Here is a 57,127-nt window from a genome sequence, read left to right on the forward strand (position 1 = left end):
TACTGGATTGCTGTTTCGGGCCGCCGCCGGGCATTTGCGCGAGCGTATCTTCCATTGCCGGAACGGCGGACTGGGAAGTTTGCTTCGGTTCCGGTTGACCGCAAGCCGCCATGGCAGCGCAAGCGAAAATGGCTATCGGTAAGTTTTTCATGCGGATATGGGTTTGATGCTTCCCTTACCGCCGCAAATTCGGTGCCTCATGCGGCCGGCCTGCCTTCACGACGAGCTTCCAGCGGAGGGTTTTCACTTCATTTTCGCCCCAAACAGCCACGAGCGGAGCCGTAATGTCTTCCGCGGGATGCCGGCCATGGTCGGCGATGTAGCGTTGCGTGGCCGACCAGGTGTCGAACAGCCCGAACAGATCGCTGCGGGAGAAAGATTTTTCCACATAGAAATCGGGAGCGGCGATCAGCGGGAAGGGAAACGGGATATCCGCGTACCCTTTTTCGATCATGCGGTTTTCCGGCAGCCAGTAACTGCCGAGCGGGCCTTCGTGCAGCTGAAGTACCAGCGCGTCGATCTCCGGTGAAATCTCCGGCAGGCCGTACGTCCATGCGGCGAAGAGCCCCCGGGCCGCAAAACCCTCGCCACTTCCCGGAAATAATCTTCGAACCGGAACCAATGCAATGCCTGTCCGACGGTCACCAAATCGGCCGAAGCATCCGGCAGCCCGCAATTTTCCGCGGGCTCCACCGCGTAGCGGACGCGGTCGTGTGGCGCGGCATGGGCGATCTGTTGCGCGCTGGGGTCGGTAGCATACACATTTTCGTAAAATCCGGCGAGGTGAACGGCGCATTGGCCGTTGCCGGTACCGCAGTCCCAGGCCTGCGCATGCCCCGGTGTTTGCGAAGCGAGCCAGGCATAAAGCGCCGGCGGGTAATCCGGACGGAATTTCGCGTAGCTGGCGGATTGGACGGAGAATAAGTCTTTGAAAGTCATGGTTTCTTTTTGGGATATATGAGCAAATCGATGGTTTCCAGAATCCGTTTGGTTTGCAGGCCCGTGCTTTCGGCCGCGTTCACGAAGGTAACGATCGTTTTCTGCCGTTCTTCCGGCAGCGCCCGGAAAGCTTCCAGTGCCGCGGGCTCGTCGTCCAGGCAGGCTTGCAGGGCTTCGGGGACCATCACGGGCAATGTGTCCCTGTAAAGTGTGATACGTACTTCGTCGCCCGCCTTTTTTCCGATCTTTTTTTGGATGGCGGTTTTTACGGGGAGGAAAAGGCGACCCTGGCCCATGGGCATCAGCCGGGTGAGGCCGAGGTCGTGCCCGTCGATGGTGCCCCGCACGCGGACCCAGCCGAAGGCGACGCCGGGGTCGGGGTGGGCTTCGGGGATGAAAGCGTACGTCCATCCTCCTTTTCCGGCGAATTTTTCCAGTCTGTAAATATTGTCGACGAGCGGGATAGGGGGCATTCCGGGGAAATTTTCAGAAAGTTCGGAAAAAAAACGGCTTTGGGTGTAGGGGGAGGCTCCGATTCCAGTACATATAAGTACAAACCTATGGACAAAAACACTTTCATTCTGTTGACCGACCGCTACCTGGACGGTACCGCTACCGAGGCTGAGAAACGCCTTGTAGACGCGTATTGCGACCGCCTGGAGCAAATTCCCGTCGCGGAGCTGACGCGGGAAGAGGAAGACGCGCTGGAAGTGCTGATGTACGCCCGGATCATGGGAAAGGTACACCAGCGCCCCGTTCGCCGCTCCTTATACAAATACGCCGCAGCAGCCGCCATGGTGCTGGCTGCCGGAGCGGCCTTTTTCCTCCTGCGGCCTGCGAACAAGCCCGTGGCGCCCCTGGCCAGGGAAGTCCGTTTCAAGAACGACATTTCCCCCGCCGGAAACAAGCCCACGCTCACGCTGGCAGATGGCTCCGTTGTTGCCCTGGACGATTCCAGTAACAACGGCATCGCCGCCCAGGGAGGCACCCACATCCTGCAATCTTCCGAAGGCGCGCTCGAGTACCAGCCGGGCGCCGCGGCAGAAACTCCGGTATTCAATACCCTGACCACGCCGGCAGGCTGCCAGTTCCGCCTGATCCTGGCAGACGGCAGCAAGGTATGGTTGAACGCCGCCTCTTCGATCCGCTTCCCGACGGCATTCCGGGGAGAAGACCGTATCGTGGAGCTGGAGGGAGAAGCCTATCTCGAAGTCAGCAAGGATGCCGCCCATCCTTTCCGCGTGATCACCCGGGGGATGACGGTCCACGTACTGGGTACGCATTTTAATATCAATGCCTATAAAGACGAGCCCGTGGTCCGCACATCGCTGCTGGAAGGCGCCGTGCGCGTGGCCGGGAACGGACAGAGCGAGGTGCTCAGCCCGGGCCAGCAGGCGCAGGTCGGCCAGAACGGGAAAATGTACGTAGCCGATGGGGTAGACATGCGCGCCGTTACCGCCTGGAAAGACGGGCGGTTCAATTTCAGCGGGGAGCCCATTACCGAAGTGATGCGCGAAGTACAGCGCTGGTATGGTGCCGAAATAATATATGAGGGAGAAGTGAAACACCATTTCGTAGGCTCGATCCCGCGGAACCTGCCCGTATCAAGGGTTTTGGAGATGCTGGAAATGACCGGGCGAGTGCGTTTCGAAATAGACGGGAAAAAGATCACCGTAAGACCGTAGCGACATTAGACAGTTTAATAGCCAAAAAAAGATCCCGGCTTGCAGGCCGGGACCCGGCAACAGGAGGTACCAGCTCCGGTTGCCAAGGGCGAAACAAATGTTCAGTTGAGAGAAAATTTATTTATCACCCAAAATCAAAAGTATGATTTTAAAAGCCAGGTGCCAACACCGGCAGGGTATCCCTTGCCCGCCTGATTGTAGAACCTCCCGGAAGATGCTACCCGGGGGCAAAATGTGGAAGATTATGAAGCTCACCACTGTATTTATGCTGACGGCATGTATTACCGTTAGCGCCGGAACATTCGGCCAGACTGTCAATTTTTCTATCAGAAAATCTTCGCTCGAGCATTTTTTCAAACTGGTAGAGCGGCAGACGGGGTTTTCTTTCCTCTATTCGAAGGAAGATATCCAGTCGCTGGAAGTATCTGACCTGGAAGTGTTCAAGACCGACCTGAACACGGCGCTGCGCAAGGCGTTCAGCGGCCAGCCCCTTACTTATACGGTGCTGGACAATGTTGTGATCGTAAAGAGAAAAGCCAATTTCGCTCCTTCCGCCACGATGGAGATCCTCACGCCTGCCGCGATCGATATTTCGGGAACGGTAACGGATATGGACGGCACCCCGCTGCCGGGGGCTTCCATTTTGGTCAAAGGCACCAAAAAAAGTGCGGTTTCCGACGTGGAAGGCCGGTTTACTGTATCCGCCTCGGTTGGAGACGTACTGGTGGTCCGCTACGTAGGCTACAGCGAGAAAGAAGTGAAAGTCGGCCCGGAAACTACCCTCAACGTGAAGCTGGAGCTGCTCCCTTCGCGCCTGCAGGGTGTTTCCATCGTAAGTACCGGTTATACCACGCTTTCAAAAGAACGCGCAGCCGGTTCATTCTCGGCTATTTCGTCGAAAGACTTGTCTAACAAAATGCAGACGAATCTGATGGAGCGGCTGGAAGGTCTTGCGCCCGGGTTCACCTTTTATAAAAACCAGCCCCAGATCCGGGGCGTATCTACATTGTATGCCGGTACCGCACCGCTGTATGTTGTAGACGGCATCCCTTACGAAGGAAGCATTGCCGCCATCAACCCGAACGATGTTGCCACAGTTACCATGCTGAAAGATGCATCGGCAGCTTCCATCTACGGCGCGCGCGCAGCCAATGGCGTCATCGTTATCGTCACCAAAGCCGGCAAGCCAGGTCCCATGCGGGTCAACCTCAATAGCAGCTTCCGTGTAACGCCCCTTCCCGACAGATCTTATTTAAATCGGATGTCGAGTGCAGAGCTGGTAGACTTCCAGCGCGATATGTTCAAATATTGGTCTAATGACTACGCCGGTATCGACGAACGCCGTTTCATGCATGATGTTTATGCATTGATGTATGAAAATAAAGCTGGACATATCACGGATGCAGAGCTGGAAAGCAAGCTCGACGTTTATCGCAACCGCGACCGGTACAGCCAGGTAAAAGATGAGTTCCTTCGCAAGGCTGCGCTGGTGCAACAACATAACCTGTCGCTGTCAGGCGGCACGGACAAACACCAGTACAACCTGTCTGTTAACTACCTGCGCGACAATCCCTACGAAAAAGAGCAGTCGAACGACCGTTTCGGCTATAACCTCCGGAATCTATTCAATCTCAATAAATGGGCCCGTCTCGACGTGAACGTATTGGGAAGCCATACCCGTGCGGAATACAATAACGGTTTCAACGGGTATAACATCCTCAACGGCGGTAAGGCAAGCTACTATATGCTCCGGAATCCGGACGGTACGCCTGCCCAGTGGTATGCTTCCAAATCGCAATTCGAAATCGAACGGCTGAACGGATTGGGACTGCTGGATGAAACCATGTTTGCGCAAACCGAACTGAGCCAGCAATACTATCGCAACAAATCTAATTACCTGAACATGAACGTAGGCTTGAACCTGCGTCTTATGCAGGGGCTGTCGCTCGACGTCCGTTACCAGAATGAGCGCACTGAAGCTTTCAGCAGTCAACTGTATCGCCCGAACTCCAACTATGTGCGCACCATGTTGAACGATGCAACGGTGATGACGAACGGTGTACCGAAAGTGTACTTGCCGAATGGCGGACAGTTTGATGAAACCCGTTCCGACAACAAGTCTTATACCCTCCGGGCCCAATTGAACTACAACCGCTTGTTCTCCGACAAACATAAGCTGCAATTGCTTGCAGGTGCGGAGCGCAGGAACGTTCACAACACCGGCACGAACGTCTATAAATACGGTTACGACGAGTTTTCCCTTTCGTACAAATCGATCGACGAGTTAACGATGCTGGGGACCACGATCATGGGGACGGAAGCGCTGTTTAACCAGTACCGGCTGTCGCGCAGGGAGCGGGGATTCACGGATAACGAAAAGCGTTTTGTATCATTCTTCGGAAATGGCTCTTTCACTTTCAATGAGAAGCTGACTGCAACAGGGTCTATCCGTATCGACCAGAGCAATCTTTTTGGTACGGACCCTAAATACCAATATCGTCCGCTCTGGTCTGCCGGCCTGCATTACGTTATCAGTGAAAACGACCTGCCCTGGCTGGACCGGTTGGCAGCACGTGCGACCTATGGCGTCAACGGTAACGTTTATCAGAATTCCGGTCCTTATCTGATCAGCCAGGATGGTGGTACGAACTATTATACGAACGAGCCGCAGGCAGATATTACGGCGGCGCCGAACAATCAGCTGCGTTGGGAAAAGACGAATGTGGTGAACCTGGGGATCGATTTCAGTATATTCCGCGGCAGGCTGACGGGATCGCTGGACTTCTATAACAAGGCAACGAGCGATCTGTTGGGGCAGCTCCAGGAAGACCCTACGAAAGGCTGGTCTTCCCGCATGGTGAACTACGGAGCGATGTTCAACCGCGGGGTGGATTTGTCGGTTACGAGCGAGAACCTCCGCATGAGGGATTTCCGCTGGTCAACCACGTTCAACTTCAACTATAACAAAAACGAGCTGACCGACCTGTACGTTTCCGCCAACCAGGTGATCGACTTTTTGTACAATCCGCAAAACAGGGTCGGGCTGCCGATGAATACGCTTTACAGCGTCCGTTACGCAGGTCTCAATTCCAGCGGCCGCCCGCAGGCGAAAACCAAAGACGGCACCATTGTTACGGATGCGGCTAAGCTGACTACCGACGACCTGGTGAATTCCGGAACTACCGTTCCCCCGTTCTCCGCTTCGCTGATCAACAACGTGAAGTATAAGAACTTTGAGCTCTACTTCATGTTCATGTATTATGGCGGCCATGTAATGCGCGATGTTATCGCCCCCTACCTGACAAAGCTGCCGGAGCTGAACTATACTTCCAATATGGACCGCCTGGCGATGAATTACTGGCGCAATCCGGGAGACGAAAACATCCCCGGCATGGCTCCTGCATATTACCAGCAGGCTCCCACCGGCACTACAATGTTGTGGGACGCTGCGGATGTGAATATCGCGAAAGCCAGCTATCTCAAGCTGCGCGACGTAACGCTCGCGTATAATCTCCCGTCTTCCCTGCTCGATAAATACAAAATCAAGGGCCTTCGCGTAAGCATGCAGGTGCAGAATCCCTGGAGATGGACGGCTAACAGTCAGCGTCTGGACCCTGAAGTTTGGTCCGGCCTCACGCTTACGAATTATGCTACCCGTGGCGTACTGGCGCCGGCTAGCTACACTTTTGGCCTTAATCTTTCCTTCTAAACATGCGCAAGATGAAAAAAACGATATATGGCTTCTTTGCCGCCGCCGCTATCCTCATAGCCACTGGCTGTAACAAGTACCTCGACATCAAACCCAAAGGATTTACCATTCCCGAGTTTGTAGACGATTACCAAAAATTGCTGAATAGCCTGACGCTGTACCGCGCTGTTTCATCCTATCCCGTATTCCTGACAGACGATGTTCAGGCCGGGCTTGAAAACGATGTGAACAAATCCGCGGGCTTCAGCCGTTACGCGCTTTTCAAACGGAACCTGTATACGTTTGCAGGTGGCCAGGTGATGGAGCAGGGACAGCAGGACGTTCAATGGGAACCGTCTTATTCTCACATCTTCACCTATAATGCGATCATTAACAACGTGATGAAAGCCAAAGACGGCAGTGATGCGGAAAAACGCCGCATTCGTGCGGAGGCGCTTGTTGGCCGTGCCTACGAATACATGACACTGGTGAACCTGTATGCAAAGCACTATGATGCGGCCTCTGCCTCCAAAGACCTCGGCGTACCGATGCTCCTTTCCGAAGACATCAACGAGAAATACAACAGGGTATCGGTAGCAGAAGTATATGCACAGATTCAGAAGGATCTGGACGAAGCAACGCCGAATCTTTCCGTACGCGTTCCCAACGCTTACCATCCGCCCAAAAGCGTAGGTTATGCGTTCTTAAGCCGTATGTACCTCTACATGGGCGATTATCAGAAAGCACTCGCCAATGCGAACGAAGCCCTGAAGCTCAACAACGAGCTGATGGACTACAAAATCTACACTACGAAGAAAGGTACCTTCGGCCGCGTGTGCAAATTGACTGACAGCACGGCATTCCCTGAAGTGCAGAAGAACGTGGAAACCGTTTGGGCAAGACTGACTTCTTCCAGCAACGGTACCGTGTATGCCGAAGTATACGCTACGGAAGATCTTATTGAAACCTATAAAAGGAACCTGCCCGCCGGTGCAGAAGACTATCGTTATAAGCTGTTCTATTGCGATGGAACGGCACAGTTCGGCACCGCGGTATTGAAGTTCCCGGGCCGCGTCCTGTGGGCTTCTTACGTGGATGCCAACGTAGGCCTCTCCACACCGGAAGTTATTCTGACCGCTGCCGAATGCGAGGCCCGCATCGGAGATAAAAATAAAGCGATGGCGCACATCAACCGTCTTCGCGACATGCGGATCACCAACAATCAGGCCCTAACCGCCGCAAACGGAGAAGCAGCCCTTCGCATTGTGCTAGACGAACGCCGTCGTGAAATGGCTTTCGTTGGCCCTAACCGCCTCTTCGATCTGAAGCGCCTCAACAAGGACCCGCGCTTCGCGAAAGCGGTGACACACAAACATGAAAGCCAGACATGGACGCTCCCGGCGAACGACAACAGGTACATCCTGCCCGTTCCCCCGCGCGTACTGTCCATGAACCCCGGCATACCGCAATACGAAAGATAAAACCAATCATTTCTTTCTTAACCACGAGTGACAAACCCATACAATCAAGCGGCGCCGGATTTCCCGGCGCCCTTTTTAAAAACTGCATCATGAAACCATTCTTACTGATCTTCGCCCTTTTCACCTCCCTCACGCTCCGCGCACAAGAAGAAGGCATCCGCTTCGGCACCGCGTCCTGGAGCGAAACGCTCGCCCAGGCCGGGAAGGAAAATAAACTCGTGTTCCTCGATTGCTACACCTCCTGGTGCGCGCCCTGCAAATGGATGGACAAAAACGTGTTCGTCCTCAAAAACATCGCCGACTTCTATAACGGCCAGTTCGTGAACACGAAATTCGATATGGAAAAAGGAGAAGGGATCGAACTGCGGAAAAAATACAACGTCCAATCTTTTCCGACCTATCTGTTCATCAATTCCAAAGGCGAAATCGTACACCGCACCGGATCGCGGATGACGGCCGAAGAATTCCTGGAAGAAGGGCGCATGGCGGCAGATCCCGACCGCAGCCTGTCGTCTGTGGCAAAACGATACGCTGAAGGCCAGCGCGATATTCCTTTCCTCCTCAATTACTACCTCGCCCTCAACCGCTCCGACCGGCAGGCGTCTGAAAAAATCGCAGCTGAAATCGCCGCAAAGATGACCGACAGCACGCTGGGCACGCCCCTCGGCTGGAAGGCAATCAAAAACCTGGCACGCTCCAGCAATGATAAATTCGGCAAATACTTCCTCGCACACACCGACGATTTCAAGCATTACACCACCGGCGCGGACCTGGATGCGCTGACAGACAGGCTGCTGTCGAGCACCCTCTACGGATATGTGTATGCAGGTAACGAAGCCGCGTTCTACGAAGGGCTGAAGCATTTCTCGAAATCCAAATCCATCGAGCGGCAGCAACAGGCGGTAATGCTGGAAGCAGAATTCCTGCAGCGCGAGGGCCGCGCGAAACAATACATCGCGCTGACAGACAAGGCAATGAAAGGCGTACTGAAGGATCAGGCGGAAAAGTTGAGCTTCCTGGCGAGGCGCGTGAGCGGTAAAAAGGAAGCTGATGAAAAGATGAAGCCTTTCCTCCCGCAAGCTTACAAACTGGCGAAAAAGGCCGTGGAACTGGATCCGGAAGAATACAGTGTGCAAAGCACCTTCGGCTGGATCTGCCTGTCGCTCAGGAAAAAGGACGAAGGCTTGAAAGCCGCCCGCAAAGCGCGCGCGCTGGCCGATGCCGAAACGTCCAAAATCCAGAAGCTCGCGCAGGAACTGGTAGACGAATTCGATCGCTTATAAGCATAACGGTTGATAATATATGCGATAACAGGGCCCCGGATTTCTCCGGGGCCCTTTGTTTATGCCCGGATGATCGCCGGATCGGCAAGCGCCATGGCGGCGATCTCGTCTTTTCGCATGAACGCCACACCGGAATGTTTTTGCATGTACCGGAACATTTCGCGCGCGGCCCTTACCATTTGCGGCGTTCCGCCGATGCGGTCGTGAAAGCTCACGGAAAGCATTCTGCGTTTGCGGGCGCTTTCCTCGTACAACTCGTCGAATTCCATTTTGACCTGTTCGAGGAATTGCCCCGTCGAAAAATGCCTGCCCTCGATGAGGAGGATATCGTTGCAGCGCAATGTGTAAGGCACCACCGCGAAATCTTTACCGTTCAGTTCGATGAGGAACGGCTCGTCGCGGCCGAGATCGTCGATGTGATAGGTGAACCCCAGTTCCTGGAGGATGCGCAGCGTGTTGGGGCCGCGGCGCAGCCAGTTGGCGTTGTAGCCTTTCGGTGTAACGCCCGTGGCCGCGCGAACCGCCGCCACGCCGTCTGCTATGAATTTTTTCTCTTCGGCGTAATCCATCGCATATTGGCTGCTCCAGTTCATGCCATGGGCGGCGGCTTCGTGCCCCCGCGCCACGATCTCTTTCGCCAGCGCAGGGTTTTTCAGCACGGCGGAGCCCACCATGTGCGAAGTGACCTTGATACCCAGTTTGTCCCAGTTGTCGAGCATGCGCGGGATGCCCTCCTGGTAACCGTATGCGTACCAGGTAGCGGCGGGGAGGTCGGCGTGGCCGGGGGCCATGTTCGGAGGAAAGGGACTTTCGGCTTCGGGAGGCTGGCCGCCCGATTCGAATTGCATGGAAACGGAAACGAGGAGCCGCGCACCGTTCGGCCAGCGTAATGGAACGGCGGCGTTACCCAGTGCCGGGGCGGCCAGGGCGGAGTGGGAGCCCACGATGCCGGAGAGGCCCAGCAGGCCTGTGTTTTGGAGGAATTTTCTTCTGTTTTGCATGTCAATGTTTTTGAATGAGCTGATCCAGCGCCCAGCCGTTGTATTGCACGAACTGGAGGAGCAATGCGAAAAGCGCCGCATGAATGAGCTGGGAAGGGATGGCCTCCCAGTTCTCGATGAGGGAAGTGCCGAGGATGAGCAATGCCATGGTGACGCCGCCCGCCACAAGCGCCGGCCGCGTGAACAGTCCCAGGAGCAGGAGCAGCCCGATCGCGAACTCCGCCACCGGAAGCGCGTAACTGAAGGGCTCCACCAGGCTTTTCGGCAACATCGATCGCTCGAAACTACCGGTCATCCAGGTGCTGAAAGCACGGAGCTTCGGCAGGCGGACCAACCCATGGCCGAACATGCTAGCGCCCAGCGCCAGGCGCAGCAACAGAAATACGGTTGTATGCATGTGATTTAATTTATTGTACAAAGTTGGGTAGCATTTACCTGTATTGTTTGTACGATGATGGGAAAATCAGGTATCTTTGCGGGATGGACATTCGGCACATGTACCAGTCTTTCGCGCTGGAATACCTTGAAGCGGACCACTACGAAGCCCGCAGGCACAGGAACACCTATTTCGAACTGGTGTTCGTGCTGGAAGGGGAGGGCGTGCAGATCATCAACGATCACCGGCTGCATTACACCCGAAACAAGTTGTTCGTCATTTTCCCGGAAGACACGCACGATTTCGAGATCCATTCCACCACCCGGTTATGCTTCATCCGTTTCAACCGCGAACACCTCCGCACGATGGGACAGGAATGGCTCCGGCAGCTGGAATTCATTTTTAACCACCACCATCACCTGCCCGGTTGCGTGCTGGTCAACACGGCAGATAAACCGCTCGTCCGCGCGATTGCCGAAGCCATGCTGCGCGAACGGGAGAGCGAAGCGCCCCATCGCGATGAAGTACTGACGCAGCTCCTCAATACCCTCATCGTTGTCGCCGCCCGCAACATCCGGCTCATGGCGCCTTTGCCGGGCAGGAAAGACCTCCAGGGCACTGCTTCGGCTTTGCTGCACTACATCCATGAACATATCGCCGAACCCGAGGCGCTGCGCGCGGAGAAGATCGCAGCCCATTGCCACATCAGCCCCGGTTACATCAGCGAATATTTTAAAAGCAAAACCGGGCTCAGCATGCAGGAATACATCATGAATTACCGGATGAAGCTCGTGGAAACCCGCCTCCGGTACACAGATATGCAGGTGAGCGAAATCGTGGACGAACTGGGGTTCAGCGATGCGAGCCACCTCCACCGGCTGTTCCGCAAACACAGCGGCATGGCGCCCGGCGCCTTCAGGAAATCTCTTGGGAACGATTGACCCGCTGGCCCGCCCATCCCGGAAATGTGCCGCTCGCGCAGGCGAAGCGCCGTACGGTCGTACAATCCAACCGCGAAAAATGCCGGAAAAGTCCGTACTTTTATTGCTTGATGCCGGCATATTCGACATATACGGACGAGCAGTTATATGAATTGCTGCAGGGGGACGATCAGGACGCATTTACGGAGATTTACCAACGCTACTGGAAGACGCTCTACCAGCGGGCCCGTGCCATGCTGAACGACGGGCCGCTGGCGCAAGACGTGGTGCAGGAGGTGTTCATTTCCCTCTGGAACCGCCGTGCAGACGTCCGGATCGAAAAAATCGGCGCCTATCTGCACCAGGCCGTCCGTTTCCAGGAACTTAAAGCTCTGCACCGCCTCCAGTCAGATGCCGCTTTCTACGACCGGCTGGCATCCATCACCCAAGACCTCATCGATCACGAGCCCTTGCTTTATAACGAGATGGAAAGCATCGTCCGCAACCTCCTCAGCCGCCTGCCCGAAGATCAGCGCAACATCCTGCGCCTGAGCCGGGAAGAGGGGCTGACGTACCGGGAGATCGCGGAAAAACTGGGGATTTCCATCAAAACCGTCGAAAAGAAAATTTCTTTGTCGCTCCGCGCCATCCGCAAAGGGATGGACGGTTCGTTCCCCCTGCTCCTCTCTTTCGCGCTGGTGGCCCCTGCCGGCGTTGCGCACCTGTAAATCGTTTGAAAAAGAGGGATTCCCGCTGTATATTAAGGCCGCAAATTCCTTGTATGAAAAAGATTTTTTCGTGGACGGCCGTATTGGTAGTATGCGCCGTTTTTCCCGCCATCGCGGCCAAAGTAGATACTGTCAACGTTTGGAGCGCAGCAATGAAGAAGAACATCCCTACCGTGGTGATTACGCCGGAAAAGGCTACAGACGCGGCTTTGCCGGTGGTGTACCTGTTGCATGGCTATAGCGGCAATTATTCCGATTGGGTGAAGAAAGTACCGGCGGTGAAAGATTATGCAGACCGGTTCAATATGATCATCGTTTGCCCCGACGGCGGTTTTGGCAGTTGGTACTGGGATAGCCCGGTGGATGCGGGTTTTCAATACGAAACGTACGTGGCGGAAGAGTTGGTGAAGTGGGTGGACGGGAAGTTTAAAACGATCGCCAGTCCGAAAGGCCGCGCAATTATGGGTCTCAGTATGGGCGGCCACGGCGCGCTGTACCTCGCGATGCGCCACCAGAACGTGTTCGGCGCCGCCGGAAGCATGAGCGGCGGTGTGGATATCCGACCTTTCCCGAAGAATTGGGATATGGCCAAACACCTGGGTACGTATGCGGAGCAGCCGGCGCGCTGGGAGCAGCATACGGTGATGAACCAGTTGCATTTACTGACGGCGGGCTCGCTGGCCTTGATGATAGACTGCGGGACGGAGGATTTCTTTTTCGGCGTGAACGAAAAACTGCACGAAACGCTGATGTACCGGAACATCCCGCACGATTACGTGGTGCGGCCGGGCGGCCATACCTGGGCGTATTGGGCGAACGCGGTGGAATACCAGTTGCTGTTCGCGCAGCGGTTCTTCGGCCGCTAATTGGGCTTCTAAAAAAGTTAATTAGCGATAACAAAATGCATGGCGCTATGAACGGTGATCGGCCGTTTCTGGTGCCATGTGTTGATTTTGCGGGGGACGGATTTAATCTTGAAACGCTTGCTGCTGTTCGGTTTTAGCCGGTAAGGCCGAAGCTTGGGAAGGATGCATACGACATGGATCTTGCGATGCAAAAGCATGAAGGGGAATTCGCTGAAAGTCCGGCGGGAGGAAAGAAACAGGCGCAAGTATGCGGAGCGGTCGTTGACCGCAAGCATGACCTGTTACTATGATAATCGCTTAACCGAATACGAGGATGGAGGTAACGGCGATGGCGATGATGGTCATTTTGGATTTGAGGATTTGTTTGGCGTAGCGGAGGTGTGTTTTTACGCTTTGTTTGCTGATGCCCATTTTGAGGGCGGCTTCCTGGTAGGATAATTCCTGCTGGTAAACGAGTTCCATGGCGCGTTTACGCTGGGGACTGAGGGAGCCGAGCCAGGAAACTACTTTGTTTTCTTTTTCCTGGGGGTTGACGTTGTTGTAGGGGTCCGGGAGGGAAATGTCTTCCGACGCGGATTTGTTGTAGTATTGAAAGACTTCGTCTTTTTGTTGCTGGAGGTCTCTTTTCCGGATCACGCCGAGGCACTGGTTCTGCACCATGCGCATGAGGTACCACCTGATGTCGCGGATGGATTTCCAGAGCTGGGGTTTGTTCAGCAGGGTAGCGAAACAGTCCTGCACCACGTCCGCCGCATCGTCTTTATCACGCATAAACGTATAAGCGATGGTAAGCATGGTGGGTGCATACTTCTTATAAGCCTGGTCAAAGGCTTCCAGATTGCCCTGTTGCAGTTGCTGAATGAGTTCTTGATCCTCCACAGTTGCAGAATTTTAAAGTAACAGTATCATTTTTGTCTCTTCCTGATCTGCCGTTGGCGGCGCGCCCGTAACATGAATACTGTCTTAAGCATGGAGTGGAGAAAAAATGTCAAAGTGCAGTTCGATAAGTGTTCCAACGCGGTTGTATGCTGGACATGGTTCCTGCCGTCTTAAAATTCGGTAAAAAGGGTTTAAGAAATCGTTATGTAATTGTTAACGATTTGGGTTAAAACCCAACAGTCGTTACCGTTGTTTGCCGAATTATGGTTCTCTCCTTATATTTACGTTTGCCCCGCCCGGATGGATTTTTATTTCCGGCGTCTTTTCACCCTTCATCCACCAACCTGCATCTATTAACATAGACGAATTCTTTCATGGAAGATAGTATATATATACGGTTGCTGCTGGTTCGCAGGATCCTCGGGCAGATAACGCCCGAAGAACAGGCCGAATTGGACGCCATCCTCGATTCGGACCCCGAAGCACGTGCCTTGCGCGATGAGCTCCTGCAAATCCCCAAAGAGGATTTGCAGCAAGCTTTCTCGTCGTTCGACGTGAACACCGGCCTCCTCGATGTATACGACCGTCAACATGAAATGCAGCGCCGCCGCCGCAGGGCCATCGTCCGCTCCATCGCCGGCGCCGCCGTTGCCGCCATGCTCGCCGGCGCCATCTGGCTTGTGGCCACCAAGCCCGCCACCAAAGCGCCCGCCACTTTCGCCGCCGTTACCGAAGGCGGCTCCGCATCGCTCGTCCTCGAAGATGGCACCACCATCCCCCTGGCAGACACCGGCGTGCAAACCCACCATTCCAATGCCGCCAACTTCACCAATAATAACCGCGTCCTCGCAATCGACGGCGAAAACGCCCCCGCAGAAGGATGGTCCACCCTCGTGGTGCCCGCCCGCCTCGATTACCAGGTGAACCTGGAAGACGGCTCCACCGTTTGGCTCAATTCCCGCTCCCGCCTCCGTTTCCGGTTCGACAACGGTAGCCAGCGCGAAGTTTTCCTCGAAGCGGGCGAAGCCTACTTCAAAGTGAAAGCCAGCGCCAAAAATCCCTTCACCGTACACACCCCGCAAGGCGATGTGCAGGTCCTCGGCACCGAGTTCAACGTCAACGCATACATCCAGCATAAAATGGTAGCCTCACTCGTTAACGGTAAAGTGGCCGTGCGCTCGGGCGTAGACCGCATCGAACTGAACCCCGGCAGCGAAGCCCTCGTCAACGCCGGAGAATCCATTAAAGTGGCCGCGTTCGACGCCAACCGCACCCTCAGCTGGCGCCAGGGCATCCATTATTTCGAGAACGCCACCGTTACCGAAATCGCCGTTATGCTCGACCGCTGGTTCAACACCCCCCTCGTCATCGATAATCCCAACGTAGGCCGCGAACGCCTCTGGGGCCGCCTCGACCGTAACAAGCCCATCCAGGAATTCATCGACGTCATCAACCTCACCGGCGATGTCACCTTCTACTGGAAAGGCGGGGAACTGCATGTGAAATAACTGAAAAGCCGTTCGTTCCCTGAATGGATATTGCCTCTCATGCTACATCCTAACTGATCGTTCCAGAGTATGTATTGTATTGCTTCATGCTACACCTTACATCCTTACTGTTTCTTCCTATATTACCACATACTACGCCTTACATCCTTACCGATTGTTCCTGAGTAAGTATTGTGTTGCTTTATGATACACCCTTGCGGATGAAAAACACGAATGATTGCCTGTTAACTGGCGATGTAACCGTTTGGCAGGCAAAGCATAGATGCGGAAAAAAGATCAAAACATCAGCATCCGGCGGATCGTAATAATGGCGATTTGCCCGACATCGATAACAGGATTCCCCCACTGTGGAATTTCTTCCACCCAACACACCCCTTTCCTCGTCAAAGATGTCCGTTCATACGGTATACTCCCTTTCGGCACAGAATATGATCCCCGAAAAAGAAACACTATGAACAGAATCCTTTCACTTTCCATCATCGCCCTCCTTTCAATTACCCTTTCCAGTTGCGAAATCGTCGGCGGCATTTTCAAAGCCGGCGTCTGGACGGGCCTCATCCTCGTAGCCCTGGTGCTGGGTTTGATCATTTTCCTCTTTTCCCGTGGTGGACGGAAAGACTAATCGATGTATTTTGCAGCCCGGCAACGGCGCCATTCCGCTGCCCGGATTACCATGAAAAGAATTGTTTTTATTATAGCCCTTGCATCCCTATATGCATGCCAGCCAACGCCGGCCGTGAAAGACGTCAGAATGGATTCGGTTCCCGCGCTGAATCAATCCCCCGTTCCAACGACCCCGCAGCCATCCGGGGATGCCATCGCCCAGGAAGATAGTCCCGGGGAAGCCATCGGCATTGCAGGCGATTTCAACGGCGACGGCGTCATCGATTCCGCCTGGCGTGAACTGGTGAAGGCGTCCACCGGGGCAGACGAGCCCAGCTACTTCGCCGTGAGATTCAATACTACGGCCATCCCCGCCATGGAGAACATAGAAGGCCGGTTCCGCCTCATCAACGAGGGCGACCTCAACGGCGACGGCCGTCCCGACATTTCCCTTTTCCAAAGCCCCCTCCACGGCACCGTGCATTATATGACCACCTGGGCACTGCAACCCTCCGGCTGGAAGCGAATCGCCGGGCCCTGGATGATCCCCACCGCCGGCGAATACCAGACGGACGCGGCACTGCAAGCCCGCATCGTCCTTGAAAACGATACCGTTTATTACTGGCAGGAAGACGTGAACGACGAAAATTTCACGCTCCAGAAAGCTATACTGCAACTGGAAAAATAACACCGCATGCAACGTAACCGATTCTGGAAAAGACTCGCCTGGACCGTCGCTGTCCTTTTCCTGTTATTAAACCTCTTTTGTGCCTGGCATGCGTGGAAATTCACCCATTTCACCCATACCACTGCGCCGCGGACCAATCCCAACCGCCTGTCTACCCTCGGGAAACTGAAAACCGTGGTGTTGGGCGTCGACAATCCCCGGCCCGTCAACAACAGCGTGCCGTCCGTTCCATACGAAACCATTACCCTGCATAGCGATTTCCCGCTGGAAGCCTGGCTGGTACGCGTTCCCCGGGCCCGCGGCACAGTTGTGCTGTTCCACGGCTATAGCGGTAAAAAATCGAGCATGATCGACCGGGCGATGATCATCCGGGACATGGGTTTTAATACCCTGCTCGTCGATTTCAGGGGAAGCGGCGGCTCCGGCGGCAATTACACCACCGTCGGGTTCCAGGAAGGCCGGGACGTAAAGGCGGCGTACGATTATCTCCGCAAATCCGGCGAAAAGAATATCTGGCTGCTGGGCACGAGCCTCGGCGCCGCGGCCGTGCTGAAAGCCGTGAAAGATGGGGGCGTGGAACCGAGGGGCTTAATCCTGGAAGCGCCGTTCGCCACGTTGTACGAGGCTACCTGCGCCCGTTTCAGGGCCGTTGGCGCGCCGGAAGTGCCGCTGGCGGGCCTCGTGGTGTTCTGGGGCGGCGCGATCCATGGCTTCTGGGGCTTCGGGCACCGGCCCATGACAGATGCCAGATCCGCGAAAATGCCGGCCATGGTCATTTATGGCGAAAAAGACGAAAGGGTGGGAAGATGGGAAATTGATGCGGTCTTCAAAAACCTCGGCGGAGAAAAACGACTGGTGACTTTCCCGGAAGCGGGTCATGTCAACTTCCTGTCGCGCTACCGCCCGGAGTGGACGGCGGCGCTACGGGAATTTATGAAGGTGGAATAAACAGGTTCGTACAATCCGTACAATCGGTCCGTACAATTCCTTTTATGCAAAAAGCCGGTGCAGAGCGCCGGCTTTTTATATTCCAGGTGTCTCAAGTCTAATTTGGGGAACGGGGATTCTTGTCTGATTTCTTTATCTTAAGCTAAACTGGAGAAACCTTAATACGTATTGTCTCACAGTGTTTTATAAATGCATTACCAGTGTTGGAAGAGGGCCCGGGCCGGTTCTTCGGAAAGTGATTCAGCCTCAGCCAGGCGTGTCACCTTGTATTGTAAAAATGGCAAAAGTTGGCCATGCGGCATTGTATATGCCGGGCCAGAAATTGTACGAAATGAAAATAATCAGCCTGCCTGGTGCAATTTGTTCCTTTCGCGGTACTCCTCGGGGGTAACGCCGTGTTTGGCGCGAATGAGGCGTACGAGGTGCGATGCGTCTGTCAGGTTGGTAAAGGCGGCGATTTCCCATACGAGCTCGCTGGTGGTACGGAGGCGGTATTCCGCTTCTTCCAGGCGCTTATAGGTGAGGTATTGGCGCACGTTTTTGCCGTAAGTGTCTTTGAACAGCTTGTTGAGCGCCAGGGAATGGGAGCCTACCTTCCGGGCGATGCCTGCGGTATTGAGGTCTTCGCCCAGGTTTTCCTGGATGTAATCGCACGCGTTGAGGAGCATTTTGGGCACCTGGTGGCGATTGAGGAGGAGGTTGAAATAATGCGCGGTGAGGAGCATGACGTGGCCTTGCATGGTGGGCTCCATCATGGCGGGGCTTTTGTCGTAACTGCGCATGGCTTTGAGGATCTCTTTCTCGTCGTGCCCCGTGGGGATGAGGTTTTTCTGTTCTCCTTCCTGCTCTCCCCGCAACTGTTTCTCTACGAGCGGTTTATACGCTTCGTGTTTGTTGCTGAAATACTGCATGAAGGAATTGGAAAAGGAAATGTACACCGAAGTATAATGTGCGGGGGCAAACTCTGCGCGGTTGAACGCCATGGGCGGCACATAATAGAAGGCGAATTTCTTTTCAGGAAGCATGAGCTTTTCTGCGGAACCCTGCAATTCGCAGGGAATGTCTCCCGCGATGCCGGTATAAAGCGCCAGCAGCGGAGTTTCCGTAATCGGGTTCAGGAACACATGCTCTTTGATGTCGAAATTCAACCACCCGATCACGAAATCGTTGCACATAAATTCCTGTTTGAAATATGCGCCGAACGGACCTTCGGTGTAATGCACGGTGGTTCCGGGCACGCGGTGTGACTGGTATTGGGACGGTAGCCGGTCTGAAACGGTAATGCGGTTTTTCAGATGTTCCGGGACGTCGAAATTCATGATAGCAGGACGGTCTACTACGAACATAGGATAACAGTTTGGCTGAGGACTGATACCCGTAAATTACGATATAAAATCCGTATTCCCCAGCGTCAGAGGATGTACAATTTGCCCACGGGCTCCACGGGAGACGGGAGTGGGCTATGACCCAACATCTCCAGCAGGTTGATCTCGATGGTCCGGGAAATGCTATTGAGCGGCAGCGACATGGGGTTGGTTTCGAAAGGGTCCATGATACTCAATCCGTTCTGATGGGTAACGTGGAAAACGAAGCCTACCGCCCAGCCGAAAAGGACCGCCCATCCACCGATGTTTTCCGTGAGGCTGAACGTGGTCATCATCACGTAAAACCAGATGAAAACCCGCGTAAAAAAGAGGTAGCTGGGCGGGAAAACGGTGTTCCGGATGCGCTCGCACATGCCCAGCTGGTCGGTAAAAGCCGTCAACCGGGTGTTGAGCTCGCGGAAAAGGAAGCCGTCCACTGCGCCCAGATCGCGGAGGGTGCGCAGATCGACCGCCTGTAGCTGGAGAATGGCGTTAGCCGGATTTTTACTCGCCGCAACGGTGTCGACTTCATCGGGGTTGAGGTACCCCTGGTAATACGTATCCCCGTCTTTGCGCAGCGCCGCCTTCAACGCATATACGAACGCCAGGTGCCGGAACACCATCCGGCGCGCCAGCGTAGGCGCCTGCTCCAGCGCATCGGATTCGCAGAACGCCGTAAGGTCCCTCGCCCAGGTGCGCGAATCGTTCACCAGCGACCCCCAGATCTTGCGGCCTTCCCACCACCTGTCGTACGCCTGGTTGTTGTTGAACCCGATGAAAAACGCCAGCGCCGTTCCCAGCACCGCCGTGATCGTCAATGGAATGGAAATGTGGTCGCGCAGCCAGTACAGATCGATGTAGTAGGCCATGGTACAGAAAATGATCATCGCGATGTCCAGCTTCCAGGTCATCCTGAAAATCTGGACCAGCGAGAGTTTGTCGCGAAGCAGCATAAGTGGGATTTAGATGATAGCTCTACAAAAAACGGCGCACGATTGTTGACGCCAAAAAAACCTAAATTGCCTGTATGATCTCCGAACTAACGGCCCATATCCGCAAATTCTCCCCGCTGCCGGCCGATGCAGACGCCATCCTGGCGGATTACATCGAGCTGCGGACGTTCCGCAAAAAGGAAATGCTCCTGCGCGCGGGGCATGTCTGCAACGCCAATTACTTCATCGTGAAAGGACTCTGCCGGTCTTTCCAGCTGAGTGAAAAAGACACGGAGATCATCAATCATTTCGCGATCGAGAACTGGTGGATCACCGATTACTTCAGCCTCGAATCCCGGAAACCATCCGAATTCAGCATTCAGGCCATTGAAGATACGCAATGCGCGGTTTTGTACCGCGAACGGCAAGACGAACTTTTCGATACACTTCCACAATTCGAACGCTACTTCCGCATCATCAGCCAGCGCGCTCTTGCCGCCGCGTTGCAACGGGTGATGTATATCTTCGGCAATACGGGCGAGGAACGGTACGAACATTTCCGGGCTTCGTTCCCGGAATTCGTGCAACGTGTGCCGCAATACATGCTGGCATCGTATCTCGGCCTCACGCCGGAATTCATCAGCAAAATCCGGGCAAAGCGGAACGCTTGATTTTCTTGAACTGGTTCAAGAAATCATGACCCCATCCTGCCAGACCTTTGTGCTGTAAAACGAAATATCATGTCACAAAGAGTTAACATCAAAAAGGCGGCCCCGGCCGGATATGCAGCCGTCGTGAAACTGGAATCCTATCTTCCTTCAACCCGCATCGCGCCGCTGCATCATGAGCTGATCCGCATCCGCGCGTCGCAGATCAACGGCTGTACCTATTGCATCGACAAACATACGCAAGACGCCCTCGCCCAGGGAGAATCGCTCCGCAAACTGTTTGCCCTCACCAACTGGCGCGAAACGGATTTTTTCACGGAAGAAGAACAGGCGATTTTGGCGGTGACGGAAGAAGTAACCCTCATCCACCAGGGACTTTCAGACGAAACATATGCCCGCGCGGCAAAGGTGTTCGACGAAGGGTACATCGCAGAACTGATCATGGCCGTGATCGTCATCAACGCCTGGAACCGCATCGGCGTATCCACCCACATGAAACCGGCGCTGCATTAACAATACCGCTGCATTTTGAAAACAGCATTAACAAGCGGGCGCCCGATTATCGGGGCGCCCGCTTTCCGTTTCCGGCAAAAGTTTTTTAACTTGATGAAAACCCTGTTGCATATGGACCAACGCATCATCGACCTGTTCGACGAATATACGCACCGGCCGCTGCGCCGCGACGAATTCCTCGGTCGCCTCGTAAAGCTCACCGGCACCATGGCTGCAGCCATGGCGGTGCTTCCGCTGCTCGAATCCAATTACGCCCGTGCCGCCGAGCCGCTTTCCAACGATCTGATCGAAGAAGAAGTGACGTATCCGGGCGATGGCGTTACCATGAAATCGTACCTCGTTCGCCCGAAAGCGGGCGGCAAGCGCGGTGGCGTGGTGGTGATCCATGAAAACCGCGGATTGACGCCACATATCAAAGACGTGACGCGGCGCGCGGCTGCGGCGGGTTACACGGCGCTGGGCGTGGATGCGCTATCGGTTTTTGGAGGAACGCCAGCCAATGAAGACGAAGGCCGCACCAAAATCGGTCAGTTGGATAAAGCGCAGAACCTGCGTAATTACCTGTTGTCGCTCGAGTATTTGCGGAACCGTGCCGATGCCAACGGGAAAACCGGCTGTGTGGGGTTTTGCTGGGGTGGTGCGCTGGCCAACCAGCTCGCCGTGAACGATCCGAAGCTCAATGCGGCCGTGGCGTTTTACGGTATGCAGCCCGATGTGGCGGATGTGCCGAAGATCAGGGCGCGCCTGCTGCTCAATTATGCGGAGTCCGACGAGCGGGTGAACGCCGGCATCGCCGCCTACGAAACGGCGCTGAAAGCCGCAGGCACGAAATATGAACTGTTCATCTATCCCGGAACGCAACATGCTTTCCACAACGATACTTCCGCCGCGCGCTACAACGAAGCCGCCGCGAAACTCGCCTGGGAGCGAACTTTGAAAGTTTTTAAGGAAACATTGGCCTGATCAGGCCTGCGGCCGGCGGTACCAATAATAAGCCGACAACGCGATGGGCAAGCCCACGCACACCATATGAATGGCCATGCCGGTCAGCACGCCGTTCCAGGTGAGCTTTCCGACAGGCGCCAGCGTGAGCGGTACGATGAGTAACCGCATGCAGGCCCAGACCACCAGCCCGTAGAGCAGACCCGTCAGCCAGCGGTTGCCCTGCAACAAAGCCAACCGGGGATACGCCCAGAAGAAAAGCAGGCTCCACCCGTAAGCGACGAGAAAATGAAAGAAAAGCCCGAGGAGAATAAATGCATTGCCGCCTTCGAAAGCCGAAGGCCCCGCACCCGCGCTCGCCACATACTTGAAAACACGGTCTGGCCGGAAATTGCTCTGGATCACCGCCGCAGTTCCGTCCAGCAACCAGACGAGGAGCCCTGCGTATAGTGCTCCCTGGAGTAATCTCGTTGTCTGGACGGATGTAGCGGTCGGCATGTTCGGTGGATTGGGGAATAAGTAGATTTAGACTTTGGTTGACGATCAGCGGTATACTCAATTTAATGGATTCTCCTCATATAGGGATAGCACTTTCGTGCCGGAAATAATATTATATTTTTTGTAATACGTATTGATAGATTTTTCAACTTCATCCAAGCATGTACAACATCGAACAAATCCAGTATGTAAAAGCGCCGGCAGCAAAAGTGTTTGAAGCGCTCACCACCAAAACAGGGCTTTCGGAAATCTGGACGGAAAAACTGATCGTGAAGCCCGAAGCGGGTTTTATCAATGAATTCGATTTTAATGACAATTACAGCACACGGTTCAAGGTACTGTCGATGGAAGCGCCCGGGCGCATCCGCTGGGAATGTGTGGATTCCGACCAGGAATGGATCGGCACTTTCCTTTCGTTCGACATCGAGCAGCGGCCAAAATCCACGGCCGTTACGCTCCGGCACAGCCAATGGCGCGAGCTTACGGAGTTTTACCGGCATTGCAATTACAATTGGGCCTGGTTCCTGTACAGCTTGAAGCTGTATTGCGAAACGGGCGAGGGCATTCCGTTCCAGCGGCGTCAGTTCTGATACCGGCGCAGGATCTGCATGATCTTTTCGAAGATCGCGGTGTTTTCGTAGACGCCGCGGAAGTCCAGCGAATGCGGGCCATACGCAAAAACGGGGACCATGACGGCCGTGTGGTCGTTGGTGCTGAAATGCCCGTCTACATAACCTTTGGAGATATCGCCATCCAGCAGCGTGAGGCCGCCGGTTTCGTGGTCGGCGGTTACGATCACGAGGGTTTCGCCGTTGCTGTCGGCAAATCGCATCGCTTCGCCGATGGCCTGGTCAAAGTCAAGCATTTCGGAAGTGAGATAAGGAACGGAGTTGACGTGGCCGCCCCAGTCGATCTGTGCCGCTTCCTCCATGATGAAAAATCCTTTATGCTGCCGTTCCAGGGTATGGATAGCGGCTTTCAGGGATTTGATGAGGAAGGCGCCGCGGCCTTGCGCCATGCGCAGCTGCGCACTGTCTGCCAATACGATGTATTTATCCCTGCGGATGGTGTCGAGCGAAGAGAGGCGGTATTCGATGGTGTAGCCTTTGTTGCGGAGGGTTTCCCACATCCCTTCAAAATGCTCCTGGCCGGCGCCGACGAGTATGCTCACGGGGCTTTCCAGCAATCCAAGGGCGATCTCTTTGGAGCGGTCGCGCTCGGGGGTATGACCGTAAAATGCGGCCGGCGTAGCGTCGGTGATATCGCCGGAGGAAATAAGGGCGGATTTCATGCCCAGCGGCGCGATCAGGTCGGCGATAGACGGAATGGGCGTGCCTGTCGAATCCACCCCGACCGACCTGTTTTTCGTTTTCTTCCCCGAAGCCATGGCGGTGCCGCCTGCGGCGGAATCGGTGATGTAGCTGTCTGACGATGAAGTTTTGCTGAAACCGATGTTCAGCATGCCGAAGAGGTTCAGCTTACCGAAGTTCCCCGTATATCCCGAATAAATTTGCGCCAGGCCCATCCCGTCTCCGATGAGCAGGATCACGTTTTTCACTTTCGACAGTTGGTCGTTATTACGATAGGCGGGTTGGTAAACCGTATGTGCCGAATCGGCCTGGAACTGCGACTGCACGCGGGTGCGGAGGTAATTGGCCAGCTCGTCGGTTTTGTCGGTATTGATGTAATCCACGCCGAGCTTGATCATTGTTTTCCAGGTGTTCACATTGTCTGGCGTAGCCCAGAACCGGAATTTCTTTCCCTGCGCATGCGCCTGCGCGATGACCTCTTCGATACGTGCAAGGTCTTTGGCGACAGGGATTCCTTTTCCGTTCCACTGGGAATAATTCTGGAAGTTGTCGCTGATGAGCGCCACTTTCTTCAGCGCGTCCGGGGTGTAGGGGAAGCCGGGCCGCCCGTCGAAGCGGATGCAGGCGGGGAAGGTGGCCCATTGTTCCTGCGGGGGCCTGTTCCCGCTGATGGTGAACTCCAGCTTGGGGTTGTTCATCAGTTCGGGGAATTCGCGGAGCAGGCGCAGCAGTGCGTCCATGGTAGGGGTCGCGGGCGTTTTGAAATCGATCAGTATCTGAAGATGCTGTTTCGTTTCGCCGAACACGCCGGTTTTGGCCAGCACTTTCTCCCGGAGGGGCTCCAGGTACAGTTTGCGCAATGTTTTGGCGGTATCGATCTCCCTGGGCATATGCGCTACATAGAGTACGCCGTTCTGCAGGAATACGTCCGCCTCGATCGATCCGAAGTTCAGCGAAAACGCTTTTTCGAACGGAACGGCCTGCGCATAGTCGTTATGGGAATGCGCGTTGCCGGCGGTGTACTGTGCCCGGGCGCCCGCGAGCCCCAGGAAGAGCAAAAGGAAAGTGAATGTGTGTCTCATCGGTCTCTTAAAAATAGCAAACTCCCGTCATAACGGGAGTTTGCAGTAAAATGATCATGTTTCGGTAATGGTTATTTCCAACCGGCGTTCTGGAAAATGATGCCGCCGCTGTTGTCGATCTCGCTTTGCGGAACGGGCCAGATGTGGTGGCGCGTAGGGTCGAAAGCGCGTGCAGGCCAGATTTCTGCGCCGCTTGCACCGTGCAGCGGTTTGGCGTAGGCGGCTTGTGCATCGCCCCAGCGAACGAGGTCGGCATGGCGGTTCGCCCATTCGCCGGCCAGTTCCAGCCTGCGCTCTTTCTTCAGGTCGGCCAGGGTGGCGTTGGCGAAATTGGGCAGGCCGGTGCGTTTGCGGAGCGCGTTCAGCTCGGTATCCGCATTCTTGCCCTGCATGAGCCTCGCTTCCGCCTTGATCAGGTAGATTTCGGCGTAACGGAGCAGCGGCAGGCAAAGGTCGGTGGTAGGATGGTCGCCGTTTTTGCTGGCATGAACGCCGTCTGCATAAGTGAACGGTTCCATGTATTTGTTGAACTGGTAGCCGGAAAGACTGTTCAGCGAATTGTAGGTCACGGAATCGCCCCAGAACTTGAAACGGTCGCCTGGCGCGAGGATGGTAGCGGCGCGACGTTTGTCTCTGGGATCGTAGGTGTCATACAGTTCTTTGGTGGGCATGTAATATCCCCAGCCGTTGTATTTTCCCCAGCCTTTGTTTTCCAGCATTACGCCGGGCAGGATGCTGCCGAAGCCGCCCTGGCCTTTGGATGTGGAATAGGCGCTCCAGATGTATTCCGAAGACCAGTTGTTGGCGATGGTGAACACGTCGGCGAAATTGTCGAGCAGCTGATGGCGGCCGCTGCCGATGAGGGAGTCGCAATACGCTTCGGCTTTGGCCCAGTCCTTTTTGTAGAGGTACATTTTGGCGAGGTAGCCGAGGGCGGCGGATTTATGCGGGCGGCCGTAATCTGCCGGCGCCAGTTGCTGGAACGTGGGCAGGTAGGCGGAGGCCTGTTTCAGCTCGCTTTCGATGTAATCCCAGTTGGCGGCGATGTTGGCGGCGCGGGGGATTGGCTTTTCGTCGAGGGGAACGTCTCTGCGCACGATGGGCACGCCGGCCTTATCGTCTGCATACGTGGTGGCCAGCTCGAAGTACATCAGGCCGCTCATGAAGTACGCTTCGCCGATCACGCGGCGCTTGGTGGCGTCGTTCATGTCGATGGCGGGCACGCGGTTGATGACGTCGTTGGCGCGCTTGATGACACTGTAGCGCATCTTCCACTGGCCTTCGGTGTAGGAGCCGCCGATGAAGCTGCGGTTGAAGTTCTTGATGTTGTCTGCTTCGGCTTTGATACGGCCGGTCACCATATCGTCGCTGGCGTTGATGAACCACCAGTACCCGCGGCCGTAGAAGTTCTCATCGTCCATGGGCTGGTACATGGCGTTGGCGCCGGAAATGGCGTCCAGCTCGGATTTCCAGAAGTTATTGGTGGTGGGGGTGCCTTCCGGTGAGATGTCGAGCTGCTTGGTGCAGGAAGTGGCGAGCCCCAGCGCCAGGGTCCCCGCGAACATATATCGGATCATTGATTTCATGATAGTCCTGGATTTTACGGTTAAAAGTTTACGTTCAGGCCAACGGTTACGTTTTTCGCCTGCGGATAGCGGCCTTTGTCAATGCCGAACTCATCCAGCCCCACTTCCGGGTCAAAGCCTTTGTACTTCGTGAAAGTGAGCAGGTTGTTGCCGGTCACGTACAGGCGCACCTTGCCGAGGCCGGCGCGGCGCAGCAGTGTTTCGGGAACGGTGTAGCCGAGGGTCAGGTTCTTCACGCGCATGTAGCTGCCGTCTTCCACGTACCAGTCGGAGGTGGTGCCGAAGTTGCCGTTCGGGTCGCTGCTGTTGATGCGGGGGATGTTGGTACCGGTGTTCTGCGGCGTCCAGGCGTTGAGGATGTCTTTCAACATGTTGTAGTTCTGTCCGTTACCGGCATTGAGCGCGGTGAATTTCAGCGCGTTGAAGAGCTTGTTGCCCTGAACGCCCTGCAGCAGCATGTTGAAATCGAAGTTTTTATAGCTGGCGTTGAACGTGAAGCCGTACGTGAATTTCGGGAAAGCATTGCCGGCCACCACGCGGTCGTCGTTGGTGATTTTTCCGTCGCCGTTCTGGTCGATGAATTTCAGGTCGCCGGGCTTCGCGAAGGGCTGGATCTTGTTGCCGTCCTTATCCTTGTAAGCATCCACTTGTTCCTGCGTTTGGAAGATACCGTCTGTGCGCACTACGTAGAAGGAATACAGCGGCAGGCCTACTTCCTGGCGGATTGGCGTGATGGTGCTGCGGATGTTGATATCGTTGCGGGGGATTACTTTCTGGCCGTCTGCGAGCGAAACGAGTTTGTTGGAGATTTTGGTGAACGTGGCACCTACGTCGTACCGGAAATCTCCGGTTTGCTTGCCGTGCCAGGTCAGCCCCATTTCGATCCCTTTATCCAGTGCATTCCCCGCATTTTTCCACATCCCGTCCGGAACGCCGAGCATGCCGGGAACGTCTACGTGGATCAACATGTTCTCTGTCGTTTTTTCGAAATAATCCGCATTAACGGAAAGGCGGCTGTCGAACACGTTGAAATCGAGGCCGATGTTGTTGATTCTTGTGCTGGCCCATTTCAGTTGGGGATTCGGCAGCGCGGTTTCCTGGTAAGTGGGTACTTGTTGCGGGTCTTTCCCGATCCAGATCTGACCGCTTGCCATGGGCGCGTCTACGGCCGTAGGCACGAGCGAGCCCAGATTCCCCTGGATGCCGTGGCTGAGGCGGAGCTTCAGGAAGTTGAGCCAGGAAGAATTTTTGAGGAATTCTTCTTCCGTGAGCACCCATCCGGCGGAAATGCCGTAGTACGGCTCCCAGCGGCTGTGTTTCGGCAGCAGCGAAGATCCGTCGTACCGGCCGATCAACTGCAGGAGGTATTTGTTCTGGTAATCGTAATTCACGCGGCCGTACCAGGAGGCGATGGCGGTTTTGTTCAGTCCGCTGTTGGGGCGGAAGAATATGGTGGAGTTGTCGAAATAGCGGTAAGCGGGCCTTTCGTTATAGAAGCCCTGTGCGTTTACGCCCAGCCAGGTGCCACGGTGCTTTTGGAACGAGAAGCCGCCCATGGCCGTAAGGTTGTGGCCACCATTGAATTTCGTGTTGTAGGTCAGCGTTTGTTCGGCCAGCATTTCGGTGAAATTGTTCATCGTTTCCGACAGCTCGTTGTAATTGAAGATCTTACCGATCTCCAGCACTTTGGCGCTGTAGGTTTTGGCGTCGCGGAAAGATTTCGTGATGGAGAAGCTGGAACGGAAAACGAGCCCTTTCGTGAGGTTGATGTCTGCGTAAGGGTTGAAGAAGATTTTCGTTTCGGGGGCTTTGGAATCGATCCGTTGCAGGTAAGCTACGGGGTTGATCACATCGCCATACGCGCCGGCATATTGTGCGGGCAAGCCGCTGAAACCGCCGTCTGCCGTGTACGGACGGATGTGCGGGGGATAGAAGATCGCGGAGATGATGGCGCCGGTATAGGCGCTGGTGGTGTTGGCGCCATTACCGTCGGTTACGGACATGGTCATGTTTTCGCCGATCTTCAGCCAGGGTTTCAGCTGGTAGTCGGTGTTCATGCGCACGGTGTAACGCTCGTTGTAGGTATTGAGCAGAATGCCTTCGCCTTTGCGGTAGCCAAAGCTGAGGTAATAGCGGCCCATATCGTTGCCGCCTTTCACGCTGGCGTTGTAGTCCTGGATTTTGGCGGTGCGGAAGATCTCGTCCATCCAGTTGGTGCGGGTGATCTGTCCGTCGGGATATTTTGCGGGGTCGAAGGCATCCTGGCGGGGTTTGCCGGCTGCGTCGTACGCCTGGTTCATCACATCGGCGAATTCCTTCGCGTTCAGCGGTTCGAGTTTTTTGATGGGCGATTGCCAGCCTTGTTTCACGTCCACATCCACCTGTGCTTTCCCCTGTTTACCTTTCTTGGTGGTAACGAGCATTACGCCACCGGCGGCACGGGCGCCGTAGATGGAGGAAGATGCGTCTTTCAGGAAGGTCACGCTTTCTACGTCGTTAGGGTTGATGGGGCCGTAGTAAATGGCGCCGTCCACGACAACGAGCACATTTTCACCGTTGATGCCGCCCATACCGCGAACGCTTACACGGGGGCCAGACATGGGGTCGCCGCCTTCGTTCTGCACCACTACGCCGGGTGCCTTGCCCTGAAGGGCTTCGTTGAGGCTGCCGAGCGAGCGGCTGGTGAGCTTATCGAGAGGAACTTCCGCTACGGCGCCGGTCACTTTGGCTTTGCTTTGCGTACCATAACCGATCACGACAAGCTGGTTGAGGTTCACGGTGGAGGATTCGAGCAGTACGGTGATGTCGCGGCGGGAGCCTACCACGATTTCCTGTGTGCCGTATCCCAGCATGGACACAACGAGCGTAAGGCCGGGGGCTTCGTCGGCGGTTAATTTGAAGCGGCCGTCGACAGTGGTGACGGTGCCGGTGGAGGTGCCTTTGACCATTACCGATGCACCTGGGACGGGGCCGTTCTTTTCGTTCACCACGCCGGTGATGGTGATCTTATCTGCCGGTGCGCCGCCGGGGATAGCGACGGCGGGCTGCTTTGGGGCTTCGAAGATCAGGATGGTGTTGTGCCGTTCTTCGAACTTCAGTCCGGAGGCAGACAACAGTTCCGACAAGATAGCTTCAACGGTGCGGCCGTTGTAGGAATGCGCTTTGACGGACACGCGTTTGAGTGCGGCTTCGTCGTACGCGAGGCGCACGGCGGCGGAGGATTCCAGTTGTTTGAGCGCGGAGGAAAGTGGCCCTGCGGGGATGTCGATTTTACGGACAACTTTCTGAAGGTCCTGGGCCGAAAGCGGAAGGGCCAGGGAAGTGACCGTTGCTGCGAGCACGAAGAGGCAAGTCATAACGGTCCGTACAAAAAAATGCTGTCTGATTTTTTGCATCTTTGTAAGATTAAAGGTAATTACTGAACAGGCTGTGCGCCTGTGCGATTCACATTGCGGTTGTTACTTTCAGCCGGTACCAGTTGCAGCTGGTATCGGCTTTTTTCATGGCATTAGTGGATGGTGAGTCGATTTTCGTTCATCGTGAATTTGATTTTAGATTTATAACTGATTTTCTGAAGGATGTCTAACACCTGCGGTAGCGGCATGCCTGCGGGGAACCGGAAGGTGTAATTGCCGGCGCTTTTATCCAGTGCGGTGGAAACGTTGATGCCATATTGATCTTCCAGTGTGCGGATTACTTCAGACAGCGGGGCGTTTTGCAGGAGAATTTCGCCCTGCGTCCATGCGAGTGCGTCAGGTTGCTGTATATGCTCGATTTGTTTTTGCGGATAGGTGATGCGTTGCCCGGGTTCCAGGAGCCCGTGGCCGGAGGCTTTTACTTTCCCTTCCAGGAGCGTGACGCGGCGGAATTCCCCGTCGGCCGGGCGCTCTACGGTGAAGCGGGTCCCCAGTACGGTGGCGGTGTCTGGCCCGGAGCAAACCAGGAATGGTTTTTCGGCAGACGCTTCCACTTCGAAGTAAGCCTTGCCCCGGAGAACGGCCACCTGGCGGCCGGAGTAGGCCAGTTCGGTGTTGGGGCCTGCGGTGATGCGGGTGTCGTCTGGCAGGGTGAACGTCCGCATTTCGCCTGGCGCGGTGGTCAGGGTGGTGGTGCGGGGTGCATCCGGGCGGAGGAGCCACGTGGCGGCCAGGGCCACCACGCCGGCGATGGAGGCGGCAGCGGCGACGTACGGCCAGGTTCTCCGGGCGCGCTTCGGTGCGTGGGCCTCGATGTGGCGCCACATCGTATCGTGTAAACGGGCTTTTTCGGAGGTTTCCAGGTCGGGGGCTTCGCCACGGTCGGCCAGCCCGTCCAGCCATTCGTGCAACAGGCGCTCCTCCTGCGGGGAGGCCTCGCCCTTGCGGTATTTCTCCAGTAATGCGCGTATGTTTTGCTCGTTCAAGGAAAGGATGCTTTACAGAAAGACACGCGTCAAAACCCGGATAACCATCCGTCGCGAAAATATTTTTTCCGTTGAAAAAACGATTTAGTTAAGGATATAAAAAAGAAGGAAGGGGAGCGCGTGCCATTGTATGCGGATGCGGCGCAGCGCGGTATTGATCTGGTTACGGATGGTTTGCTCGCTGCTGCCGAGCCTTTGGGCGATCTCCGCCACGGTCAGGTGCTGGATGCGGTGCATGTAAAAGGCCGTCTTCATCCGGTCGGGCAGCTGGTCGATGGAGCGGAGCAGGGCGGATTCCGTTTCGCGGAAATGAATGGTGTCGAGCAGGGAATTGTCTGCCGAAGCCACGGCTTCACCGAACTGGCCAACATGCTGCTGGTATAATTGCTCGTCGCGGATGGCGTTGAGAAGGCGGTTGCGGAGGGCGGCGCGGAGGTATGCGGGCACGGAGGCCACGTGTGGGAGGTCGGTGTGGCTTTCCCATAGGTGAACGAACAGGCACTGGATGGCGTCCTGCGCGGCGGAGCCGTCTTTCAGCACACGAACGGCGTAATGGTACAATTCTTCCCAGTACGTGTCGAACAAAGTGCGGAAAGCGGTGCTGTGGCCCTGGCGGACCATTTCCCATAAAGTGTCTGGTTGTACTAGCTGCCGCATATCCCCGATATTGTGGGCTTCAAAATTAATCAGTAACGTGTGGAATTATCCCGATGTCCTATTTATCAAATTGTTAAGTAAAAATTAGGAAGAAATGCGGACATAAAAAATAGGGGGCAAAAAAATACCGGGCGTTGGGGCCCGGTATTTTTGAATAAGGTTGTTGCATTGCAGGAGGGGTTGTTACATGGCGGCGAGTTGCACCTTTTGTTGCAATTCGATAACGCTGTCCCGGAAACTGTTATCGGTGTCCATCAGGTCTTTAACGGTTTGGCAGGAGTGGATCACGGTGGTGTGGTCTCTTCCGCCGAAATGTTCGCCGATGGTTTTCAGGGAGTTTTTGGTAAAGCTTTTGGCCAGGTACATGGTGATCTGGCGGGCCTGGACGATTTCGCGCTTGCGGGTTTTTTGCAGGAGCTTGTCGTAGGCGACATCGAAATATTCGCATACCATTTTCTGGATGCTTTCGATGGTGATTTCCTTGCTGGAAGTTTTGACGAAAGATTTGAGGACGCGCTTGGCCAGCTCCAGGTCGATTTCTTTCCGGTTGAGGGAAGATTGGGCGAGGAGGGAGATGAGGGCGCCTTCGAGCTCGCGGACGTTGCTCTGGATGTTGTAGGCAACATACTTCACGACTTCTTTGGGCATCTCGAGGCCGTCGTTGCGCATCTTCATTTCGAGGATTTCCATACGGGTCTCGAAGTCGGGCAGCTGAATGTCTGCGCTGAGGCCCCAGCGGAAGCGGCTCAAAAGGCGTTCCTGCACACCGTCCAGGTCTTTGGGCGGTTTGTCGGACGTGAGGATGAGCTGTTTGCCGCTTTGATGGAGGTGGTTGAAGATGGCGAAGAACGCGTCCTGCGATTTTTCTGCGCGGGCGAAGAACTGGATATCGTCTACGATCAGCACGTCTATTAATTGATAGAAGTGGATGAAATCGTTGATGATATTATTCTTGGAGTGATCGATGAACTGGTTGATGAACTTTTCCGCGCTTACGTACAGCACGGCTTTGTTCGGGTTCTGGCGTTTCACTTCGTTGCCGATGGCTTGCGCGAGGTGCGTTTTGCCGAGGCCAACGCCACCATATATTACGAGCGGGTTGAAGGAGGTGCCTCCGGGTTTGTCGGACACGGTTTTGCCGGCCCGGCGTGCCACGCGGTTGCAATCACCTTCGATGAAAGATTCGAACGTGTAATTGTGATTCAGTTGTGAATCGATCTGAACGCGTTTGATCCCGGGGATCACGAAGGGATTCTTGACCGGGTTCTGTATGGTGAGCGGGAAATCAACTTCACTTTCCTTCTGGGGCTTGGTGAACTGCGTAGGCATGTTCACCGTTTTAGGATGTTGGTGGGGGTGCTGTTCTCCACTACTATCCGGTACTCCAGGCGCGCTTCCTTGCCGAGCTCGCGCTTGATGGTTTTACCTAACAGGCCCACATAATGTTCTTCCAGGTATTCATAGAAAAACTGGCTGGGTACTTGAATGGTTAAAACGTTGTTCTCAAGCTTTACGGGTTTTATCGGCTCAAACCATGTTTTGAAAGGCTGCCATTCCACAATATCCCTGATTATATTCAGACACCTATCCCAAACTTGTTCGCAAGTTTTATTCATTTAGAAAAAAATAATTTGTCGTGTTTATAATTTGGGTGTTCTCGAATACTGAAGTCCTCAATGCGGGCAGTTGAAGAACTTTTTGACAGGACGACGAATATCTGTAGAAAATGTTGAAAAAAAAATAAATCTGCCCTTGTTTAATTTCCTACAAATACAGTGTGCCGCAGCCTGTTTTATTCGTATGTAAATCGGCTAAAACACCCGTTTAGCCTGCAATTCGACCACTATTAAAAGTGCTAAACCGTACAAGCATGATTAACAAGTAATTTGTTAAAGTGTTTACTGATTAACGCACAAAAGGTCTGCTTATCAGGTAAAATAACATTGCCCTTCGCCTGCTTTAAAAAGCAAGCCCAGTAGGGCGCATTGTTGGCGCTTCGGTGTTTCACTTTTTTGGTAACTCTTTTTTCGTTTTCTCGAATCGGCTGCAAATTTATGATCTTGTTTCTAATAAATGCGAATAACTTGTGTAAAAGTTGTTGATTATTCCTGTATCTAAAAACTTATCTTTGGCGCAAATTGAAATTTTTAAACTAGTTATATATGAGCTTTGAAGTTACCGGTAAACTGGTAGTGAAGTACAATACGGTACAGCGCAGCGAATCTTTCAAAACCCGTGAATTTGTTATCGAGAAGACAGACGATATCAACGGCCGGGTGATTACCAATTATATCAAGTTTCAGTCAGTTCAGGATCGTACCGCCATTGTAGACCGTCACAATGAAGGTGAAATGGTTAAAGTTTATTTTAATATAAAAGGCACCCGCTGGGAGAAAGATGGTAAAGTGAACTACATCACCAACCTCGACGCATGGCGTATCGAGTCCATGATGCAGGGTGCACCCGGTGCCGATCCCATGCCCAACTACAACACTTCCCAGGAAGGTTCCTTCGGCGGTGGTAACAGCGGCAACAGCGGAGACGATCTTCCGTTCTAACATAATAACACACCGGCTCCCGCGAGCCCGATCATATTCCAGGCGCCCCGCTGCTGCGGGGCGCCTCCTTTTTTATACCTATCTTTGCCCCGGTTTTTAGGATAAATACCTAACAATGGTCAAACAAATCTCCCTCAAGCTCCTCCCGCAGGAAGCTGCCCAACATCGCGCCATCACGCGCCACGCCGCCGAAGCCCTCGGCGTCAAACCTGCTGACATCACCGGGTTCAATATCATCAAACGCTCTATAGACGCGCGTTCCCGCCAGCCTTACTTCGTGCTCACCCTCGAAGTCTTCGCCAGCGAGCCCTTTCAGCCCAAACAACTCGAACCTTTCCGCTACGAGCCCCTCGGCCCCGATGCCCGTCCCGTCATCGTCATAGGCGCAGGCCCCGCGGGCCTCTTCGCCGCCCTTCGCCTCATAGAGCTCGGCCTGCGGCCCATCGTGCTCGAAAGAGGCAAAGATGTGCGCGCCCGCCGGAGAGATCTCGCCGCCCTCAATAAAACGGGCATCGTCAACCCCGAATCCAATTACTGCTTCGGGGAAGGCGGCGCCGGCACGTATTCCGACGGTAAGCTGTACACCCGCTCCAACAAACGCGGCAACATCCAGCGCATCCTCAACATATTCCGGCAGTTCGGCGCCGATGACGCCATCACCACAGACGCGCATCCCCATATCGGCACCAACAAGCTCCCCCATATCATCACCGCCATGCGCGAACAGATCGCCGACAGCGGCGGCACCGTGCATTTCGAACAGAAAGTAACCGATTTCCTCATCGCAAACGACGCGGTGACCGGCGTGAAAACCGCCACGGGCGACGTATTCCACGCCCAACACGTCATCCTCGCCACCGGCCACTCCGCCCGCGATATCTTCGAACTGCTGCATGAGAAGAAGATCCTCATAGAACGGAAGCCCTTCGCACTGGGCGTTCGCGTGGAACATCCGCAATCATTGATAGACAGCGCCCAATACCATTGCGCCCTCCGCGGCGATCATCTCCCGCCCGCCAGCTACAGCCTCGTGGAACAGGTGAACGGCCGCGGCGTGTTCTCGTTCTGCATGTGCCCCGGCGGCATCATCGCCCCGGCCGCCACTTCGCCGGGAGAACTGGTGGTAAATGGATGGTCGCCCTCGAAACGCAACAACCCCTACGCCAACTCAGGCATGGTAGTAACGGTAGACGAGGAAGATTTTGCGCCATTCGCCAAAGCAGGTCCCCTCGCCGCCATGCACTACCAGCAAGCCGTGGAGCGCACTGCCTTCGAAGCGGGCGGCGGAGGATTCGTAGCCCCGGCCCAGCGCATGACCGATTTCGTGAAAGGCAAAGTATCTGGTTCATTGCCGGATTGCTCCTACATCCCCGGTGTTCGCAGCACCGACCTGAGAACAGTGCTCCCCGCAGCGGTACATTCCAGGCTGGGAGAAGCTTTCAAGGCTTTCGGGAAGAAGATCAGGGGATATTTTACGGAAGACGCCATCCTCGTTGCCACGGAATCCCGCACCTCAAGCCCCGTGCGCATTCCACGTAACGATCATGACCTCATGCACCCGCAGGTGAAAGGGCTCTACCCCTGCGGAGAAGGCGCAGGATACGCCGGCGGCATCGTTTCAGCCGCCATGGACGGCGAACGCGTGGCCGAAGCCATCGCCGGGGTTGGTACTGGGAATCGTCCGGTTGGTGTATCATTATGAAAATACGCCATCAATTCTTTGGCGCGCATGGGGTAATTGGGTAATTTTCACCCGTCAATTATCCTTATGAACGTACTGGAACTCCAACATCTCAAGAAGCACTACGCCACGCACAAAGCGGTGGACGATATCAGCTTCTCCATCCCGAAGGGCAGCATCTTCGGGCTGCTGGGCCCCAACGGCGCAGGTAAAACCACACTCCTGCGCATGATCACCGGCATTATTTACCCCGACGCGGGGGACATCCTTTTCGACGGCCGCCCGTTCGACCCCCGCAACGATATCCAATATATAGGGTATATGCCGGAAGAACGCGGACTGTATAAAAAGATGAAAGTGGGCGAACAGGCCTTGTACCTGGCCCAGCTCAAAGGCCTCAGCGCACAGGAAGCCCGCCAGCGGATCGATTACTGGTTCAATAAATTCGAGATCACTTCGTGGACCAACAAGAAAATCGAAGAGCTCTCCAAGGGCATGCAACAAAAGGTGCAATTCATTTCCACCGTCATGCATCAACCCAAACTGCTCATCCTCGACGAGCCCTTCTCCGGCCTGGACCCCATCAACTCCCAACTCATCCAGGACGAAATCTTCCAGCTCGCCAAAAGCGGCACCACCATCATCTTCTCCACGCACCGCATGGAGCAGGTGGAAGAAATCTGCGACCACATCGTGCTCGTCAACAAAGGCAAAAAAGTGCTCGACGGCCCGGTGAAGCAGATCCGGCAGGATTTCAAGCATCACCTTTTCCGCATCAGCCTGGCTTCCATGCCCAATCCCGCGCAAATGGCGACGCATCATTTCGAGATCGTCAAACAGCACGAAAACGGCTATACCGTGAAGATCAATGAATACAGCCAGACGAACGACATCCTGGCCCACTTCATCCATCACGGCATCCAGGTCACCTATTTCGAAGAAATCCTCCCCACCATTCACGAAGTCTTCATCCAACAGGTGAAGATCACCGACCTGGAGGTAGCCGCTAACTGATACTCATGAAATACTGCATATTCTTATTAATGATCGTAGCTGCGGGATGCGGTTCCGCCACCGGCTCGCAGCAAAATACAGACAGCACAGCCCTGAATGCCGACAGTCTTGCTTCGGCAGACGCGCGCGCCAGGGCGGAGGCTTTCCTGCAACTTTTCCCTTCCGTTAACCCCAACGACCTCGCCGTCGAATCTCCCCAAACCGACTCCAACGGCGTCATGAAGGGAATGGTAGGCAAATGGCTCGACAGCAGCATGGTCAAATTCCTGCCCGACAATTGGGCGGAAGGCGAGATTGGCGTGCCGGGAGAATTGTATGGCGGATATTTCGCCGTCGGCAAATTCTCCATGGGCGATTATGAAATGCTCCTGCTCCGGGCGCCCGGCGAGTACCAGAGCAGCAGGATCCAGTTGCTCGCATGGCACAAACCCACCGCCCGCGTGAAAGATCACATCATGCTGGCAGACGAGTGGGGCGATGCCGGCGATGCGCAGCAAACCTACAGCTGGCTCCATCCGGACGGCAAGGAGCTGGAAGTGAGAATGGCCGTGCTCACGTCGTATCAAGACCCGGAGGATACAGTCGGCCGCTCCGAGTCTTCCACCGACTACGCCATTTTCCGGTTCAGGAATGATGCGTTCGACACCACCGGCATGAAGCAGCGCCGTAACGAAGCGTTCTTCCGCGCCAAATTCAAAGACAGTTACCAGGTACCCGATTCCATATACGTAGAATATCACCCAAATTCTAACTCAGACTCCCATGAATAAGATCTGGATCATCATCAAAAGAGAATACCTCACCAGGGTAAGAAAGAAATCTTTCATCGTCACCACCCTGCTGTTGCCGGTTTTGTTCGCCGCCATGGTTATTTTACCCGGCCTGCTCATCAACTCCGACAACAATGAAAAAGTGGCCGTGATCGACGAAAGCGGCTACTTCGCCGGCAAACTGCCCGACGAAAAAGGCATCCAGTACAAGTTCGTAGACGCCAAACTGGATACGTTCAAGAAATCGTACCGCGACCAGGGCTATACCGGCCTGCTCCACATACCCAAGCTCGACATCAACCGCCTGCCCGCCATCGTATACTACAGCAAGGGCCAGATGCCTTTTGCGCTGCGCGGCAGCATGGAAAAGCGGCTTGAAAGCGTGGTGGAAGATAAAAGGATGGAGCTCGCCGGGGTCGACAAATCGAAACTCGAAGAAATCCGTGCAGATATCTCTATCGACAACCTCGCCGGCGATGATGAGAAGAAAGGCAGCACCGTAGCGGCTTACATCATCGGTTGGTTCGCCGGGTTCCTCATTTACATCGTATTGCTGGTGTTCGGCATGATGGTAATGCGCGGGGTGATGGAAGAAAAAACAAATCGCATCGCGGAAGTAATGGTTTCCAGCGTGAAGCCGTTCCAGCTGATGATGGGCAAGATCGTAGGGATCGCCGGGGTGGGGCTCACACAGTTCCTCATCTGGGTAGGTTTGCTGATCGGTATTTATACCTTGCTGGTGCCGTTGCTGCTGGGGACCGACCTGTCTTCGGCAACTGCGGCCACGCAACCGGGCATGAGCGCGGCCACGCAAGACATGGCGCAGAAGATCGCCAATTTCACGGGCAGTGTGAACTGGTTCTCTATCATTTCGCTGTTCCTGTTCTACTTCCTGGGCGGATACCTTTTCTACGCGGCGCTTTTCGCCGCGGTGGGCAGTTTGGTGAACGAAGACCCGAACGATGCACAGTCGCTCACGTTCCCCATCACGCTCCCGGTGATCGTGGCCATGGTGATCATGATCCAGGCGGTGGTGAACCCCACGAGCCAGCTGGCCGTATGGGGAAGCATCATTCCTTTCACATCGCCGGTGGTGATGATGGCGAGGATCCCTTACGGCGTGCCGGGCACGGTGCCGTTCTGGCAGCTCGGTCTTTCGATGTTTTCGCTCATCGCCGGTTTCCTCGCTACCACCTGGGTGGCCGCGAAGATTTACCGCACGGGGATCCTCATGTACGGTAAAAAAGTGACGCTGGGCGAAGTGGGGAAATGGATTTTCAGAAAAAGCTAGTGAATAGTTCCAGGATAATAGAAAAAGGCCATCTTTCCGGATGGCCTTTTTTATTTGAATTTCTTGATGGCAGGGATGATCAGAGCGATCCGAGTTGGGAACAGGTAGTGCGGAACTCGTTCCAGATTTCGTGGAGCACATCGGCCGCGGGCTTGATTTCGCGGATAAGCGCGCTCACCTGGCCGATTTCCAGTTCGCCTTCATCGAGCTGTCCTTCGAACATGCCTTTCTTGGCGCGCCCCCGGCCCAGGAGCCCTTTCAGCTGCTCGATGTCTGCCCCTTCCGTTTCGGCTTTTTTCACCGCTTCGAAAAATGCGTTCTTCAAGAGTCGTACCGGCGTCAACTGCTTCAGCGACAACATCGTATCGCCTTCTCCCGCTGTGATCACCGCCTGTTTGAAAGCTTCGTGCGACGAAGCTTCCGGCGTGGCCACGAACCGGCTGCCCACCTGAACGCCCGAAGCGCCCAGCGCGAAAGCCGCCGCCATGGCCTTTCCCGAGCCGATGCCGCCCGCTGCTATCACAGGGATCGTGACAGCGGCCGCCACCGCGGGGATGAGCACCATGGTCGTAGTTTCTTCGCGGCCATTGTGGCCCCCGGCTTCGAAACCTTCGGCCACTACCGCGTCTACACCTGCTTCCTGGCTCTTTACTGCGAATTTGCTGCTCGATACCACGTGTACCACCTTCACACCGTGCTCTTTCAGCAAGGGCGTCCAGGTTTTTGGATTGCCCGCGGAAGTGAACACCACCGGCACTTTCTCTTCCAGGATGATCTGGATATGTTTGTCGAGATCGGGATATAAGAGCGGTACGTTCACGCCGAAAGGCTTGTCTGTAGCCGATTTGCACTTTTGGATATGTTCGCGCAGCACATCGGGGTACATGCTGCCGGAGCCGATGACCCCCAGTCCGCCGGCGTTGCTCACCGCACTGGCGAGCCGCCATCCGCTGGCCCAGATCATGCCTGCCTGGATGATGGGATATTCGATGCCGAATAAGCTGGTAACGGGGTTTTGGAATGCCATCTGCCGAAAATTGGTTTAACCGAGATCGATTTCCGTGTTATCGCCGATATTGAGGCTCTGGCTGAGCCCGCGGATATTGGCGTCGCTACCGATGAGCGACGATTTCAGCACCACTTCGTACAGGTTGCTGAAAGAGCCGATGATGGAATCTTTCACGATGGAATAACTGATGACGGTATTATCGCCGATGGCCACGTTGGGGCCGATGATGCTGTTTTTGATATTGCAGCCTTCGCCGATGCTCACGGGAGGGATGATGATGGTATTCTCGTAAGGCAGCACCGGGCTGGCCGACAATTTATACTTCTTCAGCAAGGTGGCATTGGTTTCGAGGAGGGTTTCCTTGCGGCCGCAGTCGAACCAGTTGTTGACCTTGAACGCGTTGAACCGCACGCCGTGCTGGATCATGCACTCGAGGGCATCGGTGAGCTGAAACTCGTCGTGCGAGCGCACCTGCAGGCGGATATTGTCTTCCAGGCATTGGTACAGTTGTTCCGTTTCCCGGATTTTGTACATGCCTACGAGGGCGAGGTTGGATTTGGGGATCTGGGGTTTTTCGATCACCCGGGTGATGGTCAGTTCTTCGCCGAGCTCGGCAACGCCAAAGTTGCGGGGATCGTCGACCTTCTTCACGCCCAGTACGGAAACCGGTGAGTTGATCACTTCCTTGAAATCCACTTCCACGATGGTGTCTCCCAGAACGATGAGCACTTCGTCGCCCGCCACTACGTCTTTGGTCAGCAGAATGGCGTGGCCGGTGCCTTCGCGGGAATTCTGCTGCACGAAGTGCATCGTCAGATCGGGGTATTTCTTTTCTACGTAATGCTGGATCTTTTCACCGAGATAGCCCACCACGAAAACGAATTCGCGGATACCGGACTCCACCAGCTGGTCTACGATAATGCTCAGGATGGTGCGGCCCGCCAGCGGTATCAAAGCCTTGGGCTGCGTATATGTATGCGGGCGCAATTTTGTGCCTGCACCTGCGACTGGAATAATTGCCTTCATGTATCGGGTTTGATGGAAGTGGTCCACTGCTACAGTTACGGATTCACTTTGCTTCAGGGGGGCAAATTACGGAATAACGGGGAATAAAAACATGATAACGGTCTGGCTGCGAAAAGATATTAGCGTTTTAGTATATATGGCTGGACGCTACTTTTCATCAATTCCAACTTTATATTTAGTAGGAAGATGATTAATTTTGCGTCTTAAATTTTCTTTCATCATGCAAAGAGACCAGCAGATCTTCGACATCATCCGCCAGGAACTGGAAAGGCAGCGCCATGGCATTGAACTGATCGCTTCTGAGAACTTCACGAGCCATCAGGTAATGCAGGCCATGGGCAACGTAATGACCAACAAGTACGCCGAGGGCTATCCCGGACGCCGCTATTATGGCGGTTGCGAGATAGTTGACATGAGCGAGCAGCTGGCCATCGACCGTGCCAAACAGATTTTCGGCATCGAGTACGCCAACGTGCAGCCCCACTCCGGTGCGCAGGCAAACGCGGCGGTTCTGCTGGCCATCCTCCAGCCGGGCGACAAAATCCTCGGCCTGGACCTCAGCATGGGCGGCCACCTCACGCACGGCTCCGCGGTTAACTTCTCCGGTAAACTGTACCAGCCGTTGTTTTACGGTGTGAATAAAGAAACCGGCCTTGTTGAGTACGACAAGATGGAAGAGGTTGCCCTCGCCGAAAAACCCAAACTAATCATCTGCGGTGCTTCGGCATACAGCCGCGATTGGGATTACACCCGCATCCGCGAGATCGCCGACAAGATCGGTGCCTTCGTGATGGCAGACATCGCGCACCCCGCGGGCCTCATCGCCAAAGGGCTCCTGAATTCGCCCTTCGCGCATTGCCATTTCGTAACCACCACCACCCACAAAACCCTCCGCGGCCCCCGTGGCGGTATGATCATGATGGGCAAGGATTTCGAAAACCCCTTCGGCCTCAAAACCCCGAAAGGCGAAATCCGCATGATGTCTAACCTGCTCGATATGGCCGTGTTCCCCGGCATCCAGGGCGGCCCGCTCGAACACGTCATCGCCGCCAAAGCGATTTCGTTCTTCGAGATCCTGTCAGACGATTACGATGTATACGCCCGCCAGATCATCAAAAACGCACAGTCCATGGCCCGCTCCTTCGTGGAAAAAGGCTACCAGATCATCTCCGGCGGTACCGATAACCACCTCATGCTGATCGACCTCCGCAACAAGAACATCTCCGGTAAAAAAGCGGAAAATGTGCTCGTTCAGGCAGATATCACCTGCAACAAGAACATGGTCCCCTACGACGATAAATCTCCCTTCATCACCTCCGGCATCCGCGTCGGCGTTCCCGCCATCACCACCCGCGGCCTGACGGAAGATCACATGCCGCAAATCGTGGAATGGATCGACAAACTGCTCCTCGACGCCGACAACGAAGGCCTGCAGCAGCGCATCCGTGGCGAAGTGAACGAATTCATGAAACAATTCCCCCTCTACCCCGAAATGGGCTGAGGCTGATCCAAGCGAATAATGAAAAAGGCCGGTCTGGAGCGTATGGCTCCCGGACCGGCCTTCTTCGTTTAACAGGTGAATTATTTATTCGCCAGTGTGATCTCCTGCTCGCGCTGGTTGCGGAACACCACCGCTTTCAGGTTGGTGCGCCAGGCGATGGGCTGGTATACGGAAAGGAAGGTTTTTACCGAGTTGACGGGCTGGCCATCCAGTTTCAGCAACACGTCGTTCGTGCGCAGACCAGCTTTCCAGGCGTCGCTGTTTTCCGGCACCGTTACGAAATACGCGCCTTTTTCATCGGGGAGGCCCGTGGCGGAGCGTTCTCCCAATCCTTCGATGTTCTTCACTTTCGCACCTTTCCATTCGAGCAGATCGCCTTTCGAGGATGCGGCGGAAAGCAGGATGGCAGGAAGGGGAACGGGCGCCGCAAGCTTTTTGTACGACGCGATCCGCGTTCCGAAATTGTCTATCGGAAAATCGCGGTAGGTAATCTTGCCCGGCATGCTGGAGGGTTTCAGCCGGTAATCACCTTTCTTGAAGTCGCGGAACTGGAGGTCGAGCACATAGGAATTTTTATCCGTGCCGCGCTGCTGTGCCGCTTCGAGGGAAGCCTTGTCGGGGAAGAAATTGTTATCCACCTTCTTGCCCCAAACATTGACCTGGATGGGCTTGTAGTCGGTAGTCACCACGTTGGCGGTGAACACGTCGTTGCTGTTCGCAAACCATACGTGCGGGTGGAAAGTGTTATTGATCATCAGGTTGTGATGTACTCTCCTGAAAAATCCTTCCCGCAGTTTCAATCCGCCGTTCAGGCAAACGTTGTCGTAAATGTCGTAATAGGAAGAGCCGTCGTCCAGATCGATGTCCCAGCCATGATCGCAGCGGAAACGGTTTTCGCGGAGGATGGTGGTGCCGAGGATGTCGAGCTTCGTGAGGTTGATGTTCGCCATGGTGGCGCTGTCCATGATCCTGCGGTTGGCGTGCCAGAACCTGTCGCGGCCCCAGCTGTTGAAAGCGCCGTGGTCGCCGGTTTCGAGTACGGTATTGTATACGTCGTTCCGCTCGATGAGGTGGCCGCCGAACGTTCCTTCGCTGACATTGATGCCCGCGCGCGGCACGTTGTGGATCGTGTTATGCGCCACATGGATGGCGTTCGAAATGCTGATCTGCACGCCGGCCGATTGCTTTTCGATCTCGCCGGAAAATTGAATGAGGTTGTCTGACGCACTGCAGTTCTTCGGGAATTCTTCCGATTTGGGGCCAGGCGTGAAGTCCATTTCGCTGAAAGGCACGGCCAGGTTGTATTCGAAAGCCGGAGACCGCACGGCGCCCGGGCTGCCGACAAACGCGATGCCGGATGCGCCGGGCCTGTATATATGATTGCTGTCGATGCGCACGTTGCGGTTATAGTTGTTCACGAACACAGCGTTGCCGCCCACTTCGTCGAACAAGCAATTGGTAATGGCCGCGTTTTCAGCCCCTTCCACCAGCACGGCCCCGCCGCGGTAGATGGTCCAGTCGCTGCGCAGGAGCGGTTCTTTTGTGAGCATGAACGTGCGCTTGTTGCCGGTGAACGTGATCCCGCGGACGGTGACGTTCTTCAAAGGCTGTTCCATACTCCCTTTCAGCACGATCAGCTCCGTGGTGGCCGCGTAAGCGATGTTGGCGGCCGGTTTTTTCCCGTTCCCGGGTTGGAAATACAGGGTGTGTTCGGATGCGTCGAAGAACCATTCGTGCGGGGCGTCCAGTTCTTCGCGGACGTTTTCCACGAACCGATGGTCGGGGTGGAGGCCCATCTGGCGGTTGTTTTGCCAGCCGCCTTCCAGGATGGCGTTCCCTTGTGCATCCACGCCGGTCACTTTATAATGATAGCCGCCCCATTCGGCGCGGTGCAACGCGTGGACGATGGCGGTTTCCGGATGTTTCCAGGTTTTGATGCGCGCCGGTGAAAGTGCGTCGGCAGCAGTGCCATGGTAAAAGCGGGCCGAAGAATCGTAGTTGGGGTAACGGGCGGAGATTTGCAGTTTCCCATTTACGTACAGCCTGTCCATTTCCGTGATGCCCGCTGGGATGGCGGTTTTCCAAATGCCGTTCCCGGCGTCCTGCCAATTGGCGGTGAGTTTCCGGGCGCCGCTGATAACGGGCTTTTCGCCCGGCTGCGCCTTGATGGTAAAGGGTTGGTGTTGCGGATTGTCGGCGGTCGTGAGCACGAAAGGCGCATCAAGATAATAGGTGCCGTCCCTTAAAATTACGGTGGTGGCTTTACCGGGAGACCGGCGCCAGGTTTCCCGGGCGCCTTCCAACGTGGCTTTGGGTTTGGCCATAGTACCGGGATTGGCATCGTTGCCGGTGGGCGATAGGTAGACGAGGGTTTCCTGGGCCTGTAACGCCAGGGGCAACAACAGGCTGCAGGCGATGATCCATTTCAGCATAGCGATTCTTTAGTAATGGCAAGATAGCCCCTTGCTTCCGGGCCGGTTGGTAGTAATTGAACAAATCCTGACAAAATTATTTGGAAGTACGGATTCTATCATTACATTTGTAGTGTACTAGTTAAATAGTACACTGTTCATCCACCTATAACATTATCAAATGGTATCCCTTCAAAACATTGCCTATTCTTACCGGCGTGGGAAGCCGGTGCTCGACGGGTTGAGCCTTACCCTGGCACCCGGCCGTATTTACGGCCTCCTCGGCCGCAACGGCACCGGTAAAAGCACGCTGCTTTACCAGATGGCCGGTTTGTTATTCCCCCAATCCGGTTCCTGCACGGTGTTCGGTTTCACGCCCATGCGCAGGGAGCCCGCTTTCCTGCAGCAGGTGTACGTGGTACCGGAAGCGTTCGTTTTGCCCGACCTTTCATCCGGCGCCTACATCCGTTTGAACGCGCCTTTTTATCCCACGTTCGATCATGCGCTGTGCAGCAGTATTCTCCAGCAGTTCGGCATCGGGGAAGCAGGCAGGTTGAACCGCCTCAGCCACGGCCAGCAGAAGCAGTTCCAGATCGCCTTCGCCATTGCCACCGGCGCGAAGCTGTTGCTGCTGGACGAGCCTACCAATGGGCTGGACATCCCCTCCAAACAACAATTCCGCAAAGTAGTGGCGGGCAGCTTGCGCAACGATCAGGTGATGGTCATCAGTACGCACCAGGTCCGCGATCTCGACAGCCTCATAGACGATGTGCTGATCCTGGACCAGGGGCGCATCGTGCTGCAGGCGCCGGTGTCGCGGATCACGGAGCGGCTCGTGTTCCGCAAAGTGAAGGAGCGCGCCGAAAGCGGGAAGCCGCTCTATGCCGAAGAAGCCCTGGGCGGGTTCGCCGTCATCGCCCGCAACACGACCGACGAAAGCTCGCGGCTCGATATGGAACTGCTGTTCAACGCGGCGCTTTCCGGCGAAACATCCATTCTTCCCATTCTTCAAGATTAAAATCCCGACCATGCAATTTTCACTCAATCGGTGCGTACAGTTGCTCAAGCTGCAACTCGTCACAGACCGCAAATTATATCTCTACGGTGCATTGGCGCTATTCGCAACGCAGTTTTCCGTGTTGTTGTATTATGCCCTTACGTTCGAAGACGGGCTTTTCTTCGAGAAGCAGGAAGGTTTCGTGCTGGAGGGCTTCATCATTTTCAATTTCATCATGGCCGCCGTGTGTTTCCGGGATTTGCACGCAGGTTCTTCAAGGCTGCGTGCGCTGATGTTGCCGGTTTCAGTGGCAGAGCGAATCGCTGTGGGCGTTTTTACGATCCTGGTCGTGTTGCCGGTCGGTTATTTTGCTTCCAGCTTCCTGAGCGCGGGTATCGTGCATCAGATCGACAACCAGGTATTGCTGAACGCTAACCGGTTTTACTTTTTCAATGGGGCAAGGGGAATCGACTTATCGTTTTTGAAGATGTTCTTAACGATATTTATTATAGGATTAGCAGCCAGCGCGGTTTTCAGGAAATTTGCGGTAGTGAAGGCGGTAGCCGCGTTTTTACTGTTGTTCGTTGGCATCAACGCCGTCAACAGCCTGTTCGCCAGGCTCCTGCTGGATAAGCTCCCGTTGACGGAAAGCATGCGCGAGCAGCGGGTCGGCATCATTCCTGACCATGTCAATACGTTCAATCACGGCCCGTTCGGGACATGGTACTTTGATACGAGGGATGAATCGGGCCAGTCTGTCCTGTATTACCAGGTAAAGGCCACCGCTAGCGTAGAAATGATTGAAATGATCGCAGGGTACCTGATGTTGTTCGGCTTGATGTACGTGACCGTTCTGAAACTCCGCGAGCAAGAACTTTCCTGACAACCTCAACTGAAAATCATGGAATTTAATAATCAATTATCCATCTACCTCCAGATCGCCGACCATGTTTGCGACCGCATTCAGCTGGGGGAGTGGGTTGAGGAGGGAAAAATACCTTCGGTACGGGAGCTTGCGGTGAGCCTCGAAGTGAATCCCAATACCGTCATGCGCTCTTACGAGCATCTGCAGCAATTGGGCGTCATTTACACGCGGCGCGGCCTGGGTTACTTCGTTTCTCCCGGCGCGGTCAGCAAAGTAACGGGGCTGCGGAAAGAACAGTTCCTGGAAGAAGAGCTGCCGCAGTTTTTCCGGAAAATCTATCTCCTCGGTATCGGGCTCGACGAGCTGAAAGACCGGTTCGAAACATTTAAAGACCGCCAGTTAAAGGCGCAATAAAAACACCATATGAAAAGAAGCAATATCATCATACTGATCTTAATCCTGCTGGTGCCGGCTGGTTTGCTGATGCACAACCTGTCGCTGCGGGCGGCTTTCCAACATGCAAAAGCGGAGCCGATGCGTAAATATGAAGGTGACCAGCGGTATTTCAGGAAGCTCCCGCCGTATCACCACATCGTCCTGGAAGGCGGTGTACGGACCAAAAGCCGTAAAAGAAGAAACGGTGCCTCCCCAAACAACGTACAGGCCCGGATCTGGGTAGGCAGTGTCAGTGAACCGGCGCTGGAATACCGGGCGGATATGAAACCCTTCCTGCGAACGGAAGTTCGCAACGATACGCTGTACTGCTGGTTTGAGGCGGATAACTTCGGCGAATGGCGGAGAGTTGCAAGATCGTACCGGGAATTGGAGATCAAGGTGCCGGGTATAGTGAGTATCACGGCCGACAGCATCAACCTCGATATCGTTCAACTGGTGCAGCGCTCGCCCATATCCGTTCAATATACCAATATGACGGTCGCCAATATCGGGTATACGGATCTTACCCGGCTCAATTTGAATGGCCTCGCAACATACATGCATATCAGCGGCGGGAAAGTGGATACTTTGCGATATACGTTGGGAGACGAATCGCAGCTTACCGTTGGGGCTGGACTGGTAATCGGGAAAAAGGAATTGGTGAAGGCGGGTGAACATGCACGATTCAACGTAATCGGCGTTGCAGCGGATTCGGCGATGATACGATAAGCTGTTTTTCCCTATAAAAAAACCGCCCAGGCAAGGTGCCCGGGCGGTTTTTTTATGTGCTTCAGTGAAGTCAGAATTGTGTGGCGAGGTAAGCCATCGTTCCCGCGCCGATTTCCAGTGCGCGTTCGTCGATGTCGAATTTGGGCGTGTGCACGCCGGAGGTGATGCCTTTGGCTTTGTTGCCGGTACCGAGGCGGAAGAAGCATGCGGGGATCACCTGCGAGTAGAACGCGAAATCTTCGGCGCCCATCCGCAGTTCGGTGTCCACCACGTTATCGGCGCCCAGGTAATCTTCGGCGAGTTTACGGGCGTTGGTGGTCACGGCTTCGTTATTGTACAGCGTGGGGTAGCCCACGAGGATGTCGATATCGATTTCCGCGCCCATGGCGTGCACCAGTTCGGTGGCTTGTTTGCGTATCAGCTCATGCGCCTTGAATCGCCAGGTTTCGTCCATCGCCCGGAAAGTGCCCATGAGCTTCACTTCGCTGGGGATCACGTTGGTGGTGTGCCCGCCGTTGAAGGCGCAGATAGACAATACGGAAGGGGAGAAAGGATCGTTGTTGCGGCTGATGATCTGCTGGAGGCTTACCACCAGGTTGGATGCGATGAGGATGGTATCTGCCGTGAGATGGGGCGCCGCGGCATGGCCGCCTTTGCCTTTCACGGTGATGTAGATCTCGTCGGCGCTCGCCATGTATTTTCCTTCCCGGAAGCCCAGGAGCCCCGTTTCCATGGCGGGGAGCACGTGGAGGCCGAGGATAGCTTCGGGTTTCGGGTTTTCCAGTGCGCCGTCCTGGATCATGAGGCTGGCACCGCCGGGATGCTTTTCTTCGCCGGGCTGGAAAAGGATTTTCACGGTGCCTTCGAACTCGCCCCGCAGCTGTTGCAGGATGCGCGCGGCGCCGAGGGCCACGGTGGTATGCACGTCGTGGCCGCAGGCATGCATGATGCCGGGGTTTTGTGATTTATAGGGGACGTCGTTCGCTTCTTCGATCGGCAGCGCATCGATATCACCGCGCAGGGCGATGACCTTTTTGCCGGGGTTTTTCCCTTCGATAAGGGCCACTATGCCCGTTCCGGCAACGCCGGCGCGGTAGGGAACGCCCCAGCTTTCCAGCTGCTGCTGAATGAATTTCGACGTTTCGAATTCCTGGAAGGATAGTTCGGGATGTGCATGCAAATGTCTTCTGCAAGCCACCAGGTCAGCGGCGTATTCGCTGGCCAGGGCTTTGATCCGCTCTTTCATTAATCTTCTTTTTCCGGTGATACGTTGATGATGGTAGGCACTACGAACGCGCCGTTGGGGAAGTATTCCGCCAGTTCCTTGCGCAGTTCGGTCGCCTCCTCGCGGGATTTGAAGTCGCCCACACGCACCTTGAAATAAGGGGCTTCGAAGTCGATGTAGGTCCGGTAATCGGGATAGCGTTGCATCACGCGGGTTTTGGCCTCATTGGCTTCGTTCCGCTTGTTGGTGGTGAGCACCTGAACGCGGAAGCCGGGCTGGTTGCGGATAGCCAGGTTGTTGATATACACCTGTTTACGGATAAGGATGTCTATCCGGCTGTCTTTGGTCACTTTAACATTGCCTTCCTGCTGCACCGATTCCTGCGCGCGCAGGGCGGTAGCGGCGGATAAAAGCAATAGCAACAGGCAGCCTGTTCTTAACATCATATATTTGGTTCGTTTGATGGCAAAATGGTTTTTCGGTCCCTATTGCAGGGCGGCCGCTTCTTTCATGATCGCTACACCGGCGCTCGTCCCGATCCGGGTAGCGCCTGCGGCGATCAGTTCCTTGGCGAAAGCAAAGGTACGAATCCCTCCCGAAGCCTTGATCTGAATATTGGCGGGGAGGTTTTTCCGCATGAGGGCCACTGCTTCCACGGAAGCACCCTTCTCGGCGTAGCCGGTACTGGTTTTCACGAAATCGACCCCGTACCGCCCATATAGCTCGCAGCATCGCACGATCTCTTCCTCCAATAATATGCCACTTTCGATGATCACCTTGATCTTGCGCTGTTTGTTCCGGATGATGGGCATGATGGTAGCGATTTCCTTTTCCAGGAATGCCCAGTCGCCCCCGCGCACCGCGATGAGGTTGGCGACCATGTCCAGCTCGTCTGCCCCGTCGATGATAGCGAGCACGGATTCGGCTACTTTGGCCTCTATGGCGGAATAGCCGAAGGGGAAACCGATGACGGTGGCGATGGCGGTGGTGGTGCCGCCGAGGAAGGTTTTGGCCGTGCTTACGAAAGGAGGCGGCACGCACACGGCGGCGAAGTCGTATTCCACGGCTTCCATGCTGAGGCGTTTTACGTCGTCGAGCGTAGTAACGGGTTTGAGGACGGTATGGTCGATGTACCGGTTAATGTTCATTTTCTGAAGGGTGTTTTCCAAAAATAAAAAAACGGAGTTACGCAGGATGGTCCCGGGTAACTCCGTTGGTTATTTTACGCAGCGGGTATTTATTGTTCTTTCCCGTGACAGTTTTTGAATTTCTTGCCGCTACCGCAGGGGCAGGGATCGTTCCGGCCTACTTTGGGGCCTACGCGAACGGGTTCCTGTTTGGGCTCGTCCATGGCGGGCGCGTAATCTTCGCGGCGGGCGGAGGCGGAGCCTTGCTGTTGCTGCGGAGCGTTGTGGCCATTGGAAGCTTCCGGGTCCTGGTGGGAGGCGCGCATGTGGCTCATGTCGGTTTTTTCTTCATGGCCTTCGGTGATCTGCGCTTCTTCTTCGGCCTGCTGACCGGGGATGCCGGCTTTGCAGAGGAAGGAAACGATCTCTTTGGAGTTTTCGGCGCTCATCTGTTTGAACAGCTCGAACGCTTCAAATTTATAGATCAGCAGCGGGTCTTTCTGTTCGTACACGGCGCTTTGAACGGACTGTTTCAGGTCGTCCATGGCGCGGAGGTGCTCTTTCCAGGCGTCGTCGATCAGGTTGAGGGTGATGGAGCGCTCGAGTGCGGAGATGGTCTCCTTGCCGTGGGTGTCCACCACCTTGCGGAGGGGCGCCAGTACGTGGAGGCCGCGGCGGCCGTCGGTGAACGGGATCGAAATGTTCTCGATATGCTGGCCCTGCTCTTCGAAGATCTTTTTGATGACGGGGTAGGTACCGGTCACCACCTCGTTGGTACGGCGGTGGTAATTGGCAACCGCTTCACCATAGAGCTTTTCAGCGATTTCCTGCACGTTCCCTTTCTGGAATTCGTCTTCGGAAATCACGGTATCTATCGCGAAGTTCTTGATCACTTCCAGTTTGAACGCTTCGAAGTCGCCGGTGGCGCGATGCGTGTTTACCAGGTTATCCGCTACTTCGTAGAAGGCATTGTCGATATCGATGGCGAGGCGCTCGCCGAACAGGGCGTGGTTGCGTTTGGAATAAATTACCGTACGCTGCTTGTTCATCACGTCGTCGTACTCGAGCAGGCGCTTACGGATGCCGAAGTTGTTCTCTTCCACTTTCTTCTGGGCGCGTTCGATGGAGCGGGTGATCATGCTGTGCTGGATCACTTCGCCTTCCTTGTAACCCATACGGTCCATGAGCGCGGCGATACGGTCGGAGCCGAACATGCGCATCAGGTCGTCTTCCAGCGATACGAAGAACTGGGAAGTACCGGGGTCGCCCTGGCGACCGGCACGGCCGCGCAACTGGCGGTCTACACGGCGGCTTTCGTGGCGTTCGGTACCGATGATGGCGAGACCGCCGGCATCTTTCACGCCGGGCCCCAGCTTGATGTCCGTACCACGGCCGGCCATGTTGGTGGCGATGGTCACGGCGCCGGGCATACCTGCTTCGGCCACGATCTGGGCTTCACGGGCGTGCTGTTTGGCGTTCAGTACGTTGTGGGGGATTTTTTCGAAGGTGAGCATTTTACCGAGGAGCTCAGACACCTCTACCGAGGTAGTACCTACCAGTACGGGGCGGCCCGCTTCTTTCAGTTTCTTGATCTCTTCGATCACGGCGCGGTATTTATCGCGCTTGGTTTTATATACGAGGTCTTCCGCGTCTTTACGGGTGATCGGCAGGTTGGTGGGGATGGTTACCACGTCCAGCTTGTAGATTTCCCAGAACTCGCCGGCTTCGGTAGTGGCCGTACCGGTCATACCACCGAGTTTGTGGTACATACGGAAGTAGTTCTGCAGGGTAATGGTGGCGAACGTTTGGGTGGCGGCTTCCACTTTCACGTTTTCCTTGGCTTCGATCGCCTGATGCAGGCCATCGGAGTAACGGCGGCCATCGAGGATACGGCCGGTTTGCTCGTCCACGATTTTCACTTTCCCGTCCATCACCACGTATTCCACGTCTTTTTCGAAGAGGGTGTACGCTTTGAGGAGCTGCTGCACGGAGTGGATGCGTTCCGATTTCACGGCGAAGTCCTGGAGGAGCTGGTCTTTCCGGGCCATTTTATCTTCGGCGGTCAGGTCCATTTTTTCCAGTTCCGCGATTTCGGAGCCAACGTCCGGCATTACGAAAAACGCGGGGTCTTCGCCGGCGCCGGTGATGAGGGCGATACCTTTATCGGTGAGGTCTACGCTGTTGTTCTTTTCGTCGATATGGAACAGGAGGCCTTCGTCTACCTTGGGCATTTCGCGCTGCTGGTCGGCGATGTAATAGTTCTCCGCTTTCTGCTGGAGCACTTTCATGCCGGGTTCGCTGAGGTATTTGATGAGGGCGCTGTTCTTGGGGAGGCCGCGATGGGCGCGCATGAGCGCGAGGCCGCCCGTTTTCGGGTCGTCTTTCCCTTCGGCGATGAGCTTCTTGGCTTCGAGGAGGCTGGAGGTCACGATCTTGCGCTGCTCTTCCACCAGCCGCTGGATGCGGGGCTTCAGGGTGTGGAACTCCTGCTCGTCGCCACGGGGGATAGGGCCGGAGATGATGAGCGGGGTACGCGCATCGTCGATCAAAACACTGTCCACCTCATCCACCATCGCGAAGTGGTGCTTGCGCTGCACCATTTCTTCGGGGCTGTGCACCATGTTATCGCGCAGGTAATCGAAGCCGAATTCGTTGTTGGTACCGTAGGTAATGTCTGCCTGGTAAGCGTTGCGGCGCTCGAAGGAGTTGGGCTGGTGCTTGTCGATGCAATCCACGGTGATGCCGAGGAATTCGAACAGGGGGCCGTTCCATTCGGAGTCACGACGTGCGAGGTAATCGTTCACCGTTACCACGTGCACGCCTTCGCCGGTGAGGGCGTTGAGGTAAGCGGGGAGCGTGGAAACGAGGGTTTTACCTTCACCCGTCGCCATTTCGGAAATTTTACCCTGGTGCAATACCATACCGCCGATCAGCTGTACGTCGTAATGCACCATGTTCCAGGTTACTTCCGTACCGCCCGCGATCCAGGTGTTCTTCCAGGCCACTTTGTCACCTTCGATGGTCACATAGTCGCGCAGAACGGCGAGGTTGCGGTCCATATCGGTAGCGGTGGCGGTGATAACGGGATTTTCCTTGAGCCTGCGGGCCGATTCCTTCACGACTGCAAATGCTTCGGGAAGGAGCTGGTTGAGGACTTCTTCTATTTTCTTGTTACGATCTTTCTGGAGCTTGTCGATCTCACGGTAGATGAGATCTTTGGTGTTCACGTCCTCTTCGGACTCTGCGGAAGTTTTCTTCTCTGCGATCTCCCGGTCTATTTCGGCCAGGTGATCCTTGATACGGGAACGGAAAACCTGCGTTTTGCCACGCAGTTCGTCGATAGGCAGGGATGACAGTTTTTCATACTCCTCGTTGATCTGCTTCACCATGGGAAGGATCAGCCTGATGTCTCGCTCAGACTTGTTTCCTCCGAAAAGCTTTGTTAAAAAACCTAGCATGTTAAAATTTTCGATGTCTAAAAGAATAAAGGAACCTGGTTGCGGGGGAAATATAGTCAAATATTAAGCCCGGATGCCAGGTTGTGACAAGGTGGCAGGAGCAGGCCTGCGGACCAAGGCTGGTAAAATTAGGAATTTTTGGGGGATGACCCTATCAAATCCCGGAAAAATTAAGCCTGCCGCGGTATTTCTGCCGTTTGGAAGGAGAAAATGCAGGATTTCTGCGGACGGGAAACGCCCCCGCCCCCGGAAGCCCTTTTTACAGCCCCGTTCCCCATCCCCGACTTCCTTAAAAAAAATAATTAGTGTTGGATAGACACTATCCCACAAAAAATGAGCACATTCGTGTCCGGCATTTTCCGCTTTTTCATCACAAAAAGTAAAAAATGTGGAAATACTTTTTATAAATTTAAAGGTTTTAATCACCGTATTAGATTTTTACAAACAACACGTCTATGAAGCAGATACAGCCTAAGAGTCTTTTCGTTGCCAGCTGCCTGGCCCTGCTTGTCACTTCCTTATCCTTCGGGATTCGCGCCGGCATCCTCGGACAGCTGGGCGTGCAATTCCATCTGAACGCCCAGGAATTATCCATCATCGCCGGTACTGCTTTTTGGGGTTTCCCGCTCGCCGTTGTGCTGGGCGGTTTCATCGTAGATGCCATCGGCATGAAACGCCTGCTCATCGCGGCATTCGTGCTGCATTTGCTCGGCATCGTCCTCACCATCGCCACACCTTATTTCAGCTCCGGTTTCTGGCCGCTGTTCATCTCCACCCTGTTCATCGGTATGGCGAACGGTACGGTGGAAGCAGCCTGCAACCCGCTCGTAGCCACTATCTTCCCCGATAATAAAACCACCAAGCTGAACCACTTTCACCTCTGGTTCCCCGGCGGTATCGTAGTAGGCGCGCTCGTGGTATTCCTGTTCAAGGAGCTCGGGCATGCCGACCTCTGGCAACTGCAGGTAGGCCTCATGATCATCCCTACGCTGCTGTACGGTTACCTCTTCTCCAAGCTGGACTTCCCCGTTACGGAGCGCGTGGCCGCGGGGGTTTCCAACGCACAGATGTACCGCTCGGTAACCAGCCGGCTGTTCATCTTCATGTTCATCTGCATGTTCGGCACGGCCATCACGGAACTCTTCACCAACCAATGGATCGAAATACTCCTGAAAAACGTAACGGAAAACGGTATCCTCATCCTGGCGCTCACCGCCGGCGTACAGGTGCTGGGCCGTGCAGTGGCAGGGCCTATCGTGCACCGGCTGTCGCCCACCGGCGTGCTGTTCATTTCAGCGATTTTGTCGGCCCTCGGGCTTTACCTCATGGGTAGCCAGTCTGGCAGCATGCTCTTCGTAGCCGCTGTCATTTTCGGTCTTGGCATCACTTACTTCTGGCCCACCATGCTCGGGTTCGTTTCCGAGAACATCCCGGAATCCGGTGCGCTCGGCATGAACCTCATGGGTGGCGCGGGTATGTTCGCCGTATCTATTTATATGATGTTCATGGGTGGTTTCTATGACAGCATCATCGGGAAGAACCTCCCCGCCGGCGGCACGCTCGATACCTTCCGCTCCGCCGCCCCCGGCACCGCCGAAGCAGCGGCCTACGCGCAGGCACAGGCGGTCGCAGGTCCGGAAATCATCAACGTGACCCTCGTGATACCCATTATACTCATCGTTGCCTTCGGCGGCCTTTATTTCTATATGAGAGGCAAAAGCAAACAACAATTACAAACTGCATAAACGTATCAGAAACTATATAGTATGAACAGGAAACTCAGAATGGGAATGATCGGAGGCGGGAAAGACGCCTTCATCGGGGCCATCCACCGCATCGCGGCGAATATGGACGGGCTCATCGAACTGAAAGCAGGTGCCTTGAGCATCAACCCCGAAGTGGCCGAAGACTCCGGGCGCTCGCTCTTCCTGGATAGCGACCGCATCTATACGGACTTCAAAACCATGCTCGAGAAGGAAGCCGCCATGCCGGCTGAAAAGCGGCTGGACTTCATCACCATCGTGACCCCCAACTTCGCACACTTCGAGCCGGCCATGATGGCCCTCGATAAAGGGTTCCACGTCGTGATCGAAAAGCCCATCACCTTCACCCTCGACGAAGCCAAACAACTCAAAGCCAAGGTGGAGCAGACCGGCCTCAGCCTCCTGCTCACCCACACCTATACCGGCTACCCCATGGTGAAACAGGCCCGCCAGATGGTGGCCAACGGCACCCTGGGCAAAATCCGCAAAGTATGGGTAGAATATCCGCAGGGCTGGCTGTCCAAACTCAGCGAGCGCGAAGGCAACGCACAGGCAGCCTGGCGCACCGACCCCAAGCGCTCCGGTAAAGCCGGCGCCATGGGCGATATCGGCACCCACGCCTTCAACCTCGCAGAATACATCACCGGCGATACCGTGGAAAAACTCTGCGCAGACAACCACATCATGGTGCCTGGCCGCCTGCTCGACGACGATGGCGCCGTGCTCATGCGCTTCACCAACGGCGCTGCAGGCGTACTGATGGCTTCGCAGGTAGCCGCCGGGGAAGAGAATGCCCTCAAAATCCGCGTATACGGAGAGAAAGGTGGTATGGAATGGGCACAGCACGAGCCGAACACCCTCATCGTGCGCTGGCTCGACAAGCCCGCCGAAATTCTCCGCGCAGGTGCCGGCAACCCGCACCTCAGCTCCTTCGCCACCCACAACTGCCGCACGCCGGGCGGTCACCCCGAAGGGTACCTCGAAGCATTCGGCAACCTGTACCGCAACTTCGCACTGTCGCTCCAGGCCCGTATAGACGGCACCGAAGCGTCGAAGGAAGCGCTCGACTTCCCCTCGGTTAACGAAGGTGTACGGGGCATGGCTTTCATCGATAATGTGGTGAAAAGCTCCGCCAGTACCGAAAAATGGACGACCTTCGAAATTTAGGTCGCCTTTTCGAAGAGATTGCGGAAATTGAATTTTTATTAATCTGATAAGGAAAAGCATATGAAGACGATCAAAGGGCCCGGCATTTTCCTGGCGCAGTTCCTGGACGACAAAGCCCCTTTCAATACCCTCGAAGGCATTACCAAATGGGCTGCCTCCCTGGGTTTCAAAGGGGTGCAGATCCCCACCTGGGACCCCCGGATGATAGACCTGAAGAAAGCCGCCGAGAGCCAGACCTATGCAGACGAGATCAAAGGCATCGTGCAAAGCGCAGGGATGGAGATCACCGAGCTGTCGACCCACTTACAGGGCCAGCTGGTGGCCGTTCACCCCGCCTATAACGAACTGTTCGACGGGTTCGCTCCCGCGGAACTGCGCGGCAGCGCCAACGTGAAAGCCCGTACGGAATGGGCCGTCCAGCAACTGAAATACGCCGCCAAAGCGAGCCGCAACCTGGGCCTGAACGCCCACGCCACTTTCAGCGGCGCGTTGCTCTGGCAAACGGTGTACCCCTGGCCCCAGCGCCCTGCAGGGCTCGTGGAAACGGGGTTCA

At 55.2% G+C, this 57,127-nt stretch carries 53 protein-coding genes (2 of these 53 only partly in view); 28 read left to right on the forward strand and 25 right to left on the reverse strand.

The genetic code is table 11. The annotated features are described in order from the left end of the window. The 4 genes in view from WJU22_RS07880 to WJU22_RS07895 are tightly spaced (at most 24 nt apart) and all read right to left on the reverse strand, a layout consistent with a single transcriptional unit that may run on beyond the window. On the reverse strand, positions 1 to 151 hold the 5' portion of the coding sequence (locus WJU22_RS07880; RefSeq protein ID WP_341842691.1) for a hypothetical protein. 458 nt of this gene lie to the left of the window's left edge; 151 of the gene's 609 nt are visible here — the first part of the coding sequence; the start codon lies at positions 149 to 151; its stop codon lies off the left edge, out of view. A 24-nt stretch (positions 152 to 175) separates the two neighbouring features. After that, the gene (locus WJU22_RS07885; protein WP_341842692.1) at positions 176 to 454 is read right to left on the reverse strand and encodes a hypothetical protein; all 279 of its coding nucleotides are present in this window, start codon (positions 452 to 454) and stop codon (positions 176 to 178) included. Then, the gene (locus tag WJU22_RS07890) at positions 451 to 939 is read right to left on the reverse strand and encodes a class I SAM-dependent methyltransferase (protein ID WP_341842693.1); all 489 of its coding nucleotides are present in this window, start codon (positions 937 to 939) and stop codon (positions 451 to 453) included. Before WJU22_RS07890 ends, WJU22_RS07885 begins: the two co-directional genes overlap by 4 nt. Next, positions 936 to 1,412, reverse strand: coding sequence for a YdeI/OmpD-associated family protein (locus WJU22_RS07895; RefSeq protein ID WP_341842694.1), 477 nt, complete (start codon positions 1,410 to 1,412; stop codon positions 936 to 938). Before WJU22_RS07895 ends, WJU22_RS07890 begins: the two co-directional genes overlap by 4 nt. Positions 1,413 to 1,499: 87 nt before the next feature. Here WJU22_RS07895 and WJU22_RS07900 point away from each other — a divergent pair, with 87 nt between their 5' ends. The 4 genes from WJU22_RS07900 to WJU22_RS07915 all read left to right on the forward strand — a co-directional run bounded on the left by WJU22_RS07900 (position 1,500) and on the right by WJU22_RS07915 (position 9,076). Then, positions 1,500 to 2,624 carry a FecR family protein gene (locus WJU22_RS07900; RefSeq protein ID WP_341842695.1) on the forward strand — a complete coding sequence of 375 codons (1,125 nt, stop codon included), beginning with the start codon at positions 1,500 to 1,502 and terminating at the stop codon, positions 2,622 to 2,624. 244 nt (positions 2,625 to 2,868) lie between these two features. Further along, positions 2,869 to 6,333 carry a SusC/RagA family TonB-linked outer membrane protein gene (locus WJU22_RS07905; RefSeq protein ID WP_341842696.1) on the forward strand — a complete coding sequence of 1,155 codons (3,465 nt, stop codon included), beginning with the start codon at positions 2,869 to 2,871 and terminating at the stop codon, positions 6,331 to 6,333. An 11-nt stretch (positions 6,334 to 6,344) separates the two neighbouring features. Beyond that, positions 6,345 to 7,793, forward strand: a complete 1,449-nt coding sequence (locus tag WJU22_RS07910; RefSeq protein ID WP_341842697.1) for a RagB/SusD family nutrient uptake outer membrane protein — start codon at positions 6,345 to 6,347, stop codon at positions 7,791 to 7,793. An 89-nt stretch (positions 7,794 to 7,882) separates the two neighbouring features. Then, positions 7,883 to 9,076, forward strand: coding sequence for a thioredoxin family protein (locus WJU22_RS07915; RefSeq protein WP_341842698.1), 1,194 nt, complete (start codon positions 7,883 to 7,885; stop codon positions 9,074 to 9,076). Between the two features lie 59 nt (positions 9,077 to 9,135). Here WJU22_RS07915 and WJU22_RS07920 read toward each other — a convergent pair whose 3' ends face one another. Both WJU22_RS07920 and WJU22_RS07925 read right to left on the reverse strand, forming a co-directional pair. Beyond that, positions 9,136 to 10,077, reverse strand: a complete 942-nt coding sequence (locus WJU22_RS07920; protein WP_341842699.1) for a polysaccharide deacetylase family protein — start codon at positions 10,075 to 10,077, stop codon at positions 9,136 to 9,138. A 1-nt stretch (position 10,078) separates the two neighbouring features. Continuing rightward, a complete protein-coding gene (locus WJU22_RS07925) occupies positions 10,079 to 10,474 on the reverse strand; it encodes a DoxX family membrane protein (RefSeq protein WP_341842700.1) in 396 nt (131 codons plus the stop codon). An 83-nt stretch (positions 10,475 to 10,557) separates the two neighbouring features. Between WJU22_RS07925 and WJU22_RS07930 the strand changes: the two genes are divergently transcribed. The 3 genes from WJU22_RS07930 to WJU22_RS07940 are packed head-to-tail and all read left to right on the forward strand — an operon-like array spanning position 10,558 to position 12,967. Then, positions 10,558 to 11,394 (forward strand): AraC family transcriptional regulator, encoded by an 837-nt coding sequence (locus WJU22_RS07930; RefSeq protein WP_341842701.1) that lies wholly within the window; start codon positions 10,558 to 10,560, stop codon positions 11,392 to 11,394. Beyond that, positions 11,391 to 12,101, forward strand: coding sequence for an RNA polymerase sigma-70 factor (locus WJU22_RS07935; RefSeq protein ID WP_341842702.1), 711 nt, complete (start codon positions 11,391 to 11,393; stop codon positions 12,099 to 12,101). The genes WJU22_RS07930 and WJU22_RS07935 overlap by 4 nt, the downstream gene beginning before the upstream one ends. 53 nt (positions 12,102 to 12,154) lie before the next feature. Further along, on the forward strand, positions 12,155 to 12,967 hold the full coding sequence (locus tag WJU22_RS07940) for an alpha/beta hydrolase family protein (RefSeq protein ID WP_341842703.1): 813 nt from the start codon (positions 12,155 to 12,157) through the stop codon (positions 12,965 to 12,967). Positions 12,968 to 13,264: 297 nt separating this feature from the next. Here the strand turns inward: WJU22_RS07940 and WJU22_RS07945 are convergent, their stop codons facing one another. Continuing rightward, the gene (locus tag WJU22_RS07945; RefSeq protein WP_341842704.1) at positions 13,265 to 13,846 is read right to left on the reverse strand and encodes an RNA polymerase sigma factor; all 582 of its coding nucleotides are present in this window, start codon (positions 13,844 to 13,846) and stop codon (positions 13,265 to 13,267) included. Between the two features lie 374 nt (positions 13,847 to 14,220). Here WJU22_RS07945 and WJU22_RS07950 point away from each other — a divergent pair, with 374 nt between their 5' ends. From WJU22_RS07950 to WJU22_RS07965, 4 genes are all read left to right on the forward strand, one after another. Further along, positions 14,221 to 15,354, forward strand: coding sequence for a FecR domain-containing protein (locus tag WJU22_RS07950; RefSeq protein ID WP_341842705.1), 1,134 nt, complete (start codon positions 14,221 to 14,223; stop codon positions 15,352 to 15,354). A 451-nt stretch (positions 15,355 to 15,805) separates the two neighbouring features. Next, the gene (locus tag WJU22_RS07955) at positions 15,806 to 15,976 is read left to right on the forward strand and encodes a phosphatidate cytidylyltransferase (RefSeq protein ID WP_341842706.1); all 171 of its coding nucleotides are present in this window, start codon (positions 15,806 to 15,808) and stop codon (positions 15,974 to 15,976) included. 114 nt (positions 15,977 to 16,090) lie between these two features. After that, positions 16,091 to 16,645, forward strand: a complete 555-nt coding sequence (locus tag WJU22_RS07960; protein ID WP_341842707.1) for a hypothetical protein — start codon at positions 16,091 to 16,093, stop codon at positions 16,643 to 16,645. A 6-nt stretch (positions 16,646 to 16,651) separates the two neighbouring features. Then, positions 16,652 to 17,593: an alpha/beta hydrolase gene (locus WJU22_RS07965; protein ID WP_341842708.1), complete on the forward strand. Its 942-nt coding sequence runs from the start codon at positions 16,652 to 16,654 to the stop codon at positions 17,591 to 17,593. Positions 17,594 to 17,934: 341 nt separating this feature from the next. Here WJU22_RS07965 and WJU22_RS07970 read toward each other — a convergent pair whose 3' ends face one another. Both WJU22_RS07970 and WJU22_RS07975 read right to left on the reverse strand, forming a co-directional pair. Then, entirely contained in the window at positions 17,935 to 18,939 is a 1,005-nt protein-coding gene (locus WJU22_RS07970) for an AraC family transcriptional regulator (protein WP_341842709.1), read from the reverse strand. 65 nt (positions 18,940 to 19,004) lie between these two features. After that, complete coding sequence (locus tag WJU22_RS07975) at positions 19,005 to 19,910, reverse strand: bestrophin family protein (protein ID WP_341842710.1); 906 nt, start codon at positions 19,908 to 19,910, stop codon at positions 19,005 to 19,007. 74 nt (positions 19,911 to 19,984) lie between these two features. Between WJU22_RS07975 and WJU22_RS07980 the strand changes: the two genes are divergently transcribed. The 3 genes from WJU22_RS07980 (at position 19,985) to WJU22_RS07990 (ending at position 22,033) form a co-directional block, all read left to right on the forward strand. Then, complete coding sequence (locus WJU22_RS07980) at positions 19,985 to 20,560, forward strand: Crp/Fnr family transcriptional regulator (protein WP_341842711.1); 576 nt, start codon at positions 19,985 to 19,987, stop codon at positions 20,558 to 20,560. Between the two features lie 69 nt (positions 20,561 to 20,629). Next, the gene (locus WJU22_RS07985; protein WP_341842712.1) at positions 20,630 to 21,070 is read left to right on the forward strand and encodes a carboxymuconolactone decarboxylase family protein; all 441 of its coding nucleotides are present in this window, start codon (positions 20,630 to 20,632) and stop codon (positions 21,068 to 21,070) included. Between the two features lie 111 nt (positions 21,071 to 21,181). Further along, on the forward strand, positions 21,182 to 22,033 hold the full coding sequence (locus WJU22_RS07990; protein WP_341842713.1) for a dienelactone hydrolase family protein: 852 nt from the start codon (positions 21,182 to 21,184) through the stop codon (positions 22,031 to 22,033). Here the strand turns inward: WJU22_RS07990 and WJU22_RS07995 are convergent, their stop codons facing one another. Next, on the reverse strand, positions 22,034 to 22,510 hold the full coding sequence (locus tag WJU22_RS07995) for a hypothetical protein (protein WP_341842714.1): 477 nt from the start codon (positions 22,508 to 22,510) through the stop codon (positions 22,034 to 22,036). It lies immediately after the preceding gene. Between the two features lie 161 nt (positions 22,511 to 22,671). Here WJU22_RS07995 and WJU22_RS08000 point away from each other — a divergent pair, with 161 nt between their 5' ends. Next, a complete protein-coding gene (locus tag WJU22_RS08000; protein ID WP_341842715.1) occupies positions 22,672 to 23,100 on the forward strand; it encodes an SRPBCC domain-containing protein in 429 nt (142 codons plus the stop codon). On the opposite strand, the gene WJU22_RS08005 is transcribed toward WJU22_RS08000, so the two are convergent. From WJU22_RS08005 to WJU22_RS08035, 7 genes are all read right to left on the reverse strand, one after another. Beyond that, on the reverse strand, positions 23,091 to 24,902 hold the full coding sequence (locus WJU22_RS08005; protein WP_341842716.1) for an alkaline phosphatase: 1,812 nt from the start codon (positions 24,900 to 24,902) through the stop codon (positions 23,091 to 23,093). The two genes, WJU22_RS08000 and WJU22_RS08005, sit on opposite strands and share 10 nt — an antisense overlap. Positions 24,903 to 24,973: 71 nt before the next feature. Then, positions 24,974 to 26,488: a RagB/SusD family nutrient uptake outer membrane protein gene (locus WJU22_RS08010; protein ID WP_341842717.1), complete on the reverse strand. Its 1,515-nt coding sequence runs from the start codon at positions 26,486 to 26,488 to the stop codon at positions 24,974 to 24,976. Between the two features lie 20 nt (positions 26,489 to 26,508). Next, positions 26,509 to 29,883, reverse strand: a complete 3,375-nt coding sequence (locus WJU22_RS08015; protein WP_341842718.1) for a TonB-dependent receptor — start codon at positions 29,881 to 29,883, stop codon at positions 26,509 to 26,511. A 113-nt stretch (positions 29,884 to 29,996) separates the two neighbouring features. After that, on the reverse strand, positions 29,997 to 30,890 hold the full coding sequence (locus WJU22_RS08020) for a FecR family protein (protein WP_341842719.1): 894 nt from the start codon (positions 30,888 to 30,890) through the stop codon (positions 29,997 to 29,999). Positions 30,891 to 30,974: 84 nt separating this feature from the next. Next, positions 30,975 to 31,547, reverse strand: a complete 573-nt coding sequence (locus WJU22_RS08025) for an RNA polymerase sigma factor (protein WP_341842720.1) — start codon at positions 31,545 to 31,547, stop codon at positions 30,975 to 30,977. Positions 31,548 to 31,730: 183 nt separating this feature from the next. After that, positions 31,731 to 32,876 carry a chromosomal replication initiator protein DnaA gene (gene dnaA, locus WJU22_RS08030; protein ID WP_341842721.1) on the reverse strand — a complete coding sequence of 382 codons (1,146 nt, stop codon included), beginning with the start codon at positions 32,874 to 32,876 and terminating at the stop codon, positions 31,731 to 31,733. A gap of 2 nt (positions 32,877 to 32,878) precedes the next feature. Continuing rightward, positions 32,879 to 33,106: a DnaA N-terminal domain-containing protein gene (locus tag WJU22_RS08035; RefSeq protein WP_341842722.1), complete on the reverse strand. Its 228-nt coding sequence runs from the start codon at positions 33,104 to 33,106 to the stop codon at positions 32,879 to 32,881. A 603-nt stretch (positions 33,107 to 33,709) separates the two neighbouring features. Between WJU22_RS08035 and WJU22_RS08040 the strand changes: the two genes are divergently transcribed. The 5 genes from WJU22_RS08040 to WJU22_RS08060 all read left to right on the forward strand — a co-directional run bounded on the left by WJU22_RS08040 (position 33,710) and on the right by WJU22_RS08060 (position 38,861). Further along, entirely contained in the window at positions 33,710 to 34,105 is a 396-nt protein-coding gene (locus WJU22_RS08040; protein WP_126244890.1) for a DUF3127 domain-containing protein, read from the forward strand. A 115-nt stretch (positions 34,106 to 34,220) separates the two neighbouring features. Continuing rightward, the gene (locus WJU22_RS08045) at positions 34,221 to 35,807 is read left to right on the forward strand and encodes an NAD(P)/FAD-dependent oxidoreductase (protein WP_341842723.1); all 1,587 of its coding nucleotides are present in this window, start codon (positions 34,221 to 34,223) and stop codon (positions 35,805 to 35,807) included. Between the two features lie 66 nt (positions 35,808 to 35,873). Continuing rightward, positions 35,874 to 36,800 (forward strand): ABC transporter ATP-binding protein, encoded by a 927-nt coding sequence (locus tag WJU22_RS08050; protein WP_341842724.1) that lies wholly within the window; start codon positions 35,874 to 35,876, stop codon positions 36,798 to 36,800. Positions 36,801 to 36,805: 5 nt separating this feature from the next. After that, positions 36,806 to 37,570, forward strand: coding sequence for a hypothetical protein (locus WJU22_RS08055; RefSeq protein ID WP_341842725.1), 765 nt, complete (start codon positions 36,806 to 36,808; stop codon positions 37,568 to 37,570). Beyond that, the gene (locus tag WJU22_RS08060; RefSeq protein WP_341842726.1) at positions 37,563 to 38,861 is read left to right on the forward strand and encodes an ABC transporter permease; all 1,299 of its coding nucleotides are present in this window, start codon (positions 37,563 to 37,565) and stop codon (positions 38,859 to 38,861) included. The genes WJU22_RS08055 and WJU22_RS08060 overlap by 8 nt, the downstream gene beginning before the upstream one ends. Positions 38,862 to 38,940: 79 nt before the next feature. Here WJU22_RS08060 and WJU22_RS08065 read toward each other — a convergent pair whose 3' ends face one another. Further along, positions 38,941 to 39,888, reverse strand: a complete 948-nt coding sequence (locus WJU22_RS08065) for an NAD(P)H-dependent flavin oxidoreductase (protein ID WP_341842727.1) — start codon at positions 39,886 to 39,888, stop codon at positions 38,941 to 38,943. Between the two features lie 15 nt (positions 39,889 to 39,903). Continuing rightward, a complete protein-coding gene (locus WJU22_RS08070) occupies positions 39,904 to 40,896 on the reverse strand; it encodes a sugar phosphate nucleotidyltransferase (protein ID WP_341842728.1) in 993 nt (330 codons plus the stop codon). A 220-nt stretch (positions 40,897 to 41,116) separates the two neighbouring features. Here WJU22_RS08070 and glyA point away from each other — a divergent pair, with 220 nt between their 5' ends. Beyond that, positions 41,117 to 42,397 (forward strand): serine hydroxymethyltransferase, encoded by a 1,281-nt coding sequence (gene glyA / locus WJU22_RS08075; RefSeq protein ID WP_341842729.1) that lies wholly within the window; start codon positions 41,117 to 41,119, stop codon positions 42,395 to 42,397. Between the two features lie 80 nt (positions 42,398 to 42,477). On the opposite strand, the gene WJU22_RS08080 is transcribed toward glyA, so the two are convergent. Further along, positions 42,478 to 44,829 carry a PDZ domain-containing protein gene (locus WJU22_RS08080; RefSeq protein WP_341842730.1) on the reverse strand — a complete coding sequence of 784 codons (2,352 nt, stop codon included), beginning with the start codon at positions 44,827 to 44,829 and terminating at the stop codon, positions 42,478 to 42,480. 160 nt (positions 44,830 to 44,989) lie between these two features. Between WJU22_RS08080 and WJU22_RS08085 the strand changes: the two genes are divergently transcribed. From WJU22_RS08085 to WJU22_RS08100, 4 genes are read left to right on the forward strand one after another with little or no spacing between them, the layout of a single operon-like run. Continuing rightward, on the forward strand, positions 44,990 to 45,826 hold the full coding sequence (locus WJU22_RS08085) for an ABC transporter ATP-binding protein (protein WP_341842731.1): 837 nt from the start codon (positions 44,990 to 44,992) through the stop codon (positions 45,824 to 45,826). Between the two features lie 10 nt (positions 45,827 to 45,836). Continuing rightward, positions 45,837 to 46,688: a hypothetical protein gene (locus tag WJU22_RS08090; RefSeq protein WP_341842732.1), complete on the forward strand. Its 852-nt coding sequence runs from the start codon at positions 45,837 to 45,839 to the stop codon at positions 46,686 to 46,688. An 18-nt stretch (positions 46,689 to 46,706) separates the two neighbouring features. Then, positions 46,707 to 47,084, forward strand: coding sequence for a GntR family transcriptional regulator (locus tag WJU22_RS08095; RefSeq protein WP_341842733.1), 378 nt, complete (start codon positions 46,707 to 46,709; stop codon positions 47,082 to 47,084). Positions 47,085 to 47,093: 9 nt separating this feature from the next. Continuing rightward, positions 47,094 to 47,834, forward strand: a complete 741-nt coding sequence (locus WJU22_RS08100) for a hypothetical protein (protein WP_341842734.1) — start codon at positions 47,094 to 47,096, stop codon at positions 47,832 to 47,834. 70 nt (positions 47,835 to 47,904) lie between these two features. On the opposite strand, the gene WJU22_RS08105 is transcribed toward WJU22_RS08100, so the two are convergent. From WJU22_RS08105 to WJU22_RS08125, 5 genes are all read right to left on the reverse strand, one after another. Continuing rightward, a complete protein-coding gene (locus WJU22_RS08105) occupies positions 47,905 to 49,080 on the reverse strand; it encodes a M20 family metallopeptidase (RefSeq protein WP_341842735.1) in 1,176 nt (391 codons plus the stop codon). Then, on the reverse strand, positions 49,080 to 49,505 hold the full coding sequence (locus WJU22_RS08110) for an SPOR domain-containing protein (RefSeq protein WP_341842736.1): 426 nt from the start codon (positions 49,503 to 49,505) through the stop codon (positions 49,080 to 49,082). Before WJU22_RS08110 ends, WJU22_RS08105 begins: the two co-directional genes overlap by 1 nt. 39 nt (positions 49,506 to 49,544) lie before the next feature. After that, positions 49,545 to 50,207: a deoxyribose-phosphate aldolase gene (gene deoC, locus WJU22_RS08115; RefSeq protein ID WP_341842737.1), complete on the reverse strand. Its 663-nt coding sequence runs from the start codon at positions 50,205 to 50,207 to the stop codon at positions 49,545 to 49,547. An 89-nt stretch (positions 50,208 to 50,296) separates the two neighbouring features. After that, positions 50,297 to 53,644, reverse strand: coding sequence for a preprotein translocase subunit SecA (gene secA / locus WJU22_RS08120; protein ID WP_341842738.1), 3,348 nt, complete (start codon positions 53,642 to 53,644; stop codon positions 50,297 to 50,299). A 63-nt stretch (positions 53,645 to 53,707) separates the two neighbouring features. After that, positions 53,708 to 54,070, reverse strand: a complete 363-nt coding sequence (locus tag WJU22_RS08125; protein WP_341842739.1) for a hypothetical protein — start codon at positions 54,068 to 54,070, stop codon at positions 53,708 to 53,710. Between the two features lie 29 nt (positions 54,071 to 54,099). On the opposite strand from WJU22_RS08125, the gene WJU22_RS08130 reads away from it, so the two are divergent. The 3 genes in view from WJU22_RS08130 to WJU22_RS08140 are tightly spaced (at most 60 nt apart) and all read left to right on the forward strand, a layout consistent with a single transcriptional unit that may run on beyond the window. Further along, complete coding sequence (locus WJU22_RS08130) at positions 54,100 to 55,389, forward strand: MFS transporter (RefSeq protein ID WP_341842740.1); 1,290 nt, start codon at positions 54,100 to 54,102, stop codon at positions 55,387 to 55,389. 21 nt (positions 55,390 to 55,410) lie between these two features. Further along, a complete protein-coding gene (locus tag WJU22_RS08135) occupies positions 55,411 to 56,574 on the forward strand; it encodes a Gfo/Idh/MocA family oxidoreductase (protein WP_341842741.1) in 1,164 nt (387 codons plus the stop codon). 60 nt (positions 56,575 to 56,634) lie between these two features. Then, positions 56,635 to 57,127 carry the beginning of a sugar phosphate isomerase/epimerase gene (locus WJU22_RS08140; protein ID WP_341842742.1) on the forward strand. The gene runs 566 nt beyond the window's last position, so 493 of the gene's 1,059 nt are visible here — the first part of the coding sequence; the start codon lies at positions 56,635 to 56,637; its stop codon lies off the right edge, out of view.

It is taken from the genome of Chitinophaga caseinilytica, from assembly GCF_038396765.1.
Taxonomy (GTDB): domain Bacteria; phylum Bacteroidota; class Bacteroidia; order Chitinophagales; family Chitinophagaceae; genus Chitinophaga; species Chitinophaga caseinilytica.

Excerpts from the sequence above, each read along its gene's own strand:
- WJU22_RS08050 (WP_341842724.1), top strand. The coding sequence starts at position 35,874 with ATGAACGTACTGGAACTCCAACATCTCAAGAAGCACTACGCCACGCAC.
- WJU22_RS07980 (WP_341842711.1), top strand. The coding sequence starts at position 19,985 with ATGATCTCCGAACTAACGGCCCATATCCGCAAATTCTCCCCGCTGCCG.
- WJU22_RS08015 (WP_341842718.1), bottom strand. The coding sequence starts at position 29,883 with ATGCAAAAAATCAGACAGCATTTTTTTGTACGGACCGTTATGACTTGC.
- deoC (WP_341842737.1), bottom strand. The coding sequence starts at position 50,207 with ATGAACATTAACCGGTACATCGACCATACCGTCCTCAAACCCGTTACT.
- WJU22_RS08095 (WP_341842733.1), top strand. The coding sequence starts at position 46,707 with ATGGAATTTAATAATCAATTATCCATCTACCTCCAGATCGCCGACCAT.
- dnaA (WP_341842721.1), bottom strand. The coding sequence starts at position 32,876 with ATGCCTACGCAGTTCACCAAGCCCCAGAAGGAAAGTGAAGTTGATTTC.
- WJU22_RS07985 (WP_341842712.1), top strand. The coding sequence starts at position 20,630 with ATGTCACAAAGAGTTAACATCAAAAAGGCGGCCCCGGCCGGATATGCA.
- WJU22_RS08040 (WP_126244890.1), top strand. The coding sequence starts at position 33,710 with ATGAGCTTTGAAGTTACCGGTAAACTGGTAGTGAAGTACAATACGGTA.
- WJU22_RS08105 (WP_341842735.1), bottom strand. The coding sequence starts at position 49,080 with ATGAAAGAGCGGATCAAAGCCCTGGCCAGCGAATACGCCGCTGACCTG.
- WJU22_RS07915 (WP_341842698.1), top strand. The coding sequence starts at position 7,883 with ATGAAACCATTCTTACTGATCTTCGCCCTTTTCACCTCCCTCACGCTC.
- WJU22_RS07990 (WP_341842713.1), top strand. The coding sequence starts at position 21,182 with ATGGACCAACGCATCATCGACCTGTTCGACGAATATACGCACCGGCCG.
- WJU22_RS08010 (WP_341842717.1), bottom strand. The coding sequence starts at position 26,488 with ATGAAATCAATGATCCGATATATGTTCGCGGGGACCCTGGCGCTGGGG.
- WJU22_RS07965 (WP_341842708.1), top strand. The coding sequence starts at position 16,652 with ATGCAACGTAACCGATTCTGGAAAAGACTCGCCTGGACCGTCGCTGTC.
- WJU22_RS07995 (WP_341842714.1), bottom strand. The coding sequence starts at position 22,510 with ATGCCGACCGCTACATCCGTCCAGACAACGAGATTACTCCAGGGAGCA.
- WJU22_RS07920 (WP_341842699.1), bottom strand. The coding sequence starts at position 10,077 with ATGCAAAACAGAAGAAAATTCCTCCAAAACACAGGCCTGCTGGGCCTC.
- WJU22_RS07925 (WP_341842700.1), bottom strand. The coding sequence starts at position 10,474 with ATGCATACAACCGTATTTCTGTTGCTGCGCCTGGCGCTGGGCGCTAGC.
- WJU22_RS07895 (WP_341842694.1), bottom strand. The coding sequence starts at position 1,412 with ATGCCCCCTATCCCGCTCGTCGACAATATTTACAGACTGGAAAAATTC.
- WJU22_RS07940 (WP_341842703.1), top strand. The coding sequence starts at position 12,155 with ATGAAAAAGATTTTTTCGTGGACGGCCGTATTGGTAGTATGCGCCGTT.
- WJU22_RS07955 (WP_341842706.1), top strand. The coding sequence starts at position 15,806 with ATGAACAGAATCCTTTCACTTTCCATCATCGCCCTCCTTTCAATTACC.
- secA (WP_341842738.1), bottom strand. The coding sequence starts at position 53,644 with ATGCTAGGTTTTTTAACAAAGCTTTTCGGAGGAAACAAGTCTGAGCGA.
- WJU22_RS08070 (WP_341842728.1), bottom strand. The coding sequence starts at position 40,896 with ATGAAGGCAATTATTCCAGTCGCAGGTGCAGGCACAAAATTGCGCCCG.
- WJU22_RS07885 (WP_341842692.1), bottom strand. The coding sequence starts at position 454 with ATGATCGAAAAAGGGTACGCGGATATCCCGTTTCCCTTCCCGCTGATC.
- WJU22_RS07905 (WP_341842696.1), top strand. The coding sequence starts at position 2,869 with ATGAAGCTCACCACTGTATTTATGCTGACGGCATGTATTACCGTTAGC.
- WJU22_RS08080 (WP_341842730.1), bottom strand. The coding sequence starts at position 44,829 with ATGCTGAAATGGATCATCGCCTGCAGCCTGTTGTTGCCCCTGGCGTTA.
- WJU22_RS08135 (WP_341842741.1), top strand. The coding sequence starts at position 55,411 with ATGAACAGGAAACTCAGAATGGGAATGATCGGAGGCGGGAAAGACGCC.
- glyA (WP_341842729.1), top strand. The coding sequence starts at position 41,117 with ATGCAAAGAGACCAGCAGATCTTCGACATCATCCGCCAGGAACTGGAA.
- WJU22_RS07890 (WP_341842693.1), bottom strand. The coding sequence starts at position 939 with ATGACTTTCAAAGACTTATTCTCCGTCCAATCCGCCAGCTACGCGAAA.
- WJU22_RS08130 (WP_341842740.1), top strand. The coding sequence starts at position 54,100 with ATGAAGCAGATACAGCCTAAGAGTCTTTTCGTTGCCAGCTGCCTGGCC.
- WJU22_RS08060 (WP_341842726.1), top strand. The coding sequence starts at position 37,563 with ATGAATAAGATCTGGATCATCATCAAAAGAGAATACCTCACCAGGGTA.
- WJU22_RS08065 (WP_341842727.1), bottom strand. The coding sequence starts at position 39,888 with ATGGCATTCCAAAACCCCGTTACCAGCTTATTCGGCATCGAATATCCC.
- WJU22_RS07970 (WP_341842709.1), bottom strand. The coding sequence starts at position 18,939 with ATGTTCGTAGTAGACCGTCCTGCTATCATGAATTTCGACGTCCCGGAA.
- WJU22_RS07975 (WP_341842710.1), bottom strand. The coding sequence starts at position 19,910 with ATGCTGCTTCGCGACAAACTCTCGCTGGTCCAGATTTTCAGGATGACC.
- WJU22_RS08085 (WP_341842731.1), top strand. The coding sequence starts at position 44,990 with ATGGTATCCCTTCAAAACATTGCCTATTCTTACCGGCGTGGGAAGCCG.
- WJU22_RS07910 (WP_341842697.1), top strand. The coding sequence starts at position 6,345 with ATGAAAAAAACGATATATGGCTTCTTTGCCGCCGCCGCTATCCTCATA.
- WJU22_RS08100 (WP_341842734.1), top strand. The coding sequence starts at position 47,094 with ATGAAAAGAAGCAATATCATCATACTGATCTTAATCCTGCTGGTGCCG.
- WJU22_RS08000 (WP_341842715.1), top strand. The coding sequence starts at position 22,672 with ATGTACAACATCGAACAAATCCAGTATGTAAAAGCGCCGGCAGCAAAA.
- WJU22_RS08045 (WP_341842723.1), top strand. The coding sequence starts at position 34,221 with ATGGTCAAACAAATCTCCCTCAAGCTCCTCCCGCAGGAAGCTGCCCAA.
- WJU22_RS08055 (WP_341842725.1), top strand. The coding sequence starts at position 36,806 with ATGAAATACTGCATATTCTTATTAATGATCGTAGCTGCGGGATGCGGT.
- WJU22_RS08090 (WP_341842732.1), top strand. The coding sequence starts at position 45,837 with ATGCAATTTTCACTCAATCGGTGCGTACAGTTGCTCAAGCTGCAACTC.
- WJU22_RS07930 (WP_341842701.1), top strand. The coding sequence starts at position 10,558 with ATGGACATTCGGCACATGTACCAGTCTTTCGCGCTGGAATACCTTGAA.
- WJU22_RS07900 (WP_341842695.1), top strand. The coding sequence starts at position 1,500 with ATGGACAAAAACACTTTCATTCTGTTGACCGACCGCTACCTGGACGGT.
- WJU22_RS08110 (WP_341842736.1), bottom strand. The coding sequence starts at position 49,505 with ATGATGTTAAGAACAGGCTGCCTGTTGCTATTGCTTTTATCCGCCGCT.
- WJU22_RS07950 (WP_341842705.1), top strand. The coding sequence starts at position 14,221 with ATGGAAGATAGTATATATATACGGTTGCTGCTGGTTCGCAGGATCCTC.
- WJU22_RS08005 (WP_341842716.1), bottom strand. The coding sequence starts at position 24,902 with ATGAGACACACATTCACTTTCCTTTTGCTCTTCCTGGGGCTCGCGGGC.
- WJU22_RS08025 (WP_341842720.1), bottom strand. The coding sequence starts at position 31,547 with ATGCGGCAGCTAGTACAACCAGACACTTTATGGGAAATGGTCCGCCAG.